The following is a 54646-nucleotide window of genomic DNA, read 5'->3' as shown; positions in this document are numbered from 1 at the left end:
TCCCAAAGCGAACGGGAGCGCTGCAGGCCGTCCGGCCCTTCGATCTGCCAGTAGAGCCCGCCGTAGGGGCGCCGGAACCGCGGGTCTGCAGGGGCGCGGGCCAACTCCAGCCCGTCTGGCCCGCGCTCCAGCCCCGCCAGTACCTGGTCGAGCTGCACGCCCATCTCGGCCACCGCGCGGCGTTCCACATGCGCGCCGAAAAGCTGCGAAAGCCCGAACGCCGCCAGCCCGAGCGCGGTCAGGATCGCGACGGCGCCGGCGAGCGCAAGGCGCAGGCGCAGGCTCATGTTCCCTCCAGGAAATAGCCAAAGCCGCGCCGCGTGCCGATCACGCCGCGCCCCAGCTTGCGGCGGAGTCGCGTGATCACCGCTTCCAGCGCGTTGGCCTCGCGCGCGTCATCGTCCCCGTAAAGATGTTCCAGAAGTTCGGGGGGCGGCACGGGCCGCTCGCGGTTCTGCATCAGGTAGGCCAGCAGGCGGTATTCCAGTGCGGTGACCTGCACGGGCACACCGCGCACCGCGACACTCATCCGGTTGGTGTCGAGACTGAGCGCGCCGGCCTCCTGCAGCGCGCCCGCATGCCCGCCGGACCGGCGCACAAGTGCGCGGGCGCGGGCCACCAGTTCCTCCATCCGGAACGGCTTGGGCAGGTAATCGTCGGCGCCCGCCTCGATTCCCTCGACCCGCTCCTGCCATGTGCCGCGCGCCGTCAGCACCAGCACCGGCATGGTGCGCCCGTTAGCACGCCAGCGTTTCAGCACCGCCAGCCCGTCCATCCCCGGCAGCCCGAGATCCAGCACGACAAGGTCGTAATCCTCGGTATCTCCGAGGAACCAGGCGTCTTCGCCATCGCCGGTCACTTCGACCAGGAAACCGGCCGGCGTCAGCGCATCGGACAGGTCAGCGGCAATGCGGGGGTCATCCTCGACCGCGAGCGCGCGCATGTCAGTCGTCCTCCTCGCGCTCCAGCTCCAGCACGGTCGCGGTCGCGGCATCGACCTCCATCTCGTAAAGCCGCCCCTCCGGCGTCACCAGTTCCAATTCGTAGATCCAGCGGCCGTCGTCGCGTTCCAGTTCCAGTTCGATGACGCGGCCGGGGCGCGCGGCCGCGGCCGCGGCAAGAATGTCCGAAAGCGGCAATATCTCACCCGCCTGCAAGGCGCGGCGGGCGCGGTCCTGACCGTCGTCATCGGCCAGCGCGGGGCCGGCCAGCAGGGCCAGAATGAGGAAAAGGCGCGTCATGCAGGCAGTATCTACTGCCCTCGACCTGACGACAAGCTGACAGGGCCGATCAGGCCGGCGTCAGCCGGTGTGGTGCAAAAGGTGTCATCGGTAGCCACGGGGGCTGCCCGCAAAACGGAGACACGACATGAAACGCAACATCCTTCCCACCGCATCGCTGGCAATGGCCGTCGGCCTGTTCGCACTTGGCGCGACCGCCCAGCAACAGAAAGGTACCGGCACGGCACAGGACCGCATGAGCATCGCCCAGATCGCCACCATGCTCGAAGGCCAGGGCTATACTGTCCGCGAGATCGAGCTGGAACGGGGCCGTTACGATGTCGAGATGATCGACGCCAAAGGCATGCGCGTCGAGGCCTACCTCGACCCGGTGACGGGCGAGGTTCTGCCGTATCGCGACGATGATGACCGTTATGATGATGGCCACGAGCGGTATGACGATTGATGGCCGGGGCTGCTGAAACCGGAACGGTGCGGGTCTGGGATCCCCTGGTCCGCATCGGTCACTGGGTGTTGGTGGCGGGGGTCGCCACCGCCTACCTCACCGAAGGCGAGCCGCAATGGCTCCACAGCTATGCGGGCTATGCCATCGCGGCGGTGGTGGTCCTGCGGTTTGCCTGGGGCTTCGTCGGTCCCCGGCATGCCCGCTTCTCCGATTTCGTCACCGTACCGGGGCGGGTGATCGGCTACCTGCACGGGCTGGCGACGGGCCGGGCGGAGCGCCATGTTGGCCACAGCCCGGCGGGCGGTGCCATGACCGTGGCATTGTTGGTCGCACTGGCTCTCACGGCGCTGTCCGGCATGGCTGTGCTGGCCGTGGAAGACGGCGAGGGCCCGCTGGCCGGCCTTCTCACCACGCAGGGCCTGCCAGCATGGGCAATCGAGGGCGAGGCCGAGAACCATGCGGAATACGGTGAGCGTGGCGAGGGAGAGGAGGCCGGGGAAGCCTTCGAGGAGATCCACGAGATCGCCGCCAACGCCACACTATTGTTGATCGCGCTGCATGTCGGAGGTGTTATCATCGCGAGCCTCGCACATCGTGAAAATCTCGTCCGCGCCATGATCACGGGCTACAAGCGCAGGATGGAATGACAACGGCGAACCCTCGAATACGGAGGCCGGCGGCTGTCACCAAATGCACATTCGGCACCTGAGAAGCTGATGAAGACGCTCGATTTGAACTCGAAGTGGTTGCAGGGTCGGATAGATACACTGCCGTCCCATCCGGGACGGCGGTATCGGGACCGTCGTGGAGTGCGGCGTGAACTCTCGGCGATCTTGCAGGGCCGGCCGCGCCCGTAGACCTTCTTGGAAGTAATTGTCTGGCCGAGCTTTTTCTTGAGCGCGCCGGCAAGCGCACCCTTCACAGTGTGCGGCTTCCAGTCCAAGGCGGCAGCGATCTCGTCGATGGTCGCACCGGGTGATCAAGGGCGCGATGCACGGGTCCGCCTTCGCCGCGTGGGTTCGCCGGGAACTGGTTCCGGAATTGCGCCCGGGCACTGTCGTCATCCGCGACAGTCCCAGTACGCAACGCAACCTAGTGGCGGCAGAGGCGCTGCGGCTGGCCGGATGCCGGTTCCTGTACTTGCGGCCATACTCCCCGGAGAGGAACCCCGACGAACCGGCCTTCTCGACACTCAAGGCGCCCCTGCACAGGCTCGACGAAGGGTGGATGGCTTCGATCTGGTGCAACATACTTTAAAACCAAGAGACTTTAACAGAGGTCAATGCACCCTTGAGCCGGCTCATGAATGCTCCGCGGGCGGATGCCGGGGCTTCTCCGGCATGGCTAACCAGAAAGGAGAGCAAAAATGTCGATGCTCAAGGTAATCGAGATTCTCACCGAATCCCCGGACGGGTTCGAGCAGGCGGCACAGGAGGCGGTTAACAAGGCCGCGAAATCCGTCAGGAACATCAAGTCGGTCTACATCAAGGAAATGAATGCACAGGTGGAGAATGACAGGATCACCAGCTATCGGGTGAATGCCAAGATCACCTTCCAGGTCGATGATCAATCCGCCGCATGACCATATCGTCCCCCCCTGGCCCCGGATCGCCGCCGGGGCCCGGGCCTCTCACCGCGCCGGGTGTCGAGGGCAGATATGTGCCTGACGGGGGCGAACATCTGGTGCATCCGGCGGTGCACAATGGCTCTTTCTCCGTACAAGAGCCGGGATCGCAACAAGACAGTCAGGTTGCGCCGGATCGGGGGACCCGCCCGTTGCACCGCTGACGCGCATGCGCCAGCCTTGGTCGCCGCGCAGCCGTCTCAGGTTCGTTTCCGATTGAATGCAACACGCTGGATCACCCGGCACCGGAAGAGTGGCCGCGCGGCGCTTTGCGCGATCTGGCCCGGGCGTTTCCCGTCAGGTTCCTGCCGTGCCGTTCTGGCCCGCCTCATTGTCGGGCTCTGGCGTGCCGACGGCTTCGAAACCGGCCACCACGTCCAGCAATTCCCGGGTGATGGTTTCCTGCCGCTTGCGGCGATAGGCCGAATTCAGGTCGGCCTGCCGCTCCTCGATGTTGCGTTCGGCGCGTTGCATGGCGGCAAGACGGGTGGCATGTTCGCTGGCAAGAGCCTCGGCGAGTGCGCGGTAAATCATCACGAAAAGGCGTTGTCGCACCAGCCATGACATCAATTGCGCCTCGGGCATGCGAAAGAACGGCCGCCCGGGCCCGGGCCAGTCGGCATCGACGAGCCGCGCCAGCGTGCTCTCGGGGATTGGCAGCAGATGTCGTTCGCTGAGCTCGGCATTGACCCGCCCGGCGCGCCGGTTGTGGACAAGGCGGACGCGCCCTACGCCGTGCTCGCGTATCCAGCGGTCTGTCTCGAGGATGACCGCCTGAACCGTGGCCGTCAGACCCGCCACTGACCCCGGAGGCGCGAAATGCCGGTCGGCCGGGCGGCCCTCGGCCTCAAGCCGGGCGGCGGCGCGGGCCCCGATCACGGCCAGGGTCACGGTCTGCGGGCCGAAACGTTCGGCCCCGAAGCGGGCGACATTCTCGTTGTAGCGGCCGCACAGTCCGCGATCCGAGCCGATCACGATCAGCGCCTCGCCGCCCTTGCCGGTCACCGTTTCGGGCAGTGGCTTGCCCCGTCCGCGGCGGTCGCGCAAGAGAGCGGTCAGGCCAAGTTCTATGGTCTGCTCGAAACCGGCGAGTGCTGCCTCCGCCTGCTCGTATTGCCGGATCGAGACCGCCGAGAGTGATTTCATCGTGCGCACGATCGATCGGATATCGCCCGTTGTCTCCAGCGCCTCGGAAAGGCCTTCAAGCGTTTCCATCGCCGGCCTCCTGCGTATCATGGCCCAGCACACCGCGCATCCGGCGAAGCAGGGTATCCCGGTCATCATCGCGCAGCCTTTCTCCGTCTGTGACGCGCCCGGCGAGATCGGACATCTCCTCACGGACCAGCCGGCAGACCTTGGCCTCGGCCGCGGCCACATCGTCAGGGTCGATGGCGTCGAACAGCCCTTCAGTTGCGGCCAGCAATGCGGCGATCTGTTCGGGCGTGGAGAGGTGCCGGTGCTCGTTCTGCCCGAGGACCGCGCGCACCCGTGTGCCGCGCGTCAGTTTCGCCTGCGTGTCGTCGTCGAGCTGGGTACCGAAGCGGGCGAAACTCTCGAGTTCCTCGAACTGGGAATACATCAGCCGCAGGCTTCCGGCGACGCTGCGGAAGGCGGGCAACTGCGCCTTGCCGCCCACCCGGCTGACCGAGGCACCGATGTCGATGGCGGGCAGGTGCCCCTTCTCGAAGAGATCGGGCGACAGGTAGATCTGACCGTCGGTGATCGAGATCAGGTTGGTCGGAATATAGGCCGAGATGTTCTGCGCCTGGGTTTCGACAACCGGCAACGCGGTCAGTGAGCCGCCGCCATGCTCGTCGCGCAGATGCGTTGCGCGCTCCAGCAGCCGGGAATGGATATAGAAGATGTCGCCCGGATAGGCCTCTCGCCCCGGCGGACGGCGCAGAAGCAGCGACAGTTCCCGGTAGGCACGGGCGTGCCGGGTCAGGTCGTCATAGACGATCAGCACATCCTGGCCTGCCTGCATGAAATGCTCGGCCATGGAGGTTGCGGCATAGGGTGCGATAAATTGCAGCCCCGGCGCGTCATTGCCACCTCCGACCACGACGATGGTGCGCTCCAATGCGCCGGCATCGCGAAGGGTCCGGACCACGCGCGCCACCGCCGAAGCGCGCTGACCGATGGCACAGTAGATCGACACGATCCCGGTGTCGCGCTGGTTCAGGATCGCATCAACCGCGATGGCGGTCTTGCCGGTCTGGCGGTCACCGAGAACGAGCTCGCGCTGTCCGCGCCCGATCGGGATCGCGGCATCCACGGCCTTGATGCCGGTGTGAAGGGGCCGGTTTACCGGCGCGCGGTGCATGATCGGCGGGGCCGGGCGCTCGACCTCCCGGCGCATTCCGCTTTCGATGGGCCCGCCTTCGTCAAGCGGTCGGCCCAGGGCATCCACCACCCGGCCGAGCAGGGCCTCGCCAACGGGCACATCCACCACGCGGCCGGTGCGCTGCACGCGATCGCCGGGCCTCAGGCGCTCGGTATCGCCCAGGACGATCACGCCGGCCCGGCTCTCTCTCAGATTCGAGGCGATGCCCATGATCCCGTTTGGGAACCGCACCATTTCATCGGCATGCAGATCGGTGAAGCCGGCGACCTGCGCCACGCCGCTGCCCACCGACAGGACGCGCGCGATCTGGGCGGTCTCCAGGGTCGGCCGGGTCTGCGCCAGCGCCTGCGCCAGTGGCTCCAGCACGGTGCTTTCGAGATCCTGAAGTGCTTTCATGTGGCCGGTGCCTCGATTTCGGGCGCGTCTGTGTCCTTCCCGCCGCTGTCTGCCGCGCTGGTCGCGGGGCCATGCGCTTCGGCGTCGACGATTTCGTTGAGCGCCTGCTCAAGCCGGTCGAGATGTCGTCCGGCAGACCATTCGACGGTCTGCTCGGCGATGGTCAAGCGGACGCCAAGCAACAGTTTCTCGTCCTCGCGGTAGTTGACTTCAATATCCGTGCCGAGTGTCTCGTGCAGCACCCGGGTGATCTTGCCGCGGCTCGAGGAGCCGATGGTCCGGCCCGTGGAGACGATCACGTGATCGGCCTGTGCGGCAGCGTCCGAAAGCTGTTTCCTCCTGTCGGTATCAAGCGTGTCAAGACGCTCGAGAAAGCGGGTGGCAATCCGATCGGACAGATCTTCGTCCGCGAAATCCGCAAGCACACGTCCGGTGATGTCCAGCAGCGTCGTGCCGGCCCGGCGCCGGACCCGTCGGAAGAATTCTTCGCGTTCCGCCTGCAGGTTGCGCTGCCAGGTCTCGCGCTTGCCCTTCATTTCCTCTCGAAGCTCGGCTTCCAGTTCCCGTTGCAGGCCCTCGGCCTCCTCGCGCGCCTCCTCGAGCATTTTCTGGCGCCTTTCGTCAAGTTCCCGGCGCTCGGCGGTCAGGCGTTCGGCCTCCTCCTCGGCCTCTTCGCGGGTCTTGCGGGCCTCGACCAGACGTTCCTCGATGCGTTCTTCGCGGCGGCGCATGGCCCGGGTGATCGGGCGATAGAGAAAATGCTGCAACAGCCAGACCAGGATAAGGAAATTGACAATCTGGGCGGCGGTCGTGAGCCAGTCGATCTGCACGGTTTCAGCCCCCGGTCGCCTGGGTCGCGAGGTCGGTGAAGGGATTCGCGAAGATCAGGATCATCGCCACGACAAAGCAGTAGATCGCGGTGGATTCGATCATCGCCAGGCTGACGAACAGCGTCCGGGTGATGGTGGCAGAGGCGTCGGGCTGCTGCGCGATGGCCTGCAACGCCTGCGCCGCGGCGCGCCCTTCTGCCAGCGCCGGGCCGATCGAGCCGATGGCGATGGTCAAACCGGCGGTCAGAATCGAGATCATGGCGATCCAGAGGTTCGGGTCCATGGGTCAGTCTCCTTCGGTGTCGGCAAGTTCGGTTTCGGTATCGGGGTGTTTGTCGCGCCCGGGCCGCGCACGGCTGGCCGAGGCGATGTAGACCATCGCGAGAATCGCGAAGATGTACGCCTGTATCAGCCCGGTCAGCAGCCCCAGAAGCTGCATCAGCACGGGAAAGAAGAACGGCGCCACGCTGATCAGGATGCCGACGATGACGGTGCCGCTCATGACATTGCCATAAAGCCGCACGGCCAGTGCCAGGGTGCGCGACAGCTCGCTGATCAGGTTGAAGGGCAGCATGAAGGGGCTGGGGCGAAGATAGGTCCGGAGATAGCCGCCGACACCGCGGCGGACGATCGAGAAAAGCGGCACGGCGATCAGCACGCAGATGGCAAGTGCCGCGGTGGTGGAAAGCGATCCGGTGGGCGGCTGGTAACCGGGCACGACGGTAAGCAGGTTGGCCGTCGCGATGAAGAGGAAAAGCGTCCCGATGAAAGGCAGGTAGCGGTTCGGATCCTCGGCGCCCACCTCCTTGATCTGGTCGCGGATCGTGGTGACGATCACCTCGAGCATGACCTGCCAGCGCGACACGGTCTCGCCCTCGCTCAGCCGCGAGGTGATCAGCCATGACCCTGTCACGAGTATGGCCATCACCAGCCAGGTAAAGGCGACCGTCGCGGTCAGTTGCCAGCCGCGCCACTCCCAGAGCACCCAGGAATCGGGGCTTATTTCCATGTCGGCCTCCCGTCGATGGCATCGGTGCGCCGGGTGGCCGCAATGCGAATGACGACGAACCCGGCGAGTGCGGCAAGCAGCGTGCCCGCCCCCGCCCCGAGGCCGAGCGCCCCGGCCACGGCCCCCAGCACCAGCACCGCCCGCGCCAGTGCCAGCGCCATGAAGGTCGCGGCGCGGCGCTGTCCCGTCAGCGCCTGCACCGACCGCCACAGGAGCCCGAGATAGAGCGCGCCAAGTGCAGCCCCCGCCATGCCGGCCCCACCGAGTTGCAGCAGAGTCTCCATCATGTTGGCCCCTTCGCCGTCGGCCGGTTGTGGCCAAGAAGCCTGGTCACGACCAGGGGCGCTGCGATGCATGTTGCCACCGCCGCCAGGACACAGGCCGTGTAAAGCGTTGGCGGCACTGCCCAGGCACCCAAAGACAGTCCGTGTGCCATGACGATCAGAAATATCTCGGCCCTTGGCACCATGCTGACCCCGATCAGCCAGCCGGTCCGCTGCCCGGCGACAACCCATGTCGCAAGGCCGGCCCCCAGGACCTTGCCCGCGACCAGCACCACAAACAGAGCAACGGCGAGCGGGATGGCCGGCCCAAGCCCGTCGAACCCGACCGAAAGACCGATGGATAGAAAGAAGAACGGGCCGAACAGGGCCAGCACATAGGCAAAGGCTTCGTCTATCTGGTGTTCGGCGGGATCGCGGCTGAAGGCGAGCCCGGCGAAAACCGCACCCACGGCCATCGAAAAGCCAAGCACGTCGGCCACCGCGGCGATCAGAAAGACAGTCCCGGCCGCAAAGACAAACGGGCCGAGTTGTGGGTCGACCTTGGCGAAGAGGGCGGACAGCCTCGGTTCGACCAGCCGCGAGAACCCGTAGCAGCCCGCCGAAAACAGGGCGATCTTCGCGATCTGCACGGCGCCGGCCCGCATCGCTTCGCCGATCATTCCGTTGCCCGCATGCAGCCCCGGGGCGACGGCAAAGACGATCCCGAGCAGGATCACCGCCGACAGGTCGTCAAGCTCGGCCACGTCGAGCATCAGCGCGCCATCATCGCTTTCAAGCGCATGCGCCTCTTCCCAGGGTGCGACGGAAACGCCGATGCTGGTGGCGCTTGCGGCGATCCCGCAGAGCAACGCCGGGACCGGCCCGAAGCCCGGCCAGACCCAGATCAGTGCAAAGGCCATTGCCGCCGGAATGACCATGTTGGGCACCCAGATCCTGACGGCGCGCCGCAACTGCGCGGCAAGGCGGCCCAGATCGCTTTCCAGCCCGACGCGGAACAAAAGCGCCACGAGGCCCAGCTGCGCCAGTGCCCAGATCCTGTCGCGCAGATCGCGCGTCACAAGATCGAGTTGCTGATCGACCGCGGAGAGTGCAATGCCAAAACCGACGAAAGCGACCAGCGCCGGCAGGGCGGCCTTTCTCAGCACGCTTTTCAGCGGAACGTGAAGCAGAACGACACCGCCGAGCACCAGCATGAAAAGCCCGTAGCCTGCCTCTTCAGTCATCACGCCCCTCGCGCTGCACCCAGTACCAGGCGTTGAGGCTGCCAAGCGCGGCCCCGGCCAGGAGCAGTACCAGCGTCCAGGAGGTCTCTCCGGGCCAGCGCCTGTCGATCCACAGGCCGAGAGCGATGCCGCCGATAACCGGCACGGCGACGGCCCAGCCGACCATGCCGAACATGGCAAGCCCGTACCATGCGCTCTTGCGGCGGCGCTTGCGGGCCTCCTCCATCGCCCTGGCCTTGCGGGCGATGATTGCGGACTCGTCTTCGTCGCTCATCGTCCGGCCAGTTCGAGATCACGAAATCGGCGGATCATGCTGGCCTCCAGCCGCGCCAGTGCCGCGCGCGCCGCGCGTTCGGTCTCGTCCTCGCGCTTGAACTCTTCCTCGACGCGGCGGCGCAGATGCGCCAGATCGTCGCCCATGACCGCCGCGCGTGCTGCCACCCGGACTTCGGGCCCGCATTTCACCAGCGTGCCGGAATTGACCGCGATGTAGCGCTCATCCCCCGTCGAGGTTTCATAGACCAGGATACCCGGCACCAGCCCGGTCACGAAATCGCCGTGCCGTGGCAGCAGGCCGAAATGCCCCTCTGGCGCCTCGGCGACGACACGACGGACCTCGCGGTCGAGGCAGCGGCGCGCCGGGGTCAGCACCTCAAGCCGCATCCGCCGCCTCCTGGATTTCATCCACGCCGCCGATCATGTAGAAATCCCCCTCGTCGTGGCCTGTGAATTCGCCCGACAGGATCCGCTCGCAGCTTGACAGCGTCTCCGCGAGTGGCACGAAGCGCCCCTTCTGGCCAGTCATCGCCGCGGCGGAAAAGAAGGGCTGGGTAAGGAAACGCTCGATCTGGCGCGCCTGGCGCACGGTGGCGCGGTCTTTTTCGGAAAGTTCCTCGAGGCCGAGCATGGCGATGATATCCTTCAGCTCGTCATATTCCGCCAGCGTGTTGCGCACGTCACGTGCAACGCGGTAGTGCCGCTCGCTGACCGCGCTCGGCGTCAGCATCTTGGAAAAGGACTGCAACGGGTCGATCGCCGGATACAGCCCCTCCGACGCCTTCTTGCGCGACAGCACGATCGAGGCCGAGAGATGGGCGAACGTGTGGGTGGCGGCCGGATCGGTAAAGTCGTCTGCAGGCACGTAGACCGCCTGGATGGAGGTCATCGAGGCACGATCGGTGGAGCAGATGCGCTCCTCCAGGTCGGCCAGTTCGGTGCCCAGCGTCGGCTGGTAGCCGACGCGGCTTGGAATGCGCCCCAGAAGGCCCGACACCTCGGATCCGGCCTGTACGAAGCGGAAAATGTTGTCGATCAGCACCAGCACGTCCCGGTGGCGCTCGTCGCGGAACCACTCGGCCATGGTCAGCGCCGCGTGGCCCACGCGAAAGCGCACGCCGGGGCTCTCGTTCATCTGTCCGAACACCATGACCGTATTATCCAGAACGCCTGCATCGCCCATTTCGCGGTATAGCTCCTCTGCCTCGCGGGAGCGTTCGCCGATCCCGCAAAACAGGCTCACCCCTTCGTACTCGGCGACCATGTTGTGGATCATCTCGGTGATCAGCACGGTCTTGCCCACCCCGGCGCCGCCGAAGAGGCCTGCCTTGCCGCCGCGCTCCAGCGGGCTGAGCAGGTCAATGGCCTTGATCCCTGTCTCGAAGATCTCGCCCTCGACGCGGCGCTGCGCCAGCGGCACCGGCTCGCGCAGGATCGGGCGGCGGCGAACCTTTTCCAAGGGCGGGCCGTCGTCGATGGTCTGACCGAACAGATTGAACATGCGGCCCAGAACCGCGTCGTCCACCGGCACCTCGACAGGGTGCCCGGTGTCGCGCACGGACAGGCCGAGGCGCAGTTCCGGCGTAGGGTCGAGCACCAGTCCCCGGGCGATGTCGGCGGCCGGAAGCGCCGCGACCTCGATGCTGATCTCCGGATCACTGAGCGTGACCAGCCGGGAGGCGATTGCCGGAAGCGCCCCCGGAAATCTTATGTCGGCTATGCCGCCTTCGATGGCGACGACATGTCCGATTCGGTCCTCACGCTGAGACATCGAGGCTCCTGCCGATTTGACACCCGAGTCTATGTGCCTCGGCGCAGAAGTCATTGACGCAAGTTAATGACCCCGCGCCGCGCCTGGTGCACTTGCATGCTTGCAGGTGCCGCGCCCGACGCCCGGTTTCCATTGCGTTCAGAAGGCGCGTGCGATGCGCGCGGCGCCGGCACCTGCTGCGGAGGGCGAGAAGACTATGGCACAGGAGTCCAGGGCACGGGAACCCGGCGAAACCGCGACCGCGACCGGGCTCACGTCCCGGTTTCCGACGGTCTATAAGATCCTGCTTCTGCTGTAGGGGCCGGTCGATGTGCTTCTGGCCCGGATCGGCGGCTTCTACGATCCTGACCGCTTTTCCGTCAACGCGATCGACGTGGCCCTGTTCGTGCTACTGTTTGGCTGGGTCCCGGGTATGGTCAATGCCACCGGGGCCATTGACACCGGCATGCGGTCCGCGAGGGGCGCGAGATATGGATGATCCCGATCCTGAGGTGTTTTTCGCCGCTGGTGGCAAGACCTATGGCACGGCCGGGGAAATGCTGGGCTTCTACGCCATTCTCCTGCTGCTGATGCTGCGCGCGGGGTATGATGCCGTCACCGGGGTTGCCATCATCCTGCGCGACTTCGGCACCGGGAATGCCACCGGGATCGACCGGCTGACGCCGGATGAAGCGCACAAGCGCGACCTGCCCGAACGTTCGATTGGGCCCCATGCCTTTTCGCAAGAGAAGCGCAAAAAGCCTGTCATCCAGCAAGCCGAGGGGAAAGGGCATCGTCTGACTTTTACCGGGGTAAGTTTGACGTTTTCCAGCCGGACAGGATCCTGAACGTGATTCACCCGGACTTTTAACCGTGCCGGGCGATATGCCCTGGCCCGCAGCATGACGGAGATCACAGCTTGCCAGACCACCACACCGTCAGCGTGCAGGAGACACTCAGGTATTTTTCGGTAGATCCGGACAAGGGGCTTGATGAGCCTGAAATCAGGCGCCGACGCAAAAGACACGGGCGCAACCGGCTTGCCAAGACAGAGCGGGTCAGCCCCTGGAAGATCCTTGCAGAGCAGTTCAGGAGCCTCGTGATCGCCATACTGGCCGTCGCGGCGGCCGCGTCCTTCACAATGGGCGAGATCGTTCAGATGGCCGCGATCCTTGCCGCGATCATGATCAATGCCGCCATCGGATTTGTTACCGAATGGAAGGCGGTTCGGTCGATGGAGTCGTTGCGCGATCTGGGGACCGTAAAGGCCAGGGTGACGCGGAATGCAACCAGCATGACAGTCGACTCCGAGGATCTTGTTCCGGGCGACGTGCTGTTGCTGGATGCGGGCGATGTCGTGACCGCGGATCTGCGGCTGATCGAGGCGAACGGGCTGACTTGCAACGAAGCCCCTCTGACCGGCGAGTCGGTGCCGGTGACCAAGACGACAGATCCGGTCAGGGCCGGGGTGCCTCTGGCCGAACGCACCTCGATGTCCTTCAAGGGAACGACCGTGACCGGCGGCACCGGGGCGGGCGTCGTCGTGGCCACGGGCATGCAAACCGAATTGGGTGGCATCGCCCGGATGACCTCGGACGCAAGCGAGGAAGTGACACCGCTCGAAAAGCGGCTGAACCGTCTCGCCCGCAAGCTGGTAGCGGTGACGCTTATCGTGGCGGCAGCCGTTGCCATCCTCGGGTGGATGGGCGGCAAGGATCTCGTGTCGATGCTCGAGACCGCCGTGGCGCTTGCGGTGGCCGCAGTCCCCGAAGGTCTGCCGATCGTGGCCACGGTCGCGCTGGCGCGTGGCATGTGGCGCATGGCAAAACGCAATGCGCTGGTCGAGCGGCTGGCGGCGGTGGAAACACTGGGATCGACCAGCGTGATCTTTACCGACAAGACCGGAACGCTGACGCAGAACCGGATGCGCGTGGCCGGGCTCGCGCTGGCCGGCTCCGCCGAAGACGTGCCGTGGGACAAGGACGCGCGGCCGGAAGAGCCGTCCGCACAGGTCCGCCGGCTGCTCGAGGTGGTCGCGCTCTGCAACAATGCTGAAATTGCCGACAAGACCGGCGGTGATCCAAGCGGCAAGACCGGCGAACAGCAATCTCCGGAACCTCCGGGCGGCAGCGGTGACCCGATGGAGATTGCCTTGCTACATGCCGCCGCCGACATCGGTTTGGGACGGCATTATCTCCTCGAAGAATACCCCGAGGAGCGCGAGGAAAGCTTCGACGCCGACACCAAGATGATGGCAACCTTTCACAAGGCGGTCACGGGTTACCGCGTTGCGGTCAAGGGGGCCCCCGAGGCGGTTCTGGACGCGGCAAAGCGCATCGTTGACGAAGACGGGAAAGCCGGGGCGCTCTCGGAAGACGAACGCGAAAAATGGGTCGCGCGCGTGGAGAGCTTGGCGGCCGAGGGGTTTCGCGTACTGGCTGTCGCGGAACGGCATGTCGAAAGCCCCGACAGCGATCCCTATGCCGAACTTGTATTTCTGGGGCTTGTCAGCCTGGCCGACCCGCCGCGGAGCGACGCGGCAGATGCCATCGAGCAATGCCGGCGGGCGTGCATCAGGGTGATCATGGTCACTGGCGACCAGCCCGTGACGGCGACGGCAATAGCCAGGCGGGTAGGTCTGGCCAAGGAACCACGGGCGATGGTCGGGACCGACCTGCCGCAGACCGACGGGGAAACCGGGGTAATTGCGCACGAGGATCTGCGCGGGCACGATGTCTTCGCGCGCGTCTCGCCGGCGCAGAAGCTTGATCTGATACGGCTCTGGCAGGAGACGGGCGCGGTGGTCGCGATGACCGGTGACGGCGTGAACGACGCTCCCGCCTTGAAAAAGGCCGATGTCGGCATTGCGATGGGACAGCGTGGCACCGATGTCGCGCGGGAGGCGGCAGATATCGTTCTCAAGGATGATGCCTTCCCCACCATCGTGGCAGCGATCCAACAGGGCCGTACGATCTTCGAGAACATACGCCGGTTCATCATCTATCTGCTTTCGGGCAATCTGGGCCAGGTTCTGGCCGTCGGATTTTGTGCGTTGACCGGGACACCTTTGCCGCTGCTGCCGCTTCAGATCCTCTACATCAATCTCGTTCTTGACGTTTTTCCGGCCCTCGCGCTCGGCGTCGGCGAAAGCCCCGCGGGCATCATGGACCGCCGCCCACGCGACCCGACGGAACCCGTCCTGACACGGCGGCACTGGATTGCCACCGCGCTCTGGGGCGGGCTGATCGCAGCGTCCGCGGTGGCGGTGTTTCTCGTCGCGCTCGAGAAGGAACTTGGACAGGATGCCGCTGTGACGATCGGTTTTCTGACTTTCGCCCTCGCGCGCCTGTGGCACGTGTTCAACATGCGCGATGCCGGCACCGGTGTCATCCGCAACGAAATCGTGCGGAATCGCTGGGTCTGGTACGCTATCGCCCTCTGCCTTCTCCTGACCGGCGCGGCAGTCTGGCTACCCGGACTCAGCGCGATTCTGAGCGTCGTTCATCTGGATCGCCTGGGCTGGCTCCTCGTTCTGGGCGGAAGTCTTGCGCCCCTTGTTGTGGGACAGGTCGCATTGAGCCTGATGAACACAATGGCCGCCACGCGAAATGAAGGGTAGGCGATTGCGTCGGGCAACCGCCTGTCAAGAAGGCCACCCTGCGGTCTTCCGGCCTGCCGGCACCGGCCTCATTGACCGCGATCGTGACGATGACGGGGCAAGGGTGATTGCCACCGTCCCTTACCGGTCCGTGCCGCGGTGGGCGGTCACTTGCGTTGCAGCCGCAGGGGAAGTTTGCGTTTCGGCTTCCGGGCAGGGGCCGCTTTCTGGACCGGGGCCGGTGCGGGCGCGGGCGCTGCGACGCTCACCGGGGCTGCGGGTTTAGCTGTGAATGTCTGCCTCTTGCGTGCCGCACGCTGCGTTTCGCGGATCCGCTGTGCTTCGAGGAAACCGGCGTATGCGGCGGCGGTCCCCGCTTTTAGCCGGTCCAGCTGATCGGCATTGAGGTACCCCGAAACGTGCAACTGCTTTGCTGTCTGCCAGGAGGTGATCGCCGCACGGGTCATCGGCCCGAAGACACCATCGGCGCCGCCCGGATCATGGCGCGCCAGCCTCAGGCGGTGCTGGATTTCGCGGCGTTCTGCGTTGGACAGGCGCAGGGCGGCCTCGGTTTCCTGCGTCGCCGCGTCCGGCCGCGTTTCTTGGCTTTCGTGCACATCTTCTGCCGCCGGCGCTGCCGGTTCGGCGGTTCGGGGCAGGGGCGCGATCGTCTCGGGAATGTCCGACCGCGGTACCGCCGCGACCTGCCCGGCCGGGTCCGGCCCGCCGCAATTGCGGTTCATGAAGCTTCTGGCGATGGAATGGAAGACATGATTGGGGCAGGACTTGGCATAGGCGTCATAGACAAAACAGGCCCGTTCCGACTTGGCCTCCTCGTAAAGGGCGTCGCAGGCACCGGATGCGGTGTCGGGGGCGGCCGTGATCGCGTTCTGCCCGGTGGTTCGGCAATCGCCCTTCAGGCAGGTGCTGCCAAGTGTCTGGTCGTAATAGGCCGGATGTTGTTGGTGGCCATTGAACTCAAGGGCGAGCCGGGCCGTTTCCGCCTGCGTCGCCGAGATCGCGTCCTCCAGCGTGACACCCGACGTCAAATGCGGCACGAAGACCCGCGAGAAGACGGACAGCCTCTGGTCCGGGGGATCGTCAGGCAGCCGGTCGAGGGCCTGCTGCCCCTCTCCGGCAGAGAAGATCACGAAAGTGCCCTGCGGTGGGCTGACGCGCGCAAGTCCGCGGCTGAGCCCGACGGAGCGGCTGCCCTGTGCGGGCTTGAACGGGTTGTCGCGGCAGGCGTCGATCACCGCCACGGTCAGCCCCACGCCAAGCGCCTCCAGCTCGTCGAGAACGCCGGAAAGCCCGTTGCGCAGCGCCACGGATTGCCGTTTCAGAAGCCGGGTGCTCCCCTTCTTGGGGGCGTCCGTGGGCACAAGGTAGTTGACGCTGCCATCACTCCATCCATGGCCGGAAAAGACGAACGCCGCCTGATCGCCCGGCCGCAAGCGGTTGAGGAATCCGTCAAGCGCCGCGATTGTCTGGTTGCGGGTCAGGTCGCGGTGATGAAGTACGGTGAAGCCAAGTTGCTCGAAGGCGGCGCCGTAGGCGTCGGCATCGGCATGGGTGTTCTGCAGATCCTCCAGTTCCTCGTAACTGCCATTTGCGAGCACGAACGCGTATTTCGCCGCGACCGCAGGCGCCGACAGGGAGAAGATCATGAAAAGAGACAAAATAATACGCATTGCAGGCCCTCCGGGCAGCGGATGTCCGAAATCGTTGGACCAAACCAGTGTCTACCAAGGCCACGGATCGGTCAAGGTATGCCGTCCGGCCTCTGTGCCGCGCCCGCGGCACCGGGCCCGGTTACCAGCGACCGGGCGGAACCGTGAGCAGGCCGAACGCCAGCAGGATGACCGCAGCCCCGGCCGCCAGTTCCAGCAGCGGAAAGACCACCCTTGCGCCGCTGCCGTCACCCAGGGGGGCCGTGCCGCCGCGCCGCAGGGCCACGGCCAGCGCGGCTGTGGCCAGCGTCACGCTTGCAGTGCCCAGTGACATCGCCAGCGTTCCCGCCAGTCCGGCAGCATAGATTCCCATCTGCCATGTCAGTACCAACAGCAGCAGCGCCCCGCTGCACGGTCGCAGGGCGATGGCCCCGACCAGTGCCGCGCCGTCGCGCCAGCCTGTCACTGCGGCGGCCTCGGTGGCGGTGGGGCCGTGGCGATGCCCGCACCCGGCACAGATCTGATCGACAGGGGCATGCCCTTGATCGCGGCGCAGACGCAGCAAGGCGCGCAGGCCGCGCAGAACCAGCCAGACACCGATCAGACCGATGGCGCCATGGCTCAGCGGCGCGAGCGTGACTTCGGCCAGACCGACCAATTGCTGCCGCGTCAGGTCCAGAACCGCGATCCCGGCGCTGACGAGGATGATCGCGCCCAGCCCCTGCGCCACCGAGGACGCCACCGCCAGACTGCCCAATCGCACGAATCCCACGCCGCGTCCGACGCCGTACCCCCCGATCAGTATCTTGCCGTGTCCGGGGCCGACCGCGTGAAAGAAGCCGTAGGCGAAGCAGAAGCCCAGCAGCGCCGCTGTGGCGCCCGGCTCTCCGGCGCGCAGGGCGCGCAGGCCCCGGGCCATGTCATTCTGGAAGGCGCGCTGCCAATCGGCCGCCCAGAGGCCGACGGGCCGCAGGCCCCCGGAGAGGATCAGGACGGCAAGCGCCGCGGCAACCGCGCCCGCGACCAGCGCCAGCAGGATCAGCCCGTGGCGCCGCATGACACGATCAGGGTGTCGGCGAAGTGGCGTCCGACCTCGGGGTACTCGTTTTCCAGCATCACGTCGGCGGGCAGCTTTGCGATTTCCCTTTCCAGGATGCGCGCGGCGCGGTCGGGGTTGGCGGACCGGCGCGTCAGCCGGCAATCCTCGCGGCCCTCGACCGTCACCGGCAGCGTCACGTCGTATTTCACGAAATAGCCCGGATCGTAGACCCGGATGGCCACGGCGCCTTTGGCGGGGTCGATCCTGTTGGTCAGGGGGCGCACATGGCGGGTGACGATCCGGGCGCTCGTGGGTTCGTAATCGGCGCCGTGACGCACCGGCCGGGACAGGGCCACTTTGTCACCGTCGCGGGACAGATGCAGATCGCCGGGAAAACCCGCCTCCCAGTCCACGTCGGTACCGGCGATGCTGTCCAGTTCTGCATCTGTCAGGGTGCCGTCGCCATCCGGGTCAAGTCCGCGTTCCTCGATCATCATCAGCGAGTAGAACGCGTCATAGGCCCAGAACACCCGAAGCGCCGCCAACTGCCCGCGTTCGTCGAAGATCAGGGTCAGGCCGGCATCCACGAAGACATGCGGATGCCCGGGCGCGCGGTGCGGCGCCACCAGCAGGCCGACAAGGCAGAGGGTGCTCAACACGCGATGGATCATGGACCGAAGGTTTAACGCCACGGTGACCCTTGAGGCAAGGGCGCGCCACCGGTCTCAGACACCCGGCCATCCTCCGGGCAAGATCGCGCTTCAGGGCCGGGCAATGGCCGGGCCCGGGCGCGAGATCTGTACCAAGCGGGCCGGGCACCGCGATGCGCGCCGGACCCGGATCGACCGTGTCGCCGGAAGTGATGGGGCCGGCTGGTTTCAGCCCGAAACGCTGTTCGAAATATGGGTAGGCGTCATGAAACACCAGATGGCGGGCCCCTTGCGCCGAGGTCAGGGCGGCGCGCGCATCGGCCTCGGCGGCATCGAGGGTCGCGGCTTCGGACGGGCGCAGCACATAGCCAAGGGGCGACGCGCCGGGGCGGATGACCAGATCGGGTTCTGCGATGCCTGCCATGACCTGTGCGGCAAGCGCCTTCACTCGGGGGATGTCGGCGGCCACACGCGGTGCCTCGGCCGTCGCGGACATGGCAAGCGACAACGCCGTGACAAGCGGGGTAAGCCGGACGCGGATCATGACTCTGATATTACATCATAACAGTCCTGCTCTTGGTAGCTGCCGCTCACACCATACCGAGCGGAAATTCCGCTTCCCGGGAGGCCCGGACGGAAACGATCGGAATCGACTGACATGATCATGCGCTCTGAATTTCCGAGGGCGTGGCCGCGGCGAGGGCCTTCGCGGCCACACCCGAACGCATGGCGGCCATCGCCTGTGCCGTCGGGGCGGACAATGGTGCGCTTGGCGGCGGTGCTGTTGGTGTTGTCGAGACCCGCGCCGCCGAAAGGCCGATATGACCGGACGCCCGGTCGCCGGGCGGCTCCGGTCCCGCGCCGTGCCGTTCGACAGGTCCGTAAGGCGTCAGGATGGCAATCGACATTCGCGGCGATTTGCGGCAATGGATGGGGCCGGGAGCCGGGCGTCGCGCTGGCTGCCGGACCGGCAAGGAGGGAATGGGATGAGCGATTACCGGCAGAACTACATCGATGGCACATGGTGTGACGGCGGTGCGGGCCGAACCGATGTCACCGATCCCGGCAGCGGCGCCGTGGCGGGCGAGCAGGCGCTGGCGGATGCGGGCGATGTGGACCGGGCCGTTCAGGCGGCGGCCCGTGTGGACCGCGCAGGTGCCCTGCGCGACATGCGCCCGATGGACCGCGGCAGGATCGTTCAGGAGATCGGACGTTACCTTGTTGTCCATCGCGACGAGATTGCCGGCCTTCTGACCCGCGAACAGGGCAAACCCTTCTGGGAGGCGCAGCGCGAAGTTTCCGGTGCGGCCCTCTATTTTGAATATTACGGCAATCAGGCGGCCACGGTCGAAGGACGGTCGATTCCCCTGGGTGGCGGGTATTTCGATTTCACCGACAACGAGCCCTACGGTGTCTCGGCGCAGATCATCCCTTGGAACTTCCCGCTGGAGATTGCATCACGGTCGATGGCGGCGGCGCTGGCGACGGGCAATACCTGCGTGATCAAGACCTCGGAAATGACGCCGCTGACGGGCGCCTGGCTGGCGCGGGCGGCCGAGGCGGCCGGGGTGCCGGCGGGCGCGGTCAACATATTCAGCGGCTGGGGCCACGAGGCCGGCGCGGCACTTGCCGCGCATTCGGGCATCAACCAGATGGTGTTCACCGGATCAGTGCCCACGGGCATAGCGATCGCCACGGCGGCCGCGCAGAACGTCGTGCCCTGTGTCCTTGAGTTGGGCGGCAAATCGGCGGCCATCGTTCATGACGATGCCGATCTGCAGGCATTCGAAAACGATATCCGCTGGGGCATCTATTTCAATTCCGGGCAGGTCTGTTCGGCGATGTCGCGGGTCATCGTGCATGAATCGTGCCATGACGAGGTGGTGGACCGGGCGGTCAAGGTGGCCCGCTCCCTCTCGGTCGGGCCGGGCATGGAGCGGCGCGAGGCGGGCCCCACCATGGGCGCCATGGCCAGTGAAGCACAGCGCGACCGCGCGGTTTCCATGGTCGAGCAAGCCGTGGGGCAGGGCGCGCGGATCGCCACCGGCGGGCGGCGGATGAACATTCCCGGCGCCTTCATGGAACCCACGGTGCTGACCGGTGTGACCCCGGACATGGCCATCGCGCGGGACGAGGTGTTCGGCCCGGTCCTGTCGGTCATGCCGTTCCGCGACGAGCGGCAGGCGATCGATATTGCCAACGGCACGCAATACGGGCTGGTTGGCGGCGTCTTCACGCGCGACCTCGACCGTGCGACACGCGCGGCGCGGGCAATGCGCGCCGGGCAGATCTTCGTCAACCAGTGGTTCGCGGGCGGGGTGGAAACCCCTTTCGGCGGCTACGGAAAATCCGGCTATGGCCGCGAAAAGGGACGCGAGGCGCTCTGGAATTACGTGCAGACCAAGAATGTCGCGATGAAGATCAGGGGGTGACGCAATGACTGCATTCGACGAAGACCTGTTCCTCAAGGGGCTGGAACAGCGCAAGGCGACGCTGGGAGCCGAATACGTGGAAAGGAACCTGGCCGCGGCGGACGGGTTCTCCCGCCCGTTCCAGGAGGCGATGACGGCATGGTGCTGGGGCTTCGGCTGGGGCGACGGGGCGCTTGACGCCAGAACCCGGTCGCTGATGAACCTCGCCATGATCGGGGCACTGGGCAAGATGCACGAGTGGGAAATCCACTGCAACGGCGCGATCAACAACGGTGTGACCGTCGACGAGATCCGCGCCGCCATCCACGTGGTGGCCATCTATTGCGGGGTGCCTCAAGGGTTGGAATGTTTCAGGGTGGCCCGCAGGGTGCTGGCCGAACGCGGCCTTCTGGACGCGCAAGGCTAGAGGGTGCCGGCGGTGCGCTGCGCGCGTTGCCGGCGGCTATACAAGCTGCGCCGGGTGTGCCAGAATTTGCCGCACACCGGGATTTGCGAGGAGTGGTAGGGCATGCACGAGGAGGACCGGCGCCTGCGTGAGAAGGGCGAGGCGACGCGCCGCGAAATTCTCGGCGATGCCCATGTGGACCGCGCCGACGCGGCCGGCACGCCTCTCGACGCCCCCTTTCGCGCGCTCATTACCGAAGGGGCATGGGGCCGGGTATGGTCCAGCGATGCCATAAGCCCGCGTGAACGCTCCATGTTGACGCTGGCCCTGCTGGCGGCGACCGGGAATTTCGAGGAAATCCCGATGCATATACGCGCTACCGCACGGACGGGCACGAGCATGACCGACGTTGCCGAGGCGTTCCAGCATGTCGCGATCTATGCCGGTGTGCCGCGGGCAAATCATGCCCTCAGACTGGCCCGTGAAACATATGCCGAGATGCGCGCCGAAGCCGGGGAGGGCACATGACCGGCGCCTTTTATCCCATTGACCGGCGTCGTCATCCGCCCGCCTTCGACGATGCCTACAAATCCACGGTGGCGCGGGCGCCGCAATTCCCGCTGCTGTCGCTGGAAACACCGCCGGCCGAACGCATGGGGCCGGTTTTCGGGCATGCGGATCTGGGCGAGAGGGACAATGACCTGCTGCGCAATTTCGCCGCCCCCGGCAGCGACGGGCCGGTGGGCGAACGCGTCGTCTTGCACGGGCATGTCCTCGATGAGGATGCGCGCCCGGTGCCCGGGACGCTGGTCGAGATCTGGCAGGCCAATGCCGGGGGGCGCTACCGGCATGTCAATGACGGCTATCTCGCGCCGCTTGACCCCGCCTTCGGCGGCTGTGGGCGGACCCTGACGGACGCGCAGGGATACTATGCCTTCCGCACTGTCAAACCGGGCGCCTATCCGTGGCGCAACGGCACCGACAGCTGGCGCCCCGCGCATGTGCATTTCTCGGTTTTCGGGTCGGGATTCGCGCAGCGTCTGATCACCCAGATGTATTTCGAGGGTGATCCGCTGATCCCGCTGTGCCCGATTGTCCGGACGATCCCGGATCCGGAGGCGGTAGAGCAGCTTGTCGCGCGGCTGGACATGAAGGCCGCGCAACCCTTCGACGCGCTGGCCTACAGGTTCGACATCGTGCTGCGGGGACGTCGCGCCACGCCGTTCGAAAACCGGCCAGAGGGGGGCTGAACCATCAAGCAGCACTTGCCATACCTGCCGCAGACCCCGTCGCAGACGGCGGGGCCCTATGTGCATATAGGTCTTGCGCCGCGCCTTGCCGGACTCCCGGCCGCCGCCATGGACCGGGACGCGCCGATCGCGGGTCCGCGCTGCGCCGGCGACCGCATCAGCGTTACCGGCCGCATCCTTGACGCGGCCGGGGCACCCGTGCGCGATGCCATGATCGAGGTCTGGCAGGCCAACGCCGAGGGCATTTTTGCCCATCCCGACGACCCGCGTCGGAATGAACTGGAGCCCGATTTCCGCGGCTGGGGGCGGATGGCCTGCGACTTCGAGACCGGCGAATGGGGCCTGCAGACGGTGTGCCCGGGCGCGGCGCCCGGGGGCGGGGCTCCGCATCTGAGCCTGTGGATCGTGGCGCGGGGGATCAATACCGGGCTCGCAACGCGTGTCTATTTTCCCGAGAACACCGCGGCCAACGCCGCCGATCCCGTGCTCGACATGGTCGAGCCGCATCGGCGGCCCACCCTGATCGCGGCGCGTGACGGGGCGGCGGGCGCGGGTGCCTATCGTTTCGACATCAGGTTGAGGGGGCCGGGCGAGACGGTCTTTCTGGACCTTTGAGCGCGGGAACAAACACGGGCATGCGCACCGGCGCCGGTGCATCAGTGGCGGGCAAGCCGTGCATCATCTGCGTGGCGATCACCGGCTCGGTGCCGACAAAGGCCGACAACCCCGCTGTCCCGGTCAGCATATCCGAACAGGTCGAATCCACCCATGAGGCGTTCGAGGCCGGGGCGCGTATTGCCCATTGTCATGTGCGCGACGATGACGGCCGTCCCACCTCGGACCCCGAACGCTTTGCCCGTCTCAAGGAGGGACTCCGGAAACACTGCCCCGGAATCATCGTGCAGTTCTCGACCGGCGGGCGATCGGGCGCGGGGCGTGAGCGTGGCGGGATGCTGCCGCTGTGCCCCGACATGGCGTCGCTGTCGGTTGGGTCCAACAACTTTCCCACCCGCGTCTACGAGAATTCGCCCGATCTGGTGGATTGGCTCGCGCGGGAGATGCGCACCCACGGGGTCGTGCCCGAGATCGAGGCGTTCGATCTCAGCCATATCCTGCAGGCGATCCGGATGCACGGTGCGGGCGTGCTTCACGGCAAGCTCTATGTGCAATTCGTGATGGGGGTGAAAAACGCAATGCCCGTGGATCGGGACGTGTTCGACTTCTATGTCCGGATGATGGCCGAACGCGCACCCGAGGCGAATTGGTGCGCGGCGGGAATCGGCCCGGGACAGATCGTGATCAACGAATGGGCGATCGCCGCGGGCGGTCACACCCGGACAGGGCTGGAGGACAACATCCGGCTGGATCGGCACACATTGGCTCCGTCGAACGCCGAACTGGTGCGCCGGGCCGTTGATCTTTGCGAAAAATACGCCCGTCCGGTGGCCGATACCGATCAGGCCCGCGCGATCCTTGGCTTGCGGGACGCCCCGGCATGACCGGCACCGCCTTCGGCAGCCAATGGCTGGGCGCGCTGGTCAGCGATGCCGAGATTGCCGCAAGACTCGGCGATGACATGCAGCTTGGTGACATGCTGAGGGTCGAACGGGCCTGGACCGACGCGCTGGAAGCGGCGGGGCAGGTGCCCGCCGAGAGCGCGGCGGCGGTGCGTGCGGTGCTGGACCCGGAGGGCATCGACCGCGCCGCGCTGGCCCTTGGCGTTGTCCGTGACGGTGTGGCCGTGCCGGGACTCGTGGCGCAGCTTCGGGCGCGACTGCCCGAGGCGCATCACCCGGCATTGCACCGCGGGCTGACCTCGCAGGATGTTGTCGACACCGCGCTGGTGATGGCGTTGCGCGATCTCTGTGCGGTCTTCGAGGATCGTATCGCGCGGCTGTCGGAGGGGCTGAATGCCCTCCGGCTGCGCTTCGGCGACAACCCCTTGATGGGGCGGACGCGGATGCAGGCGGCCCTGCCGGTCACCGTGGCGGACCGGATCGCGGGCTGGTGCCTTCCGCTTGACGATCATGCCGCGCGGCTGGCGCAACTGCGTCCGCGGCTGGAGCGGGTGCAGATGGGCGGCCCGGTGGGCACGCGCGGCGGGCTCGACGGGCAGGGCGATGCCCTGGCCGCCGACATGGCCGCGCGGCTGGGCCTCGCGGCGCCGGGCCGGGCCTGGCACGTCCGGCGCGACGGCCTGGCAGAATTCGCCGGCTGGCTGTCGCTGGTGAGCGGCGGGCTGGGCAAGATGGGGCAGGACATCTGCCTGATGACGCAGCAGGGAATCGGCACGGTCACGCTGGCGGCGGGCGGCGGATCCTCGGCCATGGCGCACAAGGCCAACCCGGTCGGCGCGGAAACGCTGGTGGCCCTGGGCCGATTCAATGCCGCGCAACTCGGTGCGATGCACGCCGCGCTGGAGCACGAGCAGGAACGCTCGGGCGCTGCCTGGACCCTGGAATGGATGGTGCTGCCGCAGATGGCGCTGGCCACCGGCGCGGCCCTGCGCCATGCCGAAACCCTGACAGGGGGAATCACCTTCATGGGCGATCCCCCGGCGCACGGGGCCTGACAACGTGGCACCGACCGAGTCGTCGCCGGCCCCGGGAAATGCCCGACCGCGGACCGCCGGAAACCGCCAAATCACGCCGTGAAAACGCAATTTTCGGAATCCGGGCGGAATTCGGCCCAAACCGGGGCAGGCCCGACGCAAGTGTGTGATTTATACGTCACAGAACGGGCAACTTCCCGGCCCGCAGCCGCCGCCGCGTTGACACCAAGGCCCCATTTGCAGCATTCCAATCCTCAAGCCGTGTCCAGCCTTGGGGGCGGCGGACCATGAAACATCATTCCTGCTACTATGAGGAGGGACACCTTGAAAAAGCATCTGCTCAGCACCAGCGCGATCGCACTCGGCGTCGCAATGGCTGCGCCCGCAACGGCCCAGCAATGGGACATGAACTGGGGCGGCTTCTACTCCGCTCATGTCGGTTACGCTGACGTTGGCGGCACGATCACCAATCCTGCCGGCACGGACTTCGACGGGGTGAACGTCTTCACCACCGGCGAGATCATCTTCTCGCCCTCCGTCACGCTCGACAACGGCATGACCTTCGGCATCAACGTGCAGTACGAAGCCCACACCAACACTGGTGGCGTTGACGAAAGCTACCTGTCGATCTCCAGCGACACGCTGGGCCGGATCGACATCGGTAACGAGAACTCGGCCGGTTACAAGTCCATGATCGGCGCGCCGACCGTGACTTCCATGTGGATCAACTCGCCGTCCGCTTCGGCGTTCATTCCGCGTACGGGCGTGAACACTTTCCGTCAGGCCGCACTCTCGTCCTACACCGAGGTTGCAGGCAACAACGACGTTGAGCGCATCAGCTACTACACGCCGGACTTCAACGGCCTGACCGTTGGTGTGTCCTACGCGCGTACCGCTAATGCAGGTCAGAACGTCAGCCACAACTACAACATCAACAAAGGCGCAGCGACCGTTGCTGACGTGTTCGACATCGGCGCAAGCTACAGCCAGTCCTTCGGCGACAGCAGCGTCACGCTGGGCGCACGCTACGGCACGGGCGACTCCAACGTTGGTGGTATCAGCGATCCTGAAACTTGGGGTATCGGCGGTCAGTTCAGCTTTGCCGGCTTCACCCTCGGTGCGAGCTATACCGAGAACGACAACGGCGCACCTACCGGTGTTGGCGATCAGGAAGGTTGGAGCCTCGGCATGACCTACGACGTCACCGGTCCGTGGTCCGTTGAAGCGCTTACCTACCAGGGCACGATTGAAGCCGGCGCGGTCGACAGCGACTACGAGGCCTACAAGGTCGGCGCCAGCCGTGACCTCGGTCCGGGTGTCGATTGGGATGTCTACTTCGTTTACCAGGACACCAACAACGGTGCGACTGGCGCGACGGCAGATGGTTCGCTCATCGGTACCGCGATCAACCTGAGCTTCTGATAGCTCCGGCATGATTTTGCGGCGGGGTGGCGAGAGCCGCCCCGCCGTTTTTGTTTTCTCCGGTCATTTCCAACGTTTGAACCCGGGCATGGGGCCCTTCCGCACGCGCCGAGGGGGCCGTTGACGCCCCGGGTCGATGACCCGAAAGTCTTCTCGGGGGACGGGGTGACGCACAGATTCAGCGCTCCGAGGGGGTGACATTCCCGGCGACCGATTATATTTGTCGATCGACGCTCTTCAGACCTTCTCGCGGATCGCCGCTTCATGAAAAAAAGCATCATCTGGCTGGCCTCCTACCCGAAATCCGGGAACACTTGGACGCGGATCTTCCTGTCCAATTACCTTGCCAATCCATCCGAGCCTCTTTCGATCAACCAGGTTCATCGGCTTGGCATGGGTGACTCCATTGCCAAGGCCTATCACAAGGTCGCAGGGCGAGAGATCGACGTTCACGATATCGGGCTGACCCTGCAGTTGCGTGATGGTGTTTTGCGCGCAATTGTGGCCAACAATGCCGACGTGAACTTCGTCAAGACCCACAATATCCGCGACGATGCCCTTGGCGTGCCACTGATCCCGGATCAGTACACGCGCTCGGCGGTTTACATCATGCGCAACCCGCTGGACATGGTCCTGTCCTACGCGCGCCATTATGGCATCAGTCCGGAGGAGGCGACCTACAACATCGGGCGGGACGATTGCGCCAATTCGGCCGATCCCACCACCGTTACGCAGTTCCTCGGGTCATGGTCGCAGCATGTGCTGAGCTGGACGCGCCGGGCCGCCTATCCGCAATGCATTCTGCGCTATGAGGATCTGCTGGAGAACCCGGAAGAGCATTTCGGGCGGCTTCTGGAGCATATCGGCATACCGCCCGACGAGGCCCGTTTGAAAAAGGCGATCCGTTTTTCCAGTTTCCGCGAACTGAAAAAGCAGGAGAAGAAACACGGGTTCGGGGAACATTCAGGCAAGAGCGACGGCTTCTTCGCCAAGGGCAAGGCCGAACAGTGGCGCACCGACCTGGCGCCGGAGCTTGTTGACAAGATCCGCAAGGATCACCGCAACACCATGAAAAAATACGGGTATCTGGAATGAGCAACCTCCGGCGCGTCATCTGGCTGGCCTCCTACCCGAAATCCGGAAACACCTGGCTGCGCAGCCTTCTGGCGCATTATTTCATGCCCGAGGGCAAGGCGCCGGACATCAACAACCTGCGCGAATTCACCACGGGCGACGTGCGGCGCGATTTCTTCAACGCGGCGGCGGGAAAACCCTTCGAAGGCACGACGATCGAGGAGTGGCTGGAGGTGCGGCCGAAGGCATTGAGGCTGATCGCCGCGTCCAAGCCGAACCACCATTTTGTCAAGACCCATTGCCAGTCCATCCGCATCGGCGATCAGGACCTGATCCCCCCCGAGGTGACGGCGGCCGCCATTTACGTGATGCGCAACCCGTTCGATCTGGCCCCGTCCTTCGCGCGTCATCAAATGTGTGACATCGACACTGCCATCGACCGGATGGCCAACCCGGACATGCTGATGGGCACCGACGAGGGCATATTCGAGGTTCTGGGCCGTTGGGACGATCACGTTCATGTCTGGAACAATGCGCCGGGCCTGCCCCTTTTCGTGCTGCGTTACGAGGACATGCTGGCCAATCCGGGCCGCGAGATGGCGCGCCTGCTGGAAAAGTTCCTGCGTGTGCCGGTGGATCGGCCAAAGCTGGCAAAATCCGTGAAGGCCAACAGCTTTTCCGCGATGAAGAAATTCGAGGAAACGCACGGCTTCGCGGAGCGGCCCAAGGGCATGCAACGATTTTTCGCCAAGGGCCAGTCCGGGGTGTGGCGCGAGGATCTGAGCCCCGCGCAGGTCAGCCGGATCCGCAATGAATTTTCGGCCACGGTCGAGAAATGGTACCCGGAAATGATCGAGGAAACGGAAAGTTTCGCCGCGACCGGTGCGAAAGGCACCCGCGTCTGACAACGATGATGTGACCGTTCGTGTGGATGAAATCCCTTGTGCGAACGATCGGACTCATGTGCTATGTAATCAGGGAACGTACGGAGGTCACGATATGAGACTACCGCTTTTTTCCGCATTTGCCACTTCCATTGCCACGCTCGCGTTTGCAGGTGCGCAGCCAGAAGGCGTGGCGCGGCTTGGCGCCGACCCGTCTGTCACCGGCGGAACCTACACGTCGCCCGGTGGTCTGTCGGTTTCGGTGGACCTGCGAAATTTCGACGGCCGGACCGGGGTTTGCGGTGTCTGGGCGGAAAGTGTGTCGCAGTCGGTTATGACGAAGGGCCGTGGCAAGCAGGTTCTTGCCCGTGGCAACATCACGATCGACGGGGTGTCCGTTCTCAACAGCCTGGGATTCTTGCGCAAGGTGGCGCCGGCCGTGTCCTATGCCGGGCTTGAGGCGAATTGCCGTGTTACCGAAGTTCCGTGGCGGGCTGGCAGGACGGTCGATGCCCATATCCCGCGGCAGATCGTATACAAGGACATCGACGAGTTCGGCTCGCATATCATCCGGTTCCGGCCCGGAGGGCCATCGGCACATCCCGATGATCCCAAGCCCTGGGACTGACATGCGTTTTCAGGCACCGTTACAACGGAGTACTGTCACGAGTGTGCGCCAGACGATCCAGGCATCCAGCTTGAAGCCGGCGTTTTCAATGTATCTCAGGTCGGCGAGAACCTTGGCGCGGGTCGCGTCGAGTCCATCGGCGTAACCGAGTTCGGTTTGCGCGAGGCCGCTGATGCCGGGGCGGACCGTGTGCCGTGCACGGTACCCCGGGACAAGACGCAGATATTCCGTTGCGTGTTCGAAATAGTCAGGTCTCGGGCCGATGAGGCTCATCTCTCCGCGCAGCACGTTGAGGGCCTGTGGCAGTTCATCGAGATGCGTCTCGCGCAGAAACCGTCCGAGGGTGGTGATCCGATCATGCTCAAGCGGACCGCTCGCCTTCCGCGTGATCCGGCCTGTCCCTCGCATGGTGCGGAACTTGATCGCCCGGAAGACGGTGCAGTTCCGGCCCATCCTTGATTGTACATAAAAGAGTGGCCCGCCGGCATTGAATAAGGGGTTGAGCACGAGAAGGACCGCCGCGCAAAGCAACGCGACCGGTATCAGGACGGAAACGGAGACAAGGATATCGAAGGCCCGTTTGGCGACGGGAAAGGCATCAGCTGCGGTCCTGACGCGAAGGCGCCGCTTGTGACCGTCTGCCTGCCCGTAGTTTTGCGGCATCCGGGCCCGGGTCTGGGGATCAGCATTGGACAACCTTGGAGGCTCCGAAATGGATTGAACAAACGGTTAGCGTGTATATTGCTAGCAGATCGGTTGCAATTTACAAAATGGTAATATCCGCTAGGCGCCGAAAACCGGTCTTATGTAATCATCCGGGATGAAACATAGAATGGCGTGGTCGTGTGATCGGGTGAACTCAGCCATTCCGGGATCGGCGATCATCGGCCGGGCCCATATGTCCGGCCTGTTCCGGCAACCCTTTCGGTACAACCGTAGGGCTTCGCCGCACTCCGGGCATGGTGGGGCACAGCCCGATCGGCAGGTCAGGCATTTCCGTCGCGGTTCACCCGGTGTCCGGGGGCAAGGCCGTGCCTGTCCCGTGAAAGACGGCCATCTGGCTGGCGCCTCCGAGGTCGGGATGGCATCCGGCAATATCGGTGACCATGGCCTTGTACCCGTAGAAACGGCCCACGCGGGCGCACCATTCGCGAAACCTGGCTCTTGACCATTCGAATTGGTGGCCGGGATGACGGTACCGGTGTGCCGGGACGCCGAGAAGCGTATTGAACTCGGCATTAGGTGTCGTGATCACCACCGTTTCGGGCCGCATGTCATGAAACAGCGCCCGTTCCAGCGCCGACAATCGTGCAGGATCGACATGTTCGATCGTTTCAATCAGGACGGCACAGTCGAACCCGGCCATGTCCGCCGCCGGATCAAACATCGAGCCGGTGCGGAAGCCGATCTTCGGCACTCTGACGTCACAGGTGTTCAGGCGGCGGCGCAGGCGACCGATCGCATCGGGGCAGAGATCGACGCCGAAAATTTCATCATAGCGTGGATTCCCGGCCAGGCGCACCAGAAGATCGCCGTCGCCGCATCCCAGATCGAGGATTCTTGCCGCGCCGGTTGCCCTGACGGCGTCTTCCACCGCGTGCAAACGTTCCTCGTGCAACCAACTGGTCATGAGTCCACGTCGTGGCGTGGCCGGTCAAGCAACACAACGTCCTTTTCGGGTATGTCGATATCCCACCCCCATGCACTGGCAAGAAAGCTGAATGTCGCGGCACGATAGAAAACGACATGCGTCGGGTCCTGACGATAGTGCCAACCGGCAAAACGGGAGTCTTCGGTCTGGAAACATGTCATCACTGCAAGCCATCCGCCGGGCCGCACCAGTCTGCGCAGCTGCTTGAACTCGCCGGCGGGGTCATGAAAATGCTCTGCCGTCTCGGTGCAGGTGACGAAATCGTAGGAGGCCCTCAACGGCGCGGTGTCAGGCGCGAAGAACGGATCATACACTGCCATTTCATGGCCCGCCTCGCGCATCATCCCGGCCAGTGCGGGCCCCGGTCCACAGCCATGGTCAAGCCCCCGGGATCCGGGTGCGAGCCGTGCAAGCAGCGGACCGGTCACCCTGGACAGAAAACGCCGATATCCCGGGTCGTCCGGATCGTTCTCATGCGTCAGGTAGTGTGCCCTTTCCTCGGCGCGGCCGGGCCGCAAAGCAGGGTCGAGGAAGCGTAGTTCACAGCATGGGCACCGAAAATAGGTTCGCGCGCCGATCGTCTGGAAATGCTCCGCCCGGGCATGGCACAATGGGCAGGCAGTATCGGCTTGATCGTTTTTTCCGGTTGTCATGATCCTGCCCCGGTCGTCGCGATGCGGTGGCGCGGGGCCTGTTGCGGGCACCGCGCTTGAAACCGCCGCGCGGTCATCCGGCTTTCGGCGCAAACGATTCCAGCCAGTCCAGCACCCGCGCGGCGGTTTCTGAAGGGGCTTCTTCATGGGCCAGGTGGCCGACTCCCCTAAGCTGCGAAACCTGTGCCGAGGCCATCCTGTCCCGCGCCGTTTCTGCAAGGCGCGGCGCCACCGCACGGTCATTCTCGCCCGTCAGGAACAGGCACGGTGCCGAGATCCTTTCCAGCCCGGCCAGAACGGTATCAATGTTCCACTGAGCCATCATCTGCAACGTCCCCTCGACATGATCCCGGTCCGATATCAATCGGGCGTAATAGGCGATTCCGTCCTCATCAAGACGCGACCCGGTGCTTTCCAGCAATCTGCGGGCGCGTTCGACAGGCCGACCGCCGGCCGAGAACGCATAGGATGTCAGCGGATTCAGCGCAAGAAACCTGGCCAGTAGCGGGAACAGCCAGCCGGCAACGCCGTCAAACCTGCTGAGGGCAGCATTGATCCCGACCACCGTCGATACCCCGGGCATGACTCTTGCGAGGTTGAGCGCGATGGCACCGCCGGCGGAATGGCCGATGACGCAGGATGGACTCCAGCCCTGAGAGGCACACAGCGCGGCGATGTCCTCGGTCATCGGGGTCAACCCGCTGCGCGATCTGGTGCCCGGACGCGTGAACCCCTGTCCCGGCAGGTCAAGTGCGACAACATGGTGATTTTCGGCCAGCAACGGGATCATTGCCCGCCACGAATGCGTTGATGCCCCGGCACCGTGAAGAAGGAGGATGGTGTCGCCGGTTCCGGTTTGCTGAACATGCCACAGATGTGGCCTATGGGCGATGCGCCGTGACAGGTGGTTGAGTGGCCAGTCCTGCAGATCCCTCGACCAATCCATGCGTTCACCCGTTCAGGGCCTTGTCCGTGGCGGCGCATATCCGGCTGGCATCCGCGCGCGGCAGTGCCAGGTAATCGGCGGCCAGCCAATCCGCCAGCGCGATGCCTTCATTGCCCGGCCGCGCGGCCGTATCTATCACCACCGCGGGAAAGCCCAGCAGACGCAGGTGCCGCGCCACGATCCTTGCGTCCCGGCGCGCTGGCTCCCGCCCCGGCGTCCCGTCGAGCGCGATGTTCGCACGGCCATCCGTCAAAAATGCGACCGATGGGCTGAATCCCCGGCGCATTCCGTGACGTGCGAGCTCGAACGCGTTCTGCAGCCCCGAGGCGAGTGGCGTTCCTCCGCCGCCGGGAAGCCCTGCAAGCTGCCGTTTTGCCTGAACGAGGGACCGTGTCGGAGACAGCAGGACATCGGACGTCTGCCCCCTGAACGCGATCAATGCCACCTGATCGCGCTTGGCGTAAGCCTGTGCAAGAAGGAGCTCCACCGCGCCCTTGGCCTCGGCCATCCGGGCCATCGCGGCTGATCCGGAGGCGTCGACGGCAAAAATGACCAGCCGGTCCGAGCGGTCTTCGAACCGTTGAAGCCGAATATCCGAAGGATGTATGATAAGCGTCGGTCCCTTCGGCCGGGCCTTCCTGCGCAGGGGTTGCCAGGGTGCGGCTGCGCGCAGGGTTGCCACCACGTCGATGCGCGAACGGCCATCGGGCCGTCCCGGGCGCGGGCTCAGTGGCCGGCCACGCCGGTTACCGGTGCGCCGGCTTCCGGCACCGCTTCCGTGTCCATCATTGCGGTTGGCGTCATCGCGCGCAAACCGTGCAAGCAAATCGTCCGGCAGGCAGGCGCGGACGGCCTCGATCAGCATTTCCTCGGGAAGGTCCGTCTGGCCCTGGTCTTCCGTTTCCGCTGCATCGTCCGGCGCTTCGGGCTCGGTTTGGCGGTCTTCGTCAGTGTCCTCCGGGGTGTCCTGCTGCGGAAACTGCGTGGCCCGCGACGGGTAGACGAGCGTAACGGCTTCCCGGATATGCGTGTCCGTTGTCCGGTCCTCCCCGTCCAGCGCCGCAAGGGCGCGCGCCGTGTCGAGCGCCAGGAGCGGCGCACGCAAGCTTTCGATACCCAGACGGTCGGCAAGCAAGACGAGCTGCCTTTCATGATCCGGGTCTGTTGTGACGGTTGCAACCCGGTCGCGGGCCGCATCCAGGTCGGCCGGTGCGGGCAGGCGTGCGATTGCCTCACCGGCCTTGACCTCGGAAAGATCCACTGAAAATGACAGCCTTTCACGGAGCGTCAGCGGTGCGCGTTCATCAGCGTCGGCACCCTCGTCCAGCATCACCAGCGCATGTTCCGCGCCGGTGTCGAGAAGTTGCGCAAGGCGGGCAGCAAGCCGCGGCTGAAGACGCTCGGCCATGGGCATGACGAGTGCCGCTTGCTTGTCGGCGACCCCGGTTTCTCGGATCATGCGCCCGTTCGCGAGGGAGGCGGCGATGTCGAGACCGCCGAAAAGCTGTGTATCGCTCAGACCCGGGTGGATGCGGCGCAACGGCAGTGGCAGCACCGAAAGCGCATTCTCGAACGCTTGCCTGGCCGGGCCCGGCCTGGCCCTCACGGTCATGCCCTTCAGCGTTGCGGGGGCAATTGCGAGGGTCGCGAGTGCGCGCATGCCACGCGCCCACTCCGGCGCTTTACGGGTCATCCCAGTGTTTCCCCGACCACGCGCTCGACACGCGTGATGGTCCCCGCCTCGTCGAGAGGGTCACGTCGCAGACGGTGGCTCATTGCCAGCGGAGCCACCTTGCGCAGGTGGTCGCGCGTGATCGCATCAACGCCTTGATAGGCGGCCAATGCCCGTGCGGTGCGCAGGAGGGTCAGTTCTCCGCGCAGCCCGTCCGTACCCAAAGCGATGCTGAGTCGCGCGCAATCCGTCACGATATCTTCAGTGGTCTCCATCGCGGCAAGCGCCGTGCGCGCGTTCAGGATTGCCGTGCGGATCTTCGCATCCTCGGCCTGCCAATGCGCCATGAACGCGTCGTGGTCCCTTTCGAACGCATCGCGGCGACGAATGACCTCGACCCTCTCTTCGATGTCCACCGGGGAACGCACTTCGACGGACAGGCCGAAGCGGTCCAGCAATTGGGGACGAAGCTCTCCTTCCTCCGGGTTCCCCGATCCGACGAGCACGAAGCGCGCGGGATGGCGGATCGAAAGACCTTCGCGTTCGACGGCATTGATCCCGGATTGGGCCACATCGAGCAGAAGATCGACAATGTGATCTTCCAGCAGGTTGACCTCGTCGATGTAGAGGTATCCGCGGTTGGCCCGAGCCAGAAGACCGGGTTCGAAGGCTTTCTCGCCATGGGTGAGCGCACGCTCGATGTCGAGAGCACCGGTAACCCTGTCTTCGGTCACGCCAAGGGGCAAGTCCACAACGGGCGTCGGGCGTTCCACCAGTTTTTCGGATATGATGTCGGCCCAGACGGGGCAGTCTTCGGGCGCTGCCGCGTTGACGGGGCATCCCTCCACCACGGTGATCGTGGGCAGAAGTGCCGCAAGAGCGCGTACCGCTGTGGACTTTCCCGTTCCGCGGTCACCGAACACCAGCACCCCGCCAAGCCCCGGGTCTATGGCTGTGAGGACCATCGCCAGTTTCATGTCATTCTGACCGACGATGGCGGAAAAGGGAAACGATGCTGTCATGTGGCTTATCCGGTTCGGTTCAGGGGGTGTTGTCCGTGCCATGTTCCACGGTCCGCGATCACGCGAAATCTTGCATAAAGCTCTTCGCGGAACCAGTCACCCTCGCGCACGGCACGGATGGCGCGGGCATGTGGCCCGTCGGCTCGTGCGAAATCTGCCATTGATCCGGCATCCGGCCAGACCGAGAATGTTATCTGGTGGAGCAACGGCATTTCGCCGATGCCGATCTTGAAGGCGACATTGGCATCGGTCCCGATGACGCTGCTGATATCCGGAACCCGTTTCCAGAATTTCAGGGCGGCACGGGGGCGGACGGTTGCCCGTGTCAGGGCAGCGACGGGACCTGACCCTGGCACCGCGTCCGGGCGGAACGGGGTCTTGCCCGACCATTCGCCGCGCGCCGATATAGGTGAAAGAAACACGGTCCAGCATTCCAGGGCACGCTGACGATAACGCCGGAAAACCGGCGCGGTTTCGGTTTGCATGCGCGCTGTTTCCAGGTCGGGCCATGTCGCAAGGATCGCGTAGACGCCGGTGTTGGGAAGCGGGGTGAACCCTTCGCCGCTGCCGGAGCCGCAGAGTTTCCAGAATCCGATTTTTTCGATGCGCCCCAGGGCGAGGCGGGCAAGACCCATCATCGCAAACGCCCAGAGCCGGCTCAACCCGGTTTCGAACCGAAAGAAACTGATGCTCACGGCTTGTATTGATCTCTTCCCTTCAACCAATTCGTCACGCGACACTGCCACGCGACACCTAATCAGATAAGAGCGTCGATCGAAGATTGTCAAGTTAACTGGACACATGTAGGGTTGCCAAATGTTGACACTTGTCGATCCATGTTCGGTATCTTGCGAGGAGGTCGCTTCGGCGCCTTCGGCCTTGGTGATAGGTGCAGGCCTCGGTGGGCTTGCGTCGGCCATGCGGCTGGGCGCGAAAGGGTATCGTGTGACCGTCCTGGACCGCCTTGACGGGCCCGGAGGACGCGGATCTGCCATTTGGAAGAATGGTCATCGTTTCGATCTCGGGCCGACGATCGTGACGGTGCCCGGGGTGTTCCGTGACCTGTGGAGGTCTTGTGGACGGAACTTCGATGAGGACGTCGACCTGCGCGCACTCGACCCCTATTACGAAATCCGCTGGCCGGATGGCAGCCGCTTCAGGGCACGGCAGGACGATGCGGCGATGTGCGCCGAAGTCGCCCGGCTTTCGCCCGGTGACGTGGCCGGTTATCGACGGTTTCTCGCCGACAGCGAAAGACGATATGGTTTCGGCTTCGAGGATTTGGGCCGGCGGTCCATGCACCGCCTGGCCGACCTGATCAGGGTGCTGCCAAGGTTCGCGTGGCTGCGCGCGGACAGGTCCGTTTACGCGCATGCGGCGCGCCGGGTGAAGGATGAACGGCTGCGCATGGCGTTGTCGTTTCATCCGCTCTTCATCGGTGGAGATCCCTTTCACGTCACGTCCATGTACGCGCTTGTCAGCCATCTGGAGAAAGCCTTTGGCGTGCATTATGCCATGGGCGGGGTGGATGCGATCGCCCGCGCGATGGTTCGCGTGATCGAGGGGCAGGGCGGCCTGATCCGGCAGTCCGCGGAAGTGGACGAGATATTGATCGAGAACCGCCGCGCGACGGGCGTGCGCCTGTCCGGCGGCGAGGTTGTCAATGCGGATATCGTGGTATCCAATGCGGATTCCGGCCATACCTATGATCACTTGTTGCGCAACTCCAGGCGGCGCCGCTGGACGCCGCGCAAACTGAAACACACGCGATGGTCCATGGGCCTGTTCGTCTGGTATTTCGGCACCCGCGGCACCAGCGGATTGTGGCCCGAGGCGGGACATCACACGATCCTGAACGGGCCGCGCTACAAGGGGCTGGTCGAAGACATATTCATAAAGGGCAAGCTGGCCGATGATATGAGCCTTTATGTGCATCGCCCGAGTGTCACCGACACATCCGTGGCCCCCGAAGGCGATGATACCTTCTACGCGCTCAGCCCGGTGCCCCATCTTGGGCATGCAAAACCGGTCAACTGGCCTGAAATGGCCGAAACCTATCGCCGCAGGGTGCAGGCGGTGCTGGAACGGGAGCTGCTGCCGGGACTGGGCGATCGCCTCTCGGCCTCGGCCGTCTTCACACCCGAGACATTCCGGGACCGCTATCTCAGTCCGCATGGATCGGGGTTCTCGATCGAGCCGCGGATTCTGCAAAGCGCGTGGTTCCGGCCGCACAATGTCAGCGAGGAAGCGGCGGGCCTGTATCTGGTTGGCGCGGGCACCCATCCCGGCGCCGGGTTGCCCGGCGTGATCTCAAGTGCCGAAGTGCTTGCAAAACTGGTCCCCGACGCGCAGCAAGCGAGGTCCGCATGATCAATCCCGGTGACATGGCCCATTGCGTCGAGTCGATCCGCCACGGATCGCGGTCGTTTCATGCCGCGTCAAGGTTGCTGCCCAGGCGATTGCGTGATCCGGCGCTGGCGCTTTACGCATTTTGCCGTTTGGCGGATGATGCCGTGGATCTGCAAAGTGCCAAAGCCGATGCCGTACTCAGGTTGCATGAGCGGCTCGATCGGGCCTATGCGGGCCGCCCCGAGAATGCCCCGGCGGACCGGGCTTTCGCGGCGATCATCGAGGATTTTTCCATGCCGCGGGCATTGCCGGAGGCGCTGCTCGAGGGGTTGGCGTGGGATGCGGGGGAACGACGGTATCAGACCCTGTCGGAATTGCGGGGCTATTCGGCGCGGGTGGCCTCGGCGGTGGGTGCGATGATGTGTGTCCTGATGCGCGTACGCGACGCCGATGCCCTGGCCCGCGCCTGTGACCTTGGTGTGGCGATGCAGCTGACCAATATTTCCCGCGACGTGGGTGAGGATGCGCGCGAAGGTCGACTATACATGCCTGTCGATTGGTTGACGGAAGCGGGTGTCGATCCTGCCGAGTTCCTGGAATGTCCTCGGATGTCTCCGGAAATCGCCTTGCTGACCCGCCGGCTTTTGACAGAGGCAGAGCGGCTTTACCTGCGCTCCGAGTCCGGTATCGCGGCGCTGCCGATCGATTGCCGGCCGGGGATTTTTGCAGCACGTTTCATTTATGCCGGGATCGGCTCCGAGGTTCGGCGGAATGGTCACGACCCGATTCGTGCGCGCGCCCGAACCGGAAGAACACAGAAATTGGGTTGGCTGATGCTCGGGGTTCTGCGGGCCGGGATCACGACCGTCATGCCGCGCTCGCCGGTGATCCACGCCAGACCGCTGCAGGAAACGGCGTTCCTGGTCGAGGCCGCCGCGAAACCGGGCGTGCCAGCCGCGGACTGGAGCGAGGCGATATACGCCACGATGGCCAGTCTCAAGGCGCGCGAACGTGAGAGAAGTCAAGGATTGATGCAACCGGCCCGCCCGGCTAGATAGACAAGATGATCTGGCTGTATTTCCTGATTTTCCTGGGGGCCTGTGTAGCAGCGGGCAGCACCGGCGCGATGTTTTCGCCGGGCGAATGGTATGAGCGGCTTCACAAGCCCGGCTGGACACCACCAAATTGGTTGTTCCCGGTCGCCTGGACGTTTCTCTATCTGTGCATGGCTTTGGCCGGGGCGCGTGCCGCGGTCAGTCCAGGGAACGGGCTGGCAATGGCGCTCTGGTCACTGCAGATCGCGTTGAACGGACTGTGGACGCCGGTTTTCTTCGGGTTGCGCCGGATGCGGCAAGGTCTGATCGTGCTTTGCGCGCTCTGGCTGGCAGTTGCGTCGACGATGATCGCGCTGTTCCAACTGGACTGGTTGGCAGGGCTTCTTTTCGTGCCCTATCTTGTCTGGGTGTCGGTGGCCGGTGCCTTGAACCTTGCCGTGATCCGCCTGAACCCTCAGGAGTCCGGCGGGACGGCCTGAGCGAAGGTCCAGTGTGTGCGCCGCGGTACGCGGCAGGCCAGCACCGGCTTCAGGAGCGGAGAGCGAAAACGCCGTAGATCAAGCGCCTCGTGGACCCCTGTGGTTTCCTCCCCGTCTATGCGGGTTAGAACCGATGACCGCGAATAGAAGGGCGCATCCAGCATGTTCTGCACCTGCCGCGGTTCATATCCCGGGTCCGATCGGGTTTCGCGGCGCACCATCCAGAGGCTGCGGCGAAACGGTGTTTTCGGCGGAGCGGCGAAGACGCGTGCGGATCCGTCGTCTCCGAAATGCACCGCGCATGCCAGATCAGTGCCGTCCTGCCGTCTTGCATCGTAAAAGCAGGTGCTGCCGCCGGCGACAGGATACCGGCCCCAGGTCCAGTAGTCGAAGTCCTGTTCCAGCGCCCTCGTGCCGAAATTCGCATCGAAATACCCGTGCCCTGTCCATTTCCAGCCGGGGCGGTTCAGATCGACGTGGATGTCGCAGGTCGGCGCGAATGGCCGCCATACATGTGCCCCGTCCGAAGTCAGCGGCATCTCGACCCCGGTGATGGCCTTCGGAATGAGCGTGACGCGTCCGCGCACAGGCGAGATGACGGGCGGGGCGCCGATTTCGTCGATGTCGATGACCAGCCGCCCGTCCCGCCAGTGCATGTTTGACGGGCCGACCGTCAGGCGGTCGCGTGTCTGGCGCAAGGCCGAGTTGCCACGGTCCGTCATCGTGAACCGCCCTCCCGGACCGTAGGTGGCGACATTCATGCAGACATGGTTTTCCGGCGCGCGGCGGCCCGTCCATCCATACCAGGGGGAAAAAACCGATCCTATGAACCCGATGACGCTGATGGCCCTGCCGCAGGTCTTGCTGATCCCGTCGATGTACCACCAAGCGTACCCGTTCGGCGGAATGGCGAGATTGAAGTTGGGTTGCCCAGAATCGCCGCGGCCGCGTGCCGGCCGGAGAGGGCCGCCATCGGCACCCCCGCCCCCGGATGCGTGCCGCCGCCGGCCAGGTAAAGCCCCCGTATCGCGGTTTTCGCCGTTGGCCGCTGAAAAGCCGCCATCATCCCGTGCGGGCTCTGCCCGTAGAGAGATCCGGCCGAGGCGGGAAAAAGCTGATCGAACCGGGCCGGAGTCGTCAGCGCATCCGGCCCCGGCAGGGGGTCGAATGTCAGGTCGAATGTCGCCAATGTCTGAAAGGTGCGTGTCCGGCATCGGTGGTCCTCCGGTTGATTGTCTGGCTGCGGCGGGGCGTTGGCAATGATCTCGAACCGCTCACAGGTCGGGGTCGGGCCCGGCTGGCCGCGATCCATCGCGCACACGTAAAGTGTCGGGGAATCGATCGTTTCTCCGCGTTGGAGGGCGTCGAATTCCGGTTTCGGATCGCCGCGGAAAAATACGTTGTGATGGGCCAGTTCCGGCCCGTCGGCAGACGCCGCGAAAGCCCAGACCTCGGCGGAAAGGCTGCGGGGCGCCGACCCGGTGCGCGCCGTGATGCCGGTTGCGCCGGCTCCAAGCGCCCCGGTCGCCAGGGCCCGCGGATCACCATTGAAAAGGACCGTGCCGGCAGGAATGAATTGCCCGTCGGCGAGGGTGACGCCATCCACCTCCCCGCCATTCGCGTCGATCCGGGCGACATGCGCATTGTAGACGAATTCGCCCCCCAGCGACTGCGCCAGCGCGGCGATGATTTCCGGCAGGCGGTGCAGCCCGCCCTCGATGCTCCACACCCCTCGGGCTTCGGCGTGCCAGACAAGCGACATCAGGGCAGGCACCCGGTACGGTGAGCCGCCCACATAGGTTGCATATCTTCCGAAAAGCTGCGCTAGGCGCGGATCGTCGAAAGAGCTGTCCAGAAGATCAGCCAGTGTCGAAAAGGGCGCCATCTTTCTGATCAATCCAGGGTTGCGCGCACAGTACAATGCCAGACCGGGCAACCGCGGATCGGGATTCTGCATCACCGGGGCGTCGAAGCCTTCGAAAAGCGTTTGCGCCCGTGCCGAGAACGTCCGGAATTGGCGCATGGCCGTGGTACCCGCGAAGGCACGGATGCTCTCTTCGGTTTCGGATCGGGTGTCGAACAGGTCAAGACGGCTGCCGTCGGGCCAGAAATGCCGCGCGAGACAGGGCTGCCGGACAAGGCGCACATGGTCGCTCAGGCGTTCGCCGACACTGGCAAACAGCTCCTCGAAAACGGAACTCAGGGTCAGGACGGTTGGTCCCGCATCCACCGGTCCGGCCGATGACGGCAGGCTTCGCATCTTGCCGCCGGGGCGCCCGTGACGTTCAAGGACGATCACCCGTCTTCCGGCATGAGCCAACCGAAGAGCCGCGGCGAGCCCACCGATGCCCGCCCCGATAATGACGACGGTGCCGGCCGCGCGGGATGACTTCGATGGCGTGCTCATACGCGCGATTGTTGACTCGGTCATGAGAAGTGTCCAGTATAATTTACACAATACTTGTCATTATGTAATGACACTCAGGATAAGGACCCCGCCATGCCGGTATCCGAACGCATCGAAACCGCGGTCGCACAGGCGATCCGACAGTCGCAGGCGGGACCTGCGCCCGGGCAGTTGGCAGAGGCCCTTGATTACGCCACCTCGCCGGGCGGCGCGCGTATCAGGCCGACGATCCTGCTGTCCGTCGCAAAGGCGTGCGGCGACGACCGGCCCGAGTTGGCCAACTCTGCGGCGGCCGCACTTGAACTCATCCACTGCGCCAGTCTGGTTCATGATGATCTTCCCTGTTTCGACGATGCAGCACTGAGGCGCGGCAAGCCCTCGGTCCACCGTGCCTATTCCGAGCCTCTGGCCGTCCTCGCCGGGGACAGCCTCATCGTTCTGGCGTTCGAGGTCCTTGCGCGCGCCTCATCGGAGGATCAGTGCAGGGCCGCACAGTTGCTCCTGTCACTGGCGCGACGCACCGGCATGCCCAATGGCATATGCGCGGGGCAGGGCTGGGAAAGCGAGCCGAGAATAGATCTTGCCGCCTATCACCGCTCAAAGACCGCCGCGTTGTTCATTGCCGCGACCGAGATGGGAGCGATTTCAGCCGGACATGATCCGGAGCCATGGCATGACCTGGGGGCACTCATCGGCGAAGCGTTCCAGGTGGCGGATGATCTTCGCGACGCACTTCTCGACGAGAATGCCCTTGGCAAACCCGCCGGGCAGGATGATCTTCACGGGCGGCCGAATGCCGTCGCCGAGCTTGGTGTCGGCGGGGCGTTCGACCGATTGTCGGATATTCTTGCAGGTGCCATCGCGACGATCCCGTCATGCCCGGGCGAGGCCGCGTTGGCCAAGGTCGTCAGCCGGCAGGCCGAAATGATAATGCCCGCCGTGCCCGCGCGTTACAGGAGCTGAGGCGCGAATGGGCGTCGAAAGCGATCTGCGCCCCCGCGGTGGCGGCTTGTCCACATGGTTCGCGCGCCGGGTATCCAGCCCGGGATTTCAGAAATGGGCCAGCCGTTTACCGGTGAGCCGCGCACTCGTCCGGCGCGATGGCGCCGAGGTATTCGATATTCTGCAGGGCTTTGTCGCGTCGCAGGTGCTGGCCGCACTGGTGGAGCTCGGGGTGCTGCGTCGCTTGCTTGAAAGTCCCGTGACCGCAAGGCATCTGGCGCTGTCTGCTGGCATCGAGACGGATCGCATGGCCGCTTTGCTGCAGGCCGGAGCGGCGCTTGGCCTGCTGAAACGGCGGCGCGATGACACATATGCTTTGGCCCGAAAGGGAGCTGCAATTGGCGGTGTGCCCGGGCTGGAGGAAATGATCCGCCACAATCATGGCTTCTACAGCGACATGATGGATCCGGTTGCCCTGCTGCGTGGTGGTGCCGAAACCAACCTGTCGGCATTCTGGCCTTATGTGCGCGGCCGGAGCGCCGAGATGGAAGACGGCGCGGCGGCCCGCTATTCAACGTTGATGGCCCGTTCACAGGAACTGGTGGCGCAGGATACGCTTCTGACGGTTTCGCTGAAGGGTGTCGAAAAGTTGCTGGATGTCGGTGGTGGGTCCGGTGTTTTCCTGTCGGAAGCGCTGCGTCGGAACCGCCGCCTCGAGGGCATGCTGTTCGATCTTCCCGACGTGACGCCGTTGGCCGAATCAGCTTTCGAACGCGCTGGCCTCAGGGGGCGTGTGACCGTGCATGGGGGCAGTTTCCGCGACGGACCGTTGCCCGCTGGGGCCGACGCGATCTCGCTGGTCAGGGTGCTCTATGACCATGATGACGAGACTGTCGTGGATCTGCTGGGCAAGGCGCATCGCGCCTTGCCGCCGGGCGGGCGCCTGATCATTTCCGAGCCGATGTCAGGCGGGGGACGGCCGGAGCGGGCAGGGGACGTGTATTTCGCCTTCTACACCATGGCAATGGGTACCGGACGTGTCCGCTCAGGGGGCCGGATCGGTGAAATGTGCCGGGACGCGGGATTCGTGTCCGTGAAGCTGCGGACAGCCCGCCGGCCTTACATAACCTCGGTTCTGAGCTGCGTTCGCCCGGGCTGACATCGAGGGGCCTGTTTGCCTCGTGATGTAAAGAAAACTTGACACAAAAAAATGTAATCGTAAACTTACACCATGCATCGAGTGAATGCCTGCAAGCGTGCTTGGCGGTTCGATGAATAGGAGGCGACCATGAAAACCCGCGCAGTCCTCCTGAACGGTCCTGAGGATCTTCATTTGGATACCCTGGCGCTCAAGACGCCGGGGCCGGATGACCTGGTTGTCGAGGTTTCCCACTCGGGGATTTCCACCGGAACGGAAAAACTGTTCTGGTCCGGCAGGATGCCGCCCTTTCCGGGTATGGGGTATCCGCTTGTGCCCGGGTATGAAGCGGCGGGCGAGGTTGTCGAGGCGGGGGCGCGGACAGGCTTCCGGACCGGTGACACGGTTTTCGTGCCGGGGGCCGATTGTTTCGACGGCGCCCACGGTCTTTTCGGCGGTGCTGCGGAACGTCTTGTCACACGTGCTGACCGGGTGACGCGAATCGATCCCGGTCTCGGTCCCGAGGGTGCGCTGCTGGCGCTTGCCGCCACCGCGCGTCATGCGATGGCCGGTCTTGAAAAGGCTGTTCCCGACCTGATCGTCGGGCATGGGGTTCTGGGCCGGCTTCTGGCAAGGCTGACCGTGGCCGCCGGTGCACCGCCACCCACCGTTTGGGAAAACGATGTCATGCGCCACACCGGCGCCGAAGGTTATCAGGTCCTGATGCCTGACCAGGATGCGCGCCGCGACTACACGGCGATCTACGATGCTTCCGGCAACCCGGAGATACTGAACGAGCTCATCGGTCGTTTGGCCAAGGGCGGAGAGATCGTGCTCGCCGGGTTTTACCCGCAGGACCTCAGCTTCGCGTTCGCGCCCGCTTTCATGAAGGAGGCCCGTCTGCGCGTGGCCGCCGAATGGGCCCGCGACGATCTCATCGCGGTGCGAAACCTGACGGAAACCGGGGCTCTGTCGATGGCCGGGCTGATTACGCACAGCGCCCACGCCACGGAGGCCGACCGTGCATACCGGACCGCGTTCGATGACCCGCAATGCCTGAAAATGATGCTTAACTGGAAGGATGCAGCGTGAAGGACGACGTTCCAAATCTCAAGGATTTCGACCAGCGGTTGCGCGACGAGGCGCACGAGGACCTGGCCGATGTGATCAACGACGGCGAACCGACGCAGAAGACCCAGATCATCGCGATTTACGGCAAGGGCGGCATCGGCAAGTCCTTTACCCTTGCGAACCTGAGCCACATGATGGCCGAGCAGGGCAAGCGCGTGCTGCTCATCGGCTGTGATCCCAAGTCCGACACCACCTCGCTGCTGTTCGGCGGCAAGGCATGCCCGACGATCATAGAAACCTCGACCAAGAAGAATCTTGCCGGAGAGCAGGTGCAGATCGGCGATGTCTGTTTCAAACGCGGCGGTGTCTTCGCGATGGAGCTGGGCGGCCCCGAGGTGGGGCGCGGTTGCGGCGGGCGCGGCATCATCCACGGCTTCGAACTGCTGGAAAAGCTGGGCTTTCATGATTGGGATTTCGATTATGTCTTGCTGGATTTTCTGGGTGACGTGGTTTGCGGCGGCTTTGGCCTGCCGATCGCGCGTGACATGGCGCAAAAGGTCATACTGGTGGCCTCGAATGACCTGCAATCGCTCTACGTGGCCAACAACGTCTGTTCGGCGGTTGAATACTTCCGCAAGCTGGGCGGCAATGTGGGGGTCGCGGGTCTGGTCGTGAACAAGGACGACCACTCTGGCGAGGCACAGGCCTTCGCCGAGTCCGTCAATATTCCGCTCCTCGCCGCCATTCCGCAGGACGATGATCTGCGCAAGAAGTCAGCAAATTACCAGATTGTCGGAACATCCGAAAGCCAATGGGGGGCGCTGTTTGCAGGCCTCGCTCAACAGGTCTCGGATGCGCCGCCGGTGCGTCCCGCGCCGCTGGATCAGGACGGCCTTCTGGCGTTGTTCGACAGCAAGGACACGGGCGGAGACGTGGTTCTGGAGCCTGCCACCGACGCCGATATGCGCGGCAAGAATGCCGCTCCGACCAAAAGCATGGAGGTGGTTTATGACGACGCGTGACACCAGCCGCCGCGATACGATGGCCGATGTTCAGAATATCCTTGCGCGGGCCCGACCGGACCAGATGAGGCGCCTGCTGGACGATGTCCGGGCCTGCGGGACCGGTGCGGATGAAGGCACTTCCAAAGGGGAAAGCCGGGGGACTGCATGACCGAGGAAGTCACATACGACAACGCCTCCGGGGCGGAGGTGATCCGGGGCGAGCGGAATGCAAGCCCGCAGGATGGCCATGAATTGCCGGGCGATCCGGAACTCGGGTGCCATTCCGGGTCGGAAATGGAGACGGCCGCGCGGATGGCAGGCCAGAGCGAAATCCTGGACCGGTATGCGAAGGACTATCCGCAAGGCCCCCATGACAAGCCGCAGAGCATGTGCCCGGCATTCGGCAGTCTCCGTGTGGGTTTGAGGATGAAACGTGTCGCAACGGTTCTCAGCGGGTCGGCCTGCTGCGTCTACGGGCTGACATTCGTGAGCCATTTCTACGGCGCGCGCCGTTCTGTCGGGTATGTGCCTTTCAATTCCGAGACCCTTGTGACCGGGAAGCTGTTCGAGGATATCCGCGACAGCGTGCATGAACTGGCCGACCCCGAGAGGTTTGACGCGGTGGTCGTGACCAACCTGTGCGTGCCGACCGCGAGTGGTGTGCCGCTCAGGCTCCTGCCCGACGAGATCAACGGGGTGCGCATCGTCGGAATCGATGTGCCCGGCTTCGGAATCCCCACCCATGCCGAGGCCAAGGACGTGCTGGCCGGCGCGATGCTGAATTATGCCCGCCAGGAGATCGAGGCAGGGCCGGTGGCCATGCCCGAAGGCGGTGTCTCGGACAAGCCCACCGTCAGCCTGCTGGGCGAGATGTTTCCCGCCGACCCGGTAATGATCGATCGCATGCTGGCGCCCATGGGCCTGGCTGCCGGGCCGGTGGTGCCGTGCCGCGAATGGCGCGAGCTTTATGCCGCGCTCGATAGTGGCGTGGCCGCGGCCATCCATCCCTTCTACACTGCCGCGATCCGGGAATTCGAAGCCGCGGGCCGGTCGATAGTGGGCAGCGCCCCTGTCGGACACGACGGCACCGCCGCCTGGTTGGCGGCGATCGGCGGGGCATTCGGCCTGCCCGCTGACAGGATTGCCGAGGCACAGAATGCGTTTCTGCCGGCTATCCGGGACGCGTTCGCGGAAATGCCCGTCAAGGGCACGATAACGGTCAGCGGATATGAAGGCAGCGAATTGCTGGTGGCACGGCTGCTGATCGAGAGCGGTGCGGCGGTGCCCTATGTCGGGACCGCCTGTCCGAAAACGCCGTGGTCCCGCCCCGATGCCGAGTGGCTGGAGGCGCGGGGAGTGAAGGTGAAGTTCCGCGCCTCGCTGGAGGATGACTGCGCCGCGATGGAAGGTGTGAAGCCCGACCTGGCCATCGGAACGACGCCGGTGGTGCAGAAGGCCAAGGAACTGGGTATCCCGGCCCTGTATTTCACCAACCTCATCTCGGCCCGGCCCCTGATGGGCCCGGCCGGCGCCGGCAGTCTGGCCGAGGTCGTGAATGCCGCGATTGCCGGCAAGCAACGCATGGATCACATGCGCGCCTTCTTCGAAGGGGTGGGCGAGGGCGCGTCGGCGGGAATCTGGGAAGGTGATCCCAACCTTCGCCCCGATTTCCGCGCGCTCAATCTCAAGAAACTGGAAAAGCAGCGCCGGGCCGCCAAGGCGCAGGAGATGATCTGATGGGTGCGCGTTGGGAATATCCCAGATCCGGGGGCGCTGCCCCCGTCGCCCGTGCCGGGCGACCCCCCCGAGGTATTTCGGGCCAGATGAATGAGCGGGGTGTGTCATGCTGATCCAGGATCATGATCGCGCCGGCGGATACTGGGGGGCTGTCTATGCCTTCTGTGCGGTCAAGGGGCTGCAGGTGGTGATCGACGGGCCGGTGGGCTGCGAGAACCTGCCGGTGACGTCCGTCCTGCACTACACCGACGCGATTCCGCCGCATGAATTGCCGATCGTCGTGACCGGACTTGGCGAAGAGGAACTGGGCCGCGAGGGCACGGAAGGCTCGATGAAACGGGCCTGGGGCACGCTTGACCCGGCATTGCCGGCCGTTGTCGTCACCGGCTCCATTGCCGAGATGATCGGTGGCGGGGTGACGCCGCAGGGCACCAACATCCAGCGTTTCCTGCCGCGGACCATCGACGAGGATCAATGGGAAGCCGCCGATCGGGCGATGACCTGGATATTCACCGAATTCGGGATGACCAAGGGGCGCATGCCCAAGGAGAGACGGCGCGACGCGGATGCCGTGCCGCGTGTCAACATCCTGGGTCCGATGTACGGAACCTTCAACATGCCGTCCGACCTGGCCGAGATCCGCCGCCTGGTCGAGGGCATCGGCGCCGAGGTCAACATGGTGATGCCGCTGGGTGCGCACCTTGCGGAAATGCGCGAGTTGGTGAATGCGGATGTCAACATCTGCATGTATCGTGAGTTTGGCCGCGGTCTGGCCGAGGTTCTGGGCAAGCCCTACCTTCAGGCGCCCATCGGCGTGGAGAGCACGACGCTCTTTTTGCGCAAGCTGGGCGAGTTGACAGGGCTTGACCCGGAGCCTTTCATTTCCCGCGAGAAACATTCGACGATCAAGCCGGTCTGGGATCTTTGGCGCAGCGTGACGCAGGATTTCTTTGCCACGGCCCGGTTCGGCATCGTGGCCAACGAGACCTACGCCCGGGGCATTCGCAACTTCCTTGAAAACGACATGGGCCTGCCATGTGCCTTCGCGGTGGCGCGTTGCGCCGGCGCCAAGACCAACAACGAGGAAGTGCGCGCGCTCGTGGCGCGTGAAAGGCCCCTGATCCTGATGGGATCGATCAACGAGAAAATGTATCTTGCCGAGGCGCAGGGCGGGCATGGGCCGCAGCCCGCCTTCATACCCGCGAGCTTTCCGGGGGCGGCGATCCGACGCGCCACCGGCACACCGATGATGGGGTTCGCCGGCGCCACCTACTTGGTTCAGGAAGTGTGCAACGGGCTCTTTGATGCTCTTTTCCATATTCTGCCCCTGGGGACGGAAATGGATGCGGGGGCATCAACTCCGACGCCGCTCAGGCGCAACTTCCCCTGGGACGAGGACGCGCAGCGCGAACTGGACCGCATCGTCGCAAGCCACCCGATCCTGACCCGAATTTCCGCCGCCAAGAGCCTGCGCGACGCCGCCGAGGACGCGGCATTGCGCGAGGGCGCCGAGCGCGTGGTTCTGGAAACCGTACAGAGGCTTTCACCGGAAAGCCGCCCCCCCGATCCCGAAGGAGGACTGAGCCGATGACCGATGTCTCGTCAAATACCCCGATGCCGCCCCGCACATGCGGGCGGCGCCGCGATGCGGAGTTCCATCTGTATTTCGCGCTGATTTTCATTTTCGCGCTTCCATTCGTGACCTTGCGCTGGATGCGCGATGTGGCCCGGCGGCGGACGCTCAACATGCGCGGGCCGCTTGCCCTCGCGTGGGCCGAAGCGGACCGGACCACGCCATTGATCTTCTCGGCCTGAGCGCCACCGCGCGGGATCCGAGATCAGAGCTGCCTTCCCGCCTCTGGGCGGGCAGAACCCAGAAGGGCCATGACGGCCCCGACGGACCCGGCCGCGGGGTACGCGGCGTCAGCATAACGTTCCGGAGGAAAGTTCATGGCTGATAAAACCGACCTGTCCTTTACAGGTCTTACCGACGAGCAGGCCCAGGAGTTGCATTCGGTCTACATGAGCGGCCTTTGGCTGTTCGCGCTGATTGCGCTGGTTGCACATATCGCAACCTACATCTGGGCGCCTTGGTTCTGAGGAAGGATTGGAAATGTCGAAGTTCTACAAGATCTGGCTCATTTTCGATCCGCGCCGCGTGTTTGTCGCGCAGGGCGCGTTCCTGTTCCTTTTGGCCGCGATGATCCACCTGGTGGTTCTGTCGAACGGGGTCAACTGGTTCGAGAATGCCGCCGCGTCGCGCGCGGCGGCGGAAGCCAACTGAGCTCGGGGGTGAAAGCCCTTCAAGAAAGCGCCGCGGGCGGCAGACCCGCCCGCGGCAGACAGAAAGAATTATGACGGCTTGAGATCTGGACCGGACCGGCCGCCAAAAGCGGAGAACAACCATGGCGTTGCTAAGCTTCGAAAGAAAGTACCGCGTCCGCGGAGGGACGCTGATCGGCGGCGATCTGTTCGATTTCTGGGTGGGGCCCTTCTATGTCGGGTTCTTCGGGGTCACGACCGCCTTTTTCGCGCTTCTGGGAACCATACTCATTCTCTGGGGGGCCGCCCATCAGGGAACCTGGAACCCCTGGCTCATCAACATCGCGCCACCCGACCTGAGCTACGGCCTGGGGGCGGCGCCGCTGATGGAGGGAGGATTGTGGCAGATCATCACGATCTGTGCCATCGGCGCCTTCTGCAGCTGGGCGCTGCGCGAAGTGGAGATCTGCCGCAAGCTGGGAATGGGCTATCATGTGCCGGTCGCTTTCAGCGTGGCGATCTTCGCCTATGTCACGCTGGTCGTGTTCCGTCCCGTCCTGATGGGCGCATGGGGGCACGGCTTTCCCTATGGCATCTTCAGCCATCTCGACTGGGTGTCGAACACCGGCTATGCCTACCTGCACTTCCATTACAACCCGGCACATATGCTGGCGGTGACCTTCTTTTTCACCACAACGCTGGCGCTGGCGCTTCACGGTGGGCTGATCCTGTCGGCGGCCAATCCCGAGAAGGGCGAGGAAATGAAGACGCCGGATCACGAGGACACCTTTTTTCGCGATTTCATCGGCTATTCGGTGGGCACGCTGGGGATCCACAGGCTGGGGCTTCTGCTGGCGCTGAATGCCGGGTTCTGGTCGGCGATCTGCATCATCATCAGCGGACCGGTCTGGACCAAGGGTTGGCCCGAATGGTGGAACTGGTGGCTGGAACTGCCGATCTGGCCGTCTCAGGTGGGGGTGTAAGACATGGCTGAGTATCAGAACATATTCACGCAGGTGCAGGTTCAGGGGCCACCGGAATGGGGCCTGGACGACAGCGGCGAGCTGATGGCCGAACGAGGCGGCAAGCCGTTCTTCTCAAGGCTCGTCGGCTGGATCGGAAACGCGCAGATCGGGCCGATCAAGCTGGGCATGCTTGGGGTCATCAGCATCGCGACCGGGTTCCTGTGGTTCTTCATTGTCGGGCTGAACATGCTGGCGCAGGTCGGCTGGTCCCTGCCGGAATTCCTGCGGCAGCTCTTTTGGCTGGCACTGGAGCCGCCAAGCCCGGAATACGGGCTCAGGATGCCGCCTCTCAATGACGGGGGATGGTATATCATCTCCAGCTTCTTCCTGCTGGTGAGCGTCTGTGCCTGGTGGCTGCGGACCTATCAGCTTGCTCAGGAGCACAAGATGGGCAAGCACGTGGCCTGGGCCTTTGCCAGCGCCATCTGGCTTTTCCTGGTGCTGGGCCTGTTCCGCCCGATCCTGATGGGCTCATGGTCCGAAGCGGTCCCCTACGGCATTTTCCCGCACCTTGACTGGACCACGGCCTTCTCGATCCGCTACGGCAACCTGTACTACAATCCCTTCCACTGCCTTTCCATCGTGTTTCTCTATGGATCGGTGCTTCTGTTTGCGATGCATGGCGCGACGATCCTGGCGGTCAGCCGCTTCGGTGGCGACCGTGAGCTGGAACAGATCGTGGACCGTGGCACGGCGAGCGAGCGCGCGGCGCTTTTCTGGCGCTGGACGATGGGTTTCAACGCGACGATGGAAGGCATTCACCGCTGGGCGTGGTGGTTTGCCGTTCTCACTCCCATCACCGGCGGCATCGGTATCCTGCTGACCGGCACGGTGGTGGATAACTGGTTCATATGGGCCCAGGAGCACAATTTTGCGCCGATGTATGACGGCTCCTACGGCTATGATGCGTACGGGTCCTATGAGGCCTTCATCGGGCAGGAGGACTGAGCGATGTTTCCCAAGTGGTTCGACAAGTGGAACAGGGACAACCCCACCGACATCTACAAGCCCGCTATTCTGGTGGGCGTGGCCGGAGGCGCGGTTTTCGCCGCTGCGATGGTCGTGGCGTGGGGCCAGCCCTTCAAGACGGACAGCCTGCAGACGGGGCCGCGCGGCACAGGGATGTCGGTTCCCGAATTCGAGGCCGATCTTGCCGTGCCCGATCCCGGGATCGCCGGGTTTCTGGCCACCACCTCGGCTCCGGTGGTGCCGCAGGGCGGCGAGCGGACCGCCGGTGCCGCGCGCGATAACGTGCCACCGGGACTGGAGGGCCTGACGGTCGAGAATTATGACCGCCTGCTTGCCGCGATGCGCGACTGGACGGGGATCCCCGATCTCTTTGACGATCCGGCGTCCTACCAGACCTCTGTCGGCCACGTGATGATCGGCATGACCCAGAACCTCAACGAGAACTGGGCCGGTCATGTCAACGCCAACAAGCAGGTGGGGGTGACCTGCTACACGTGCCACAGGGGGCAGCCGGTGCCTGCTGACATCTGGTACGATCTAGGAGACGTGGCCGAACGGATGGCCGGCTGGTCGGCGAACCAGAACATGGTGACAGCGCAGAGCCAGTACACTTCTTTGCCGTCCGACGCGTTGAAGACCTATCTTCTGGATGGTGAAATGATCGGGGTTCATGATCTCGACAGCCGGGTGGCCGGTGTTCCGGGCAAGGACGGTTATCCGGGCATCCAGAACGCCGAGCGCACCTACTCGCTGATGAACTATGTCAGTAATTCGCTCGGGGTGAACTGCCTGTTCTGCCACAATTCGCGTGCCTTCTACGATGGTGCGCAGGTCACCCCGCAATGGGGTACGGAATCCCTCGGTATCCAGATGGTGCTTGAGCTCAACAACGATTACCTGGTGCCGGTCGGCGGGCTTCTGCCGGAAGACCGGCTCGGGCCGGTGAAGGGCGACGCACCGAAGGTGGCATGCAAGACGTGCCACAAGGGATACCAACAGCCATTGCAGGGGACCAACGTGATCAAGGACTGGCCCGAACTGGCGACCACCTCGGGTGAGCCGGACTACGGAAACTGACCCCGGACGGGGCCGCCCCGCAGCCGGGCGGCCCCGTCCAGTATCGCGCGGAATTGGTGCCCGCTGCCCCCGTATTCCGCGCGGGCGCCGCCGAAGCCGCCGGGAGGAGGCCGCAATGACCGATGAAAGACCGCATACACCAATGCTTGACCGGGTGGCCGGGCCGTCGGATCTGCGAAGTTTGCCGGATGACGATCTGGCCACCCTGGCCGGTGAACTTCGTGCCGAGGTGATATCCGCAGTCTCCGAAACCGGTGGTCACCTTGGATCGTCCCTCGGCGTGGTCGAGTTGAGCGTGGCCATCCACGCGGTCTTCAACACACCGATGGACAAGCTGATCTGGGACGTGGGCCACCAATGCTATCCTCACAAGATCCTGACCGGACGGCGCGACCGGATTCGCACGCTCCGCACGAAAGGCGGACTTTCGGGGTTCACCCGGCGCGCCGAAAGTCATCATGATCCGTTCGGGGCCGCGCACAGTTCGACCTCGATAAGCGCCGCTCTCGGCTTCGCGGTGGGGCGTGACACGGGCCGGTCCACCGGGGACGCAATCGCCGTGATAGGAGACGGCGCCATCAGTGCCGGAATGGCCTATGAGGCGATGAACAATGCCGGCGCCGAAGGACGGCGGTTGTTCGTGATCCTCAACGATAACGAAATGAGCATTGCGCCGCCTGTGGGCGCGATGTCCGGCTATCTGAGCGGCCTCTACGGACAAGACCCGGTGGCGCGCATGGCGTCCCTGGCCGAGGGGTTCGAAGCGGCGCTGCCGGCCCCGATGCGCGAGGGCGCCAAGCGTGCCCGCCAGATGGTGACGGGGCTCGCCGGGTCCGGCACCCTGTTCGAGGAATTGGGGTTTCAGTATATCGGCCCGATCGACGGGCATGACATGGACCAGCTGCTGCCGGTCCTGCGGGCGGCAAGAGCCCGTGCAACCGGTCCTTTGCTGATTCATTGCTGCACGGTGAAGGGCAAGGGATACGTCCCGGCCGAGACCAGCGCCGATCGCGGACATGGCGTGTCGAAATTCGATCCGGTGAAAGGGCCGCAGGCAAGTGCCAAGGGCGGAGCCCCTTCCTACACGTCGGTTTTCGGCGCCGCACTGTCCGACGAGGCCGCCCGCGATGACAGGATCGTGGCAGTGACCGCCGCGATGCCGGACGGTACCGGCGTGGCGAAAATGGCCGAACGGTTTCCGGCGCGGGTCTTCGATGTCGGTATCGCCGAACAGCACGGTGTGACCTTCGCCGCCGGAATGGCGGCGAGTGGCCTCAAGCCGTTCTGCGCGATTTATTCCACCTTCCTGCAGCGAGCCTATGATCAGGTCGTGCACGACGTGGCGCTTCAGGGGCTGCCGGTCAGATTCGCCATTGATCGGGCGGGCCTTGTCGGGGCCGATGGCGCAACCCATGCCGGGGCCTATGATGTGGGGTATCTTGGCAATCTGCCGGGGTTCACGGTGATGGCGGCCGCAGACGAGGCGGAATTGATGCACATGGTGGCGACCGCCGCCGCGCATGACACCGGGCCGATCGCGTTCCGCTATCCGCGCGGTGCCGGGACCGGTGTGGCGCTGCCCGAGCGCGGCGAGATCCTCGAGATCGGCAGGGGCCGGGTCATCCGCGACGGGGAGGATGTGGCAATCCTGTCCTTCGGGGCCCACCTTGCCACATGCCGGAGCGCGGTGGCGCTTCTGGAGGCGGAGGGTATCAGCACGACCCTTGCCGATGCCCGCTTTGCAAAGCCCCTTGATACCGATCTCCTGATGCGCCTGGTGGGCGGGCATCGTGCCCTGATCACGGTGGAGCAGGGCGCCGAGGGCGGGTTCGGCTCAATCGTCATGCATGAACTGGCCCGGCGCGGTGCGTTCGACACCGGCCTGATCCTTCGCAACGTATGCCTTCCCGACAGGTTCATCGAACAGGCGACTCCAGAAGAGATGTACGAGGATGCAGGCATGACCGCCGCGGATATTGCCGCGCGGGTCCGCGACGCCCTGGAACCGCAAAGCCGCCGGGTTGTGCCGCTGCGCCGCGTCTGACGCTGCACCCTTTAGGCGGCGTCTGCATTTAGCTGATCCAAGCCATTGCGCATGCGAGATCAACGAAGGCTTTGAATGAGCTGACGGATTTCTCGCAACGCAATGCGATCCTGCGGAAGCGTTTGATCTTATTGAAAA

At 64.7% G+C, this 54646-nt stretch carries 61 protein-coding genes and 1 pseudogene (1 of these 62 cut by a window edge); 34 read left to right on the top strand and 28 right to left on the bottom strand.

Going from position 1 to position 54646, the window contains the following annotated elements; all coding sequences use genetic code 11:
* The 3 genes in view from DQW77_RS13215 to DQW77_RS13205 are tightly spaced (at most 1 nt apart) and all read right to left on the bottom strand, a layout consistent with a single transcriptional unit that may run on beyond the window.
* On the bottom strand, window positions 1-287 hold the beginning of the coding sequence (locus tag DQW77_RS13215; RefSeq protein WP_113258703.1) for a HAMP domain-containing sensor histidine kinase. The gene continues 1033 nt to the left of window position 1, outside the view; the window shows 287 of its 1320 coding nt (coding positions 1-287); the start codon lies at window positions 285-287; its stop codon lies off the left edge, out of view.
* Entirely contained in the window at window positions 284-943 is a 660-nt protein-coding gene (locus tag DQW77_RS13210) for a response regulator transcription factor (protein ID WP_113258702.1), read from the bottom strand. Before DQW77_RS13210 ends, DQW77_RS13215 begins: the two co-directional genes overlap by 4 nt.
* A gap of 1 nt (window position 944) precedes the next feature.
* Complete coding sequence (locus tag DQW77_RS13205; RefSeq protein WP_113258701.1) at window positions 945-1241, bottom strand: PepSY domain-containing protein; 297 nt, start codon at window positions 1239-1241, stop codon at window positions 945-947.
* 127 nt (window positions 1242-1368) lie between these two features.
* Here DQW77_RS13205 and DQW77_RS13200 point away from each other — a divergent pair, with 127 nt between their 5' ends.
* Both DQW77_RS13200 and DQW77_RS13195 read left to right on the top strand, forming a co-directional pair.
* On the top strand, window positions 1369-1686 hold the full coding sequence (locus DQW77_RS13200; RefSeq protein ID WP_113258700.1) for a PepSY domain-containing protein: 318 nt from the start codon (window positions 1369-1371) through the stop codon (window positions 1684-1686).
* Entirely contained in the window at window positions 1686-2333 is a 648-nt protein-coding gene (locus tag DQW77_RS13195) for a cytochrome b/b6 domain-containing protein (RefSeq protein WP_113258699.1), read from the top strand. The genes DQW77_RS13200 and DQW77_RS13195 overlap by 1 nt, the downstream gene beginning before the upstream one ends.
* Here DQW77_RS13195 and DQW77_RS18755 read toward each other — a convergent pair.
* The gene (locus tag DQW77_RS18755) at window positions 2312-2650 is read right to left on the bottom strand and encodes a DUF3489 domain-containing protein (protein ID WP_113258698.1); all 339 of its coding nucleotides are present in this window, start codon (window positions 2648-2650) and stop codon (window positions 2312-2314) included. The genes DQW77_RS13195 and DQW77_RS18755 overlap by 22 nt on opposite strands.
* 26 nt (window positions 2651-2676) lie before the next feature.
* Between DQW77_RS18755 and DQW77_RS13185 the strand changes: the two genes are divergently transcribed.
* Both DQW77_RS13185 and DQW77_RS13180 read left to right on the top strand, forming a co-directional pair.
* Window positions 2677-2943 carry a transposase gene (locus DQW77_RS13185; RefSeq protein ID WP_113258697.1) on the top strand — a complete coding sequence of 89 codons (267 nt, stop codon included), beginning with the start codon at window positions 2677-2679 and terminating at the stop codon, window positions 2941-2943.
* Between the two features lie 109 nt (window positions 2944-3052).
* Window positions 3053-3268, top strand: a complete 216-nt coding sequence (locus DQW77_RS13180) for a dodecin family protein (protein ID WP_113258696.1) — start codon at window positions 3053-3055, stop codon at window positions 3266-3268.
* A gap of 339 nt (window positions 3269-3607) precedes the next feature.
* On the opposite strand, the gene DQW77_RS13175 is transcribed toward DQW77_RS13180, so the two are convergent.
* Genes DQW77_RS13175 through atpD form a run of 10 tightly spaced genes read right to left on the bottom strand, consistent with a single transcriptional unit; the run spans window position 3608 to window position 11443 of the window.
* Window positions 3608-4525 (bottom strand): F0F1 ATP synthase subunit gamma, encoded by a 918-nt coding sequence (locus DQW77_RS13175; protein ID WP_181711269.1) that lies wholly within the window; start codon window positions 4523-4525, stop codon window positions 3608-3610.
* Window positions 4512-6050, bottom strand: coding sequence for an alternate F1F0 ATPase, F1 subunit alpha (locus tag DQW77_RS13170; protein WP_113258694.1), 1539 nt, complete (start codon window positions 6048-6050; stop codon window positions 4512-4514). Before DQW77_RS13170 ends, DQW77_RS13175 begins: the two co-directional genes overlap by 14 nt.
* Window positions 6047-6880 (bottom strand): F0F1 ATP synthase subunit delta, encoded by an 834-nt coding sequence (locus DQW77_RS13165; RefSeq protein WP_113258693.1) that lies wholly within the window; start codon window positions 6878-6880, stop codon window positions 6047-6049. The genes DQW77_RS13170 and DQW77_RS13165 overlap by 4 nt, the downstream gene beginning before the upstream one ends.
* A 4-nt stretch (window positions 6881-6884) precedes the next feature.
* The gene (locus DQW77_RS13160) at window positions 6885-7163 is read right to left on the bottom strand and encodes a F0F1 ATP synthase subunit C (protein ID WP_113258692.1); all 279 of its coding nucleotides are present in this window, start codon (window positions 7161-7163) and stop codon (window positions 6885-6887) included.
* A 3-nt stretch (window positions 7164-7166) separates the two neighbouring features.
* A complete protein-coding gene (locus DQW77_RS13155) occupies window positions 7167-7889 on the bottom strand; it encodes a F0F1 ATP synthase subunit A (protein ID WP_113258691.1) in 723 nt (240 codons plus the stop codon).
* Window positions 7880-8176, bottom strand: coding sequence for an ATP synthase subunit I (locus DQW77_RS13150; protein WP_181711268.1), 297 nt, complete (start codon window positions 8174-8176; stop codon window positions 7880-7882). Before DQW77_RS13150 ends, DQW77_RS13155 begins: the two co-directional genes overlap by 10 nt.
* Window positions 8173-9396, bottom strand: coding sequence for a cation:proton antiporter (locus DQW77_RS13145; protein ID WP_113258690.1), 1224 nt, complete (start codon window positions 9394-9396; stop codon window positions 8173-8175). The genes DQW77_RS13150 and DQW77_RS13145 overlap by 4 nt, the downstream gene beginning before the upstream one ends.
* Window positions 9389-9670, bottom strand: a complete 282-nt coding sequence (locus DQW77_RS13140) for an AtpZ/AtpI family protein (RefSeq protein WP_113258689.1) — start codon at window positions 9668-9670, stop codon at window positions 9389-9391. The genes DQW77_RS13145 and DQW77_RS13140 overlap by 8 nt, the downstream gene beginning before the upstream one ends.
* Window positions 9667-10059 carry a F0F1 ATP synthase subunit epsilon gene (locus tag DQW77_RS13135; protein ID WP_113258688.1) on the bottom strand — a complete coding sequence of 131 codons (393 nt, stop codon included), beginning with the start codon at window positions 10057-10059 and terminating at the stop codon, window positions 9667-9669. The genes DQW77_RS13140 and DQW77_RS13135 overlap by 4 nt, the downstream gene beginning before the upstream one ends.
* Complete coding sequence (gene atpD / locus DQW77_RS13130; RefSeq protein ID WP_113258687.1) at window positions 10049-11443, bottom strand: F0F1 ATP synthase subunit beta; 1395 nt, start codon at window positions 11441-11443, stop codon at window positions 10049-10051. The genes DQW77_RS13135 and atpD overlap by 11 nt, the downstream gene beginning before the upstream one ends.
* A gap of 470 nt (window positions 11444-11913) precedes the next feature.
* On the opposite strand from atpD, the gene DQW77_RS13120 reads away from it, so the two are divergent.
* Window positions 11914-12270 (top strand): hypothetical protein, encoded by a 357-nt coding sequence (locus DQW77_RS13120; protein ID WP_113258685.1) that lies wholly within the window; start codon window positions 11914-11916, stop codon window positions 12268-12270.
* A 71-nt stretch (window positions 12271-12341) separates the two neighbouring features.
* The gene (locus tag DQW77_RS13115) at window positions 12342-15041 is read left to right on the top strand and encodes a cation-transporting P-type ATPase (RefSeq protein ID WP_113258684.1); all 2700 of its coding nucleotides are present in this window, start codon (window positions 12342-12344) and stop codon (window positions 15039-15041) included.
* A gap of 146 nt (window positions 15042-15187) precedes the next feature.
* Here the strand turns inward: DQW77_RS13115 and DQW77_RS13110 are convergent, their stop codons facing one another.
* From DQW77_RS13110 to DQW77_RS13100, 3 genes are all read right to left on the bottom strand, one after another.
* Window positions 15188-16711, bottom strand: a complete 1524-nt coding sequence (locus DQW77_RS13110; protein WP_113258683.1) for a caspase family protein — start codon at window positions 16709-16711, stop codon at window positions 15188-15190.
* 121 nt (window positions 16712-16832) lie between these two features.
* Window positions 16833-17747 (bottom strand): nickel/cobalt transporter, encoded by a 915-nt coding sequence (locus DQW77_RS13105; protein ID WP_113258682.1) that lies wholly within the window; start codon window positions 17745-17747, stop codon window positions 16833-16835.
* Window positions 17729-18388 (bottom strand): DUF1007 family protein, encoded by a 660-nt coding sequence (locus DQW77_RS13100; protein ID WP_258523861.1) that lies wholly within the window; start codon window positions 18386-18388, stop codon window positions 17729-17731. Before DQW77_RS13100 ends, DQW77_RS13105 begins: the two co-directional genes overlap by 19 nt.
* A 10-nt stretch (window positions 18389-18398) precedes the next feature.
* Here DQW77_RS13100 and DQW77_RS18750 point away from each other — a divergent pair, with 10 nt between their 5' ends.
* Window positions 18399-18944 (top strand): hypothetical protein, encoded by a 546-nt coding sequence (locus tag DQW77_RS18750; RefSeq protein ID WP_181711267.1) that lies wholly within the window; start codon window positions 18399-18401, stop codon window positions 18942-18944.
* Window positions 18945-19041: 97 nt separating this feature from the next.
* On the opposite strand, the gene DQW77_RS18055 is transcribed toward DQW77_RS18750, so the two are convergent.
* Window positions 19042-19287: a hypothetical protein gene (locus DQW77_RS18055; protein ID WP_147094974.1), complete on the bottom strand. Its 246-nt coding sequence runs from the start codon at window positions 19285-19287 to the stop codon at window positions 19042-19044.
* 78 nt (window positions 19288-19365) lie between these two features.
* Between DQW77_RS18055 and DQW77_RS13090 the strand changes: the two genes are divergently transcribed.
* The 11 genes from DQW77_RS13090 to DQW77_RS13040 all read left to right on the top strand — a co-directional run bounded on the left by DQW77_RS13090 (window position 19366) and on the right by DQW77_RS13040 (window position 29005).
* Entirely contained in the window at window positions 19366-20811 is a 1446-nt protein-coding gene (locus DQW77_RS13090; RefSeq protein ID WP_113258710.1) for an aldehyde dehydrogenase family protein, read from the top strand.
* Between the two features lie 4 nt (window positions 20812-20815).
* Window positions 20816-21217 (top strand): carboxymuconolactone decarboxylase family protein, encoded by a 402-nt coding sequence (locus tag DQW77_RS13085; RefSeq protein WP_113258680.1) that lies wholly within the window; start codon window positions 20816-20818, stop codon window positions 21215-21217.
* Between the two features lie 102 nt (window positions 21218-21319).
* A complete protein-coding gene (gene pcaC, locus DQW77_RS13080; RefSeq protein WP_113258679.1) occupies window positions 21320-21724 on the top strand; it encodes a 4-carboxymuconolactone decarboxylase in 405 nt (134 codons plus the stop codon).
* Window positions 21721-22446: a protocatechuate 3,4-dioxygenase subunit beta gene (pcaH, locus tag DQW77_RS13075; protein ID WP_113258678.1), complete on the top strand. Its 726-nt coding sequence runs from the start codon at window positions 21721-21723 to the stop codon at window positions 22444-22446. Before pcaC ends, pcaH begins: the two co-directional genes overlap by 4 nt.
* A gap of 3 nt (window positions 22447-22449) precedes the next feature.
* Window positions 22450-23061, top strand: coding sequence for a protocatechuate 3,4-dioxygenase subunit alpha (gene pcaG / locus DQW77_RS13070; RefSeq protein WP_113258677.1), 612 nt, complete (start codon window positions 22450-22452; stop codon window positions 23059-23061).
* 20 nt (window positions 23062-23081) lie between these two features.
* On the top strand, window positions 23082-23945 hold the full coding sequence (locus DQW77_RS13065) for a 3-keto-5-aminohexanoate cleavage protein (protein ID WP_113258676.1): 864 nt from the start codon (window positions 23082-23084) through the stop codon (window positions 23943-23945).
* Complete coding sequence (locus DQW77_RS13060) at window positions 23942-25018, top strand: 3-carboxy-cis,cis-muconate cycloisomerase (protein ID WP_113258675.1); 1077 nt, start codon at window positions 23942-23944, stop codon at window positions 25016-25018. Before DQW77_RS13065 ends, DQW77_RS13060 begins: the two co-directional genes overlap by 4 nt.
* A gap of 303 nt (window positions 25019-25321) precedes the next feature.
* Complete coding sequence (locus tag DQW77_RS13055; RefSeq protein WP_258523859.1) at window positions 25322-26419, top strand: porin; 1098 nt, start codon at window positions 25322-25324, stop codon at window positions 26417-26419.
* Window positions 26420-26683: 264 nt separating this feature from the next.
* Entirely contained in the window at window positions 26684-27514 is an 831-nt protein-coding gene (locus DQW77_RS13050) for a sulfotransferase domain-containing protein (protein WP_113258673.1), read from the top strand.
* A complete protein-coding gene (locus tag DQW77_RS13045) occupies window positions 27511-28398 on the top strand; it encodes a sulfotransferase domain-containing protein (protein WP_113258672.1) in 888 nt (295 codons plus the stop codon). Before DQW77_RS13050 ends, DQW77_RS13045 begins: the two co-directional genes overlap by 4 nt.
* 94 nt (window positions 28399-28492) lie before the next feature.
* Window positions 28493-29005 (top strand): hypothetical protein, encoded by a 513-nt coding sequence (locus DQW77_RS13040; RefSeq protein WP_113258671.1) that lies wholly within the window; start codon window positions 28493-28495, stop codon window positions 29003-29005.
* A 9-nt stretch (window positions 29006-29014) separates the two neighbouring features.
* Here DQW77_RS13040 and DQW77_RS13035 read toward each other — a convergent pair whose 3' ends face one another.
* The 7 genes from DQW77_RS13035 to crtA form a co-directional block, all read right to left on the bottom strand.
* The gene (locus DQW77_RS13035; protein ID WP_258523858.1) at window positions 29015-29701 is read right to left on the bottom strand and encodes a sugar transferase; all 687 of its coding nucleotides are present in this window, start codon (window positions 29699-29701) and stop codon (window positions 29015-29017) included.
* 310 nt (window positions 29702-30011) lie between these two features.
* Window positions 30012-30635: a methyltransferase domain-containing protein gene (locus DQW77_RS13030; RefSeq protein WP_113258669.1), complete on the bottom strand. Its 624-nt coding sequence runs from the start codon at window positions 30633-30635 to the stop codon at window positions 30012-30014.
* Complete coding sequence (locus DQW77_RS13025) at window positions 30632-31309, bottom strand: class I SAM-dependent methyltransferase (RefSeq protein ID WP_113258709.1); 678 nt, start codon at window positions 31307-31309, stop codon at window positions 30632-30634. Before DQW77_RS13025 ends, DQW77_RS13030 begins: the two co-directional genes overlap by 4 nt.
* Window positions 31310-31382: 73 nt before the next feature.
* Window positions 31383-32255: an alpha/beta fold hydrolase BchO gene (gene bchO / locus DQW77_RS13020; RefSeq protein WP_113258668.1), complete on the bottom strand. Its 873-nt coding sequence runs from the start codon at window positions 32253-32255 to the stop codon at window positions 31383-31385.
* 4 nt (window positions 32256-32259) lie between these two features.
* The gene (locus tag DQW77_RS13015; RefSeq protein WP_113258667.1) at window positions 32260-33948 is read right to left on the bottom strand and encodes a magnesium chelatase subunit D; all 1689 of its coding nucleotides are present in this window, start codon (window positions 33946-33948) and stop codon (window positions 32260-32262) included.
* The gene (gene bchI, locus DQW77_RS13010) at window positions 33945-34949 is read right to left on the bottom strand and encodes a magnesium chelatase ATPase subunit I (RefSeq protein ID WP_113258666.1); all 1005 of its coding nucleotides are present in this window, start codon (window positions 34947-34949) and stop codon (window positions 33945-33947) included. Before bchI ends, DQW77_RS13015 begins: the two co-directional genes overlap by 4 nt.
* Before the next feature lie 5 nt (window positions 34950-34954).
* Entirely contained in the window at window positions 34955-35653 is a 699-nt protein-coding gene (crtA, locus tag DQW77_RS13005) for a spheroidene monooxygenase (protein WP_113258708.1), read from the bottom strand.
* A gap of 112 nt (window positions 35654-35765) precedes the next feature.
* Here crtA and DQW77_RS13000 point away from each other — a divergent pair, with 112 nt between their 5' ends.
* From DQW77_RS13000 to DQW77_RS12990, 3 genes are read left to right on the top strand one after another with little or no spacing between them, the layout of a single operon-like run.
* Window positions 35766-37319, top strand: coding sequence for a phytoene desaturase (locus tag DQW77_RS13000; protein ID WP_113258665.1), 1554 nt, complete (start codon window positions 35766-35768; stop codon window positions 37317-37319).
* Window positions 37316-38356, top strand: a complete 1041-nt coding sequence (gene crtB, locus DQW77_RS12995; protein WP_113258664.1) for a 15-cis-phytoene synthase — start codon at window positions 37316-37318, stop codon at window positions 38354-38356. Before DQW77_RS13000 ends, crtB begins: the two co-directional genes overlap by 4 nt.
* A gap of 5 nt (window positions 38357-38361) precedes the next feature.
* The gene (locus DQW77_RS12990; RefSeq protein WP_113258663.1) at window positions 38362-38832 is read left to right on the top strand and encodes a tryptophan-rich sensory protein TspO; all 471 of its coding nucleotides are present in this window, start codon (window positions 38362-38364) and stop codon (window positions 38830-38832) included.
* On the opposite strand, the gene crtC is transcribed toward DQW77_RS12990, so the two are convergent.
* Together crtC and crtD are read right to left on the bottom strand one after the other, a co-directional pair.
* Window positions 38808-39701 carry a carotenoid 1,2-hydratase gene (gene crtC, locus DQW77_RS12985; protein WP_147094975.1) on the bottom strand — a complete coding sequence of 298 codons (894 nt, stop codon included), beginning with the start codon at window positions 39699-39701 and terminating at the stop codon, window positions 38808-38810. The two genes, DQW77_RS12990 and crtC, sit on opposite strands and share 25 nt — an antisense overlap.
* Window positions 39656-41239 carry a 1-hydroxycarotenoid 3,4-desaturase CrtD gene (gene crtD / locus DQW77_RS12980; protein ID WP_113258706.1) on the bottom strand — a complete coding sequence of 528 codons (1584 nt, stop codon included), beginning with the start codon at window positions 41237-41239 and terminating at the stop codon, window positions 39656-39658. The genes crtC and crtD overlap by 46 nt, the downstream gene beginning before the upstream one ends.
* A gap of 93 nt (window positions 41240-41332) precedes the next feature.
* Between crtD and DQW77_RS12975 the strand changes: the two genes are divergently transcribed.
* The 13 genes from DQW77_RS12975 (at window position 41333) to dxs (ending at window position 54508) form a co-directional block, all read left to right on the top strand.
* A complete protein-coding gene (locus DQW77_RS12975; protein WP_113258662.1) occupies window positions 41333-42202 on the top strand; it encodes a polyprenyl synthetase family protein in 870 nt (289 codons plus the stop codon).
* 7 nt (window positions 42203-42209) lie between these two features.
* The gene (locus tag DQW77_RS12970) at window positions 42210-43340 is read left to right on the top strand and encodes a methyltransferase (RefSeq protein WP_113258661.1); all 1131 of its coding nucleotides are present in this window, start codon (window positions 42210-42212) and stop codon (window positions 43338-43340) included.
* A gap of 129 nt (window positions 43341-43469) precedes the next feature.
* Window positions 43470-44411: a chlorophyll synthesis pathway protein BchC gene (gene bchC, locus DQW77_RS12965; RefSeq protein WP_113258660.1), complete on the top strand. Its 942-nt coding sequence runs from the start codon at window positions 43470-43472 to the stop codon at window positions 44409-44411.
* Window positions 44408-45412 carry a chlorophyllide a reductase iron protein subunit X gene (locus DQW77_RS12960; RefSeq protein ID WP_113258659.1) on the top strand — a complete coding sequence of 335 codons (1005 nt, stop codon included), beginning with the start codon at window positions 44408-44410 and terminating at the stop codon, window positions 45410-45412. The genes bchC and DQW77_RS12960 overlap by 4 nt, the downstream gene beginning before the upstream one ends.
* Before the next feature lie 147 nt (window positions 45413-45559).
* Window positions 45560-47131 (top strand): chlorophyllide a reductase subunit Y, encoded by a 1572-nt coding sequence (bchY, locus tag DQW77_RS12955; protein WP_113258658.1) that lies wholly within the window; start codon window positions 45560-45562, stop codon window positions 47129-47131.
* A gap of 106 nt (window positions 47132-47237) precedes the next feature.
* Window positions 47238-48722 carry a chlorophyllide a reductase subunit Z gene (gene bchZ / locus DQW77_RS12950; protein ID WP_113258657.1) on the top strand — a complete coding sequence of 495 codons (1485 nt, stop codon included), beginning with the start codon at window positions 47238-47240 and terminating at the stop codon, window positions 48720-48722.
* Window positions 48719-48946 carry a cytochrome PufQ gene (gene pufQ, locus DQW77_RS12945; RefSeq protein ID WP_113258656.1) on the top strand — a complete coding sequence of 76 codons (228 nt, stop codon included), beginning with the start codon at window positions 48719-48721 and terminating at the stop codon, window positions 48944-48946. The genes bchZ and pufQ overlap by 4 nt, the downstream gene beginning before the upstream one ends.
* Before the next feature lie 135 nt (window positions 48947-49081).
* Window positions 49082-49231 (top strand): light-harvesting antenna LH1, beta subunit, encoded by a 150-nt coding sequence (gene pufB / locus DQW77_RS12940; protein WP_113258655.1) that lies wholly within the window; start codon window positions 49082-49084, stop codon window positions 49229-49231.
* Window positions 49232-49244: 13 nt separating this feature from the next.
* Window positions 49245-49415, top strand: a complete 171-nt coding sequence (gene pufA / locus DQW77_RS12935; RefSeq protein ID WP_113258654.1) for a light-harvesting antenna LH1, alpha subunit — start codon at window positions 49245-49247, stop codon at window positions 49413-49415.
* Window positions 49416-49536: 121 nt separating this feature from the next.
* A complete protein-coding gene (pufL, locus tag DQW77_RS12930; RefSeq protein WP_113258653.1) occupies window positions 49537-50376 on the top strand; it encodes a photosynthetic reaction center subunit L in 840 nt (279 codons plus the stop codon).
* Between the two features lie 3 nt (window positions 50377-50379).
* Complete coding sequence (gene pufM, locus DQW77_RS12925) at window positions 50380-51366, top strand: photosynthetic reaction center subunit M (protein WP_113258652.1); 987 nt, start codon at window positions 50380-50382, stop codon at window positions 51364-51366.
* 3 nt (window positions 51367-51369) lie between these two features.
* Window positions 51370-52464: a photosynthetic reaction center cytochrome PufC gene (gene pufC, locus DQW77_RS12920; RefSeq protein ID WP_113258651.1), complete on the top strand. Its 1095-nt coding sequence runs from the start codon at window positions 51370-51372 to the stop codon at window positions 52462-52464.
* A 115-nt stretch (window positions 52465-52579) separates the two neighbouring features.
* Entirely contained in the window at window positions 52580-54508 is a 1929-nt protein-coding gene (gene dxs / locus DQW77_RS12915) for a 1-deoxy-D-xylulose-5-phosphate synthase (protein WP_113258650.1), read from the top strand.
* A 28-nt stretch (window positions 54509-54536) separates the two neighbouring features.
* Here dxs and DQW77_RS18550 read toward each other — a convergent pair.
* Window positions 54537-54646: pseudogene (locus DQW77_RS18550) on the bottom strand (IS5/IS1182 family transposase); the annotation flags it as partial.

Source organism: Roseovarius sp. TE539 (genome assembly GCF_003298505.1).
Taxonomy (GTDB): domain Bacteria; phylum Pseudomonadota; class Alphaproteobacteria; order Rhodobacterales; family Rhodobacteraceae; genus Roseovarius.
The sequence above is the reverse complement of the archived record's forward strand: the minus strand, read 5'-3'. Positions and strand labels throughout refer to the sequence as shown.

Bases quoted from the DNA above. Each gene is read 5' to 3' on its own strand.
- DQW77_RS13210 (WP_113258702.1), bottom strand. From the start codon at position 943: ATGCGCGCGCTCGCGGTCGAGGATGACCCCCGCATTGCCGCTGACCTG.
- DQW77_RS12975 (WP_113258662.1), top strand. From the start codon at position 41,333: ATGCCGGTATCCGAACGCATCGAAACCGCGGTCGCACAGGCGATCCGA.
- DQW77_RS12990 (WP_113258663.1), top strand. From the start codon at position 38,362: ATGATCTGGCTGTATTTCCTGATTTTCCTGGGGGCCTGTGTAGCAGCG.
- DQW77_RS13045 (WP_113258672.1), top strand. From the start codon at position 27,511: ATGAGCAACCTCCGGCGCGTCATCTGGCTGGCCTCCTACCCGAAATCC.
- DQW77_RS13145 (WP_113258690.1), bottom strand. From the start codon at position 9,396: ATGACTGAAGAGGCAGGCTACGGGCTTTTCATGCTGGTGCTCGGCGGT.
- DQW77_RS12970 (WP_113258661.1), top strand. From the start codon at position 42,210: ATGGGCGTCGAAAGCGATCTGCGCCCCCGCGGTGGCGGCTTGTCCACA.
- DQW77_RS13025 (WP_113258709.1), bottom strand. From the start codon at position 31,309: ATGACAACCGGAAAAAACGATCAAGCCGATACTGCCTGCCCATTGTGC.
- DQW77_RS13175 (WP_181711269.1), bottom strand. From the start codon at position 4,525: ATGGAAACGCTTGAAGGCCTTTCCGAGGCGCTGGAGACAACGGGCGAT.
- bchY (WP_113258658.1), top strand. From the start codon at position 45,560: ATGACCGAGGAAGTCACATACGACAACGCCTCCGGGGCGGAGGTGATC.
- DQW77_RS13065 (WP_113258676.1), top strand. From the start codon at position 23,082: ATGCGCACCGGCGCCGGTGCATCAGTGGCGGGCAAGCCGTGCATCATC.
- DQW77_RS18055 (WP_147094974.1), bottom strand. From the start codon at position 19,287: ATGTCGATTGCCATCCTGACGCCTTACGGACCTGTCGAACGGCACGGC.
- DQW77_RS13030 (WP_113258669.1), bottom strand. From the start codon at position 30,635: ATGACCAGTTGGTTGCACGAGGAACGTTTGCACGCGGTGGAAGACGCC.
- DQW77_RS13160 (WP_113258692.1), bottom strand. From the start codon at position 7,163: ATGGACCCGAACCTCTGGATCGCCATGATCTCGATTCTGACCGCCGGT.
- DQW77_RS13110 (WP_113258683.1), bottom strand. From the start codon at position 16,711: ATGCGTATTATTTTGTCTCTTTTCATGATCTTCTCCCTGTCGGCGCCT.
- bchI (WP_113258666.1), bottom strand. From the start codon at position 34,949: ATGACAGCATCGTTTCCCTTTTCCGCCATCGTCGGTCAGAATGACATG.
- DQW77_RS13060 (WP_113258675.1), top strand. From the start codon at position 23,942: ATGACCGGCACCGCCTTCGGCAGCCAATGGCTGGGCGCGCTGGTCAGC.
- DQW77_RS13135 (WP_113258688.1), bottom strand. From the start codon at position 10,059: ATGCGGCTTGAGGTGCTGACCCCGGCGCGCCGCTGCCTCGACCGCGAG.
- pufM (WP_113258652.1), top strand. From the start codon at position 50,380: ATGGCTGAGTATCAGAACATATTCACGCAGGTGCAGGTTCAGGGGCCA.
- DQW77_RS13120 (WP_113258685.1), top strand. From the start codon at position 11,914: ATGGATGATCCCGATCCTGAGGTGTTTTTCGCCGCTGGTGGCAAGACC.
- pcaH (WP_113258678.1), top strand. From the start codon at position 21,721: ATGACCGGCGCCTTTTATCCCATTGACCGGCGTCGTCATCCGCCCGCC.
- DQW77_RS13195 (WP_113258699.1), top strand. From the start codon at position 1,686: ATGGCCGGGGCTGCTGAAACCGGAACGGTGCGGGTCTGGGATCCCCTG.
- DQW77_RS13105 (WP_113258682.1), bottom strand. From the start codon at position 17,747: ATGCGGCGCCACGGGCTGATCCTGCTGGCGCTGGTCGCGGGCGCGGTT.
- DQW77_RS18750 (WP_181711267.1), top strand. From the start codon at position 18,399: ATGGACCGAAGGTTTAACGCCACGGTGACCCTTGAGGCAAGGGCGCGC.
- DQW77_RS13200 (WP_113258700.1), top strand. From the start codon at position 1,369: ATGAAACGCAACATCCTTCCCACCGCATCGCTGGCAATGGCCGTCGGC.
- pcaC (WP_113258679.1), top strand. From the start codon at position 21,320: ATGCACGAGGAGGACCGGCGCCTGCGTGAGAAGGGCGAGGCGACGCGC.
- DQW77_RS13185 (WP_113258697.1), top strand. From the start codon at position 2,677: ATGCACGGGTCCGCCTTCGCCGCGTGGGTTCGCCGGGAACTGGTTCCG.
- DQW77_RS13170 (WP_113258694.1), bottom strand. From the start codon at position 6,050: ATGAAAGCACTTCAGGATCTCGAAAGCACCGTGCTGGAGCCACTGGCG.
- DQW77_RS13050 (WP_113258673.1), top strand. From the start codon at position 26,684: ATGAAAAAAAGCATCATCTGGCTGGCCTCCTACCCGAAATCCGGGAAC.
- crtB (WP_113258664.1), top strand. From the start codon at position 37,316: ATGATCAATCCCGGTGACATGGCCCATTGCGTCGAGTCGATCCGCCAC.
- DQW77_RS13205 (WP_113258701.1), bottom strand. From the start codon at position 1,241: ATGACGCGCCTTTTCCTCATTCTGGCCCTGCTGGCCGGCCCCGCGCTG.
- DQW77_RS13180 (WP_113258696.1), top strand. From the start codon at position 3,053: ATGTCGATGCTCAAGGTAATCGAGATTCTCACCGAATCCCCGGACGGG.
- DQW77_RS13000 (WP_113258665.1), top strand. From the start codon at position 35,766: ATGTTGACACTTGTCGATCCATGTTCGGTATCTTGCGAGGAGGTCGCT.
- pufQ (WP_113258656.1), top strand. From the start codon at position 48,719: ATGACCGATGTCTCGTCAAATACCCCGATGCCGCCCCGCACATGCGGG.
- pufC (WP_113258651.1), top strand. From the start codon at position 51,370: ATGTTTCCCAAGTGGTTCGACAAGTGGAACAGGGACAACCCCACCGAC.
- DQW77_RS13155 (WP_113258691.1), bottom strand. From the start codon at position 7,889: ATGGAAATAAGCCCCGATTCCTGGGTGCTCTGGGAGTGGCGCGGCTGG.
- pufL (WP_113258653.1), top strand. From the start codon at position 49,537: ATGGCGTTGCTAAGCTTCGAAAGAAAGTACCGCGTCCGCGGAGGGACG.
- DQW77_RS13090 (WP_113258710.1), top strand. From the start codon at position 19,366: ATGAGCGATTACCGGCAGAACTACATCGATGGCACATGGTGTGACGGC.
- bchC (WP_113258660.1), top strand. From the start codon at position 43,470: ATGAAAACCCGCGCAGTCCTCCTGAACGGTCCTGAGGATCTTCATTTG.
- dxs (WP_113258650.1), top strand. From the start codon at position 52,580: ATGACCGATGAAAGACCGCATACACCAATGCTTGACCGGGTGGCCGGG.
- pufA (WP_113258654.1), top strand. From the start codon at position 49,245: ATGTCGAAGTTCTACAAGATCTGGCTCATTTTCGATCCGCGCCGCGTG.
- DQW77_RS13085 (WP_113258680.1), top strand. From the start codon at position 20,816: ATGACTGCATTCGACGAAGACCTGTTCCTCAAGGGGCTGGAACAGCGC.
- DQW77_RS13015 (WP_113258667.1), bottom strand. From the start codon at position 33,948: ATGACCCGTAAAGCGCCGGAGTGGGCGCGTGGCATGCGCGCACTCGCG.
- DQW77_RS13140 (WP_113258689.1), bottom strand. From the start codon at position 9,670: ATGAGCGACGAAGACGAGTCCGCAATCATCGCCCGCAAGGCCAGGGCG.
- bchO (WP_113258668.1), bottom strand. From the start codon at position 32,255: ATGGATTGGTCGAGGGATCTGCAGGACTGGCCACTCAACCACCTGTCA.
- pufB (WP_113258655.1), top strand. From the start codon at position 49,082: ATGGCTGATAAAACCGACCTGTCCTTTACAGGTCTTACCGACGAGCAG.
- atpD (WP_113258687.1), bottom strand. From the start codon at position 11,443: ATGTCTCAGCGTGAGGACCGAATCGGACATGTCGTCGCCATCGAAGGC.
- DQW77_RS13040 (WP_113258671.1), top strand. From the start codon at position 28,493: ATGAGACTACCGCTTTTTTCCGCATTTGCCACTTCCATTGCCACGCTC.
- bchZ (WP_113258657.1), top strand. From the start codon at position 47,238: ATGCTGATCCAGGATCATGATCGCGCCGGCGGATACTGGGGGGCTGTC.
- DQW77_RS13150 (WP_181711268.1), bottom strand. From the start codon at position 8,176: ATGATGGAGACTCTGCTGCAACTCGGTGGGGCCGGCATGGCGGGGGCT.
- crtD (WP_113258706.1), bottom strand. From the start codon at position 41,239: ATGAGCACGCCATCGAAGTCATCCCGCGCGGCCGGCACCGTCGTCATT.